Source organism: Novosphingobium kunmingense (assembly GCF_002813245.1).
Lineage (GTDB): Bacteria > Pseudomonadota > Alphaproteobacteria > Sphingomonadales > Sphingomonadaceae > Novosphingobium > Novosphingobium kunmingense.
The window spans coordinates 1,126,329-1,180,995 of the sequence record NZ_PHUF01000002.1 but is presented as its reverse complement, the minus strand read 5'-3'; the positions used below and the strand labels follow the sequence as shown (position 1 = coordinate 1,180,995).

The 54,667-nt window shown below is 68.3% G+C and carries 57 protein-coding genes (2 of these 57 only partly in view); 19 read left to right on the top strand and 38 right to left on the bottom strand.

Going from position 1 to position 54,667, the window contains the following annotated elements:
• Positions 1–740, bottom strand: the 5' portion of a protein-coding gene (locus B0I00_RS05805; protein ID WP_100866343.1) for a protein adenylyltransferase SelO family protein. Its footprint begins 673 nt before the window's first position; 740 of the gene's 1,413 nt are visible here — the first part of the coding sequence; its start codon is at positions 738–740; its stop codon lies off the left edge, out of view.
• Between the two features lie 64 nt (positions 741–804).
• Here B0I00_RS05805 and B0I00_RS05800 point away from each other — a divergent pair, with 64 nt between their 5' ends.
• The 5 genes from B0I00_RS05800 to B0I00_RS05780 all read left to right on the top strand — a co-directional run bounded on the left by B0I00_RS05800 (position 805) and on the right by B0I00_RS05780 (position 6,494).
• A complete protein-coding gene (locus B0I00_RS05800; protein ID WP_100866342.1) occupies positions 805–1,662 on the top strand; it encodes an alpha/beta fold hydrolase in 858 nt (285 codons plus the stop codon).
• On the top strand, positions 1,659–2,807 hold the full coding sequence (locus B0I00_RS05795) for a glycosyltransferase (RefSeq protein WP_100866341.1): 1,149 nt from the start codon (positions 1,659–1,661) through the stop codon (positions 2,805–2,807). Before B0I00_RS05800 ends, B0I00_RS05795 begins: the two co-directional genes overlap by 4 nt.
• 117 nt (positions 2,808–2,924) lie before the next feature.
• On the top strand, positions 2,925–3,689 hold the full coding sequence (locus B0I00_RS05790) for a tetratricopeptide repeat protein (RefSeq protein ID WP_100866340.1): 765 nt from the start codon (positions 2,925–2,927) through the stop codon (positions 3,687–3,689).
• Between the two features lie 45 nt (positions 3,690–3,734).
• Positions 3,735–5,078: an outer membrane protein assembly factor BamB family protein gene (locus B0I00_RS05785; RefSeq protein WP_198519143.1), complete on the top strand. Its 1,344-nt coding sequence runs from the start codon at positions 3,735–3,737 to the stop codon at positions 5,076–5,078.
• A 45-nt stretch (positions 5,079–5,123) separates the two neighbouring features.
• Positions 5,124–6,494 (top strand): methyltransferase family protein, encoded by a 1,371-nt coding sequence (locus B0I00_RS05780; RefSeq protein WP_100866338.1) that lies wholly within the window; start codon positions 5,124–5,126, stop codon positions 6,492–6,494.
• Here the strand turns inward: B0I00_RS05780 and B0I00_RS05775 are convergent.
• The 3 genes from B0I00_RS05775 to B0I00_RS05765 are packed head-to-tail and all read right to left on the bottom strand — an operon-like array spanning position 6,464 to position 8,934.
• Positions 6,464–6,766 carry a putative quinol monooxygenase gene (locus B0I00_RS05775; RefSeq protein ID WP_100866337.1) on the bottom strand — a complete coding sequence of 101 codons (303 nt, stop codon included), beginning with the start codon at positions 6,764–6,766 and terminating at the stop codon, positions 6,464–6,466. The genes B0I00_RS05780 and B0I00_RS05775 overlap by 31 nt on opposite strands.
• On the bottom strand, positions 6,766–8,136 hold the full coding sequence (locus B0I00_RS05770) for a glutamate--cysteine ligase (RefSeq protein WP_100866336.1): 1,371 nt from the start codon (positions 8,134–8,136) through the stop codon (positions 6,766–6,768). The genes B0I00_RS05775 and B0I00_RS05770 overlap by 1 nt, the downstream gene beginning before the upstream one ends.
• A gap of 54 nt (positions 8,137–8,190) precedes the next feature.
• Complete coding sequence (locus tag B0I00_RS05765) at positions 8,191–8,934, bottom strand: 16S rRNA (uracil(1498)-N(3))-methyltransferase (RefSeq protein ID WP_100866335.1); 744 nt, start codon at positions 8,932–8,934, stop codon at positions 8,191–8,193.
• A 46-nt stretch (positions 8,935–8,980) separates the two neighbouring features.
• On the opposite strand from B0I00_RS05765, the gene ubiA reads away from it, so the two are divergent.
• From ubiA to B0I00_RS05750, 3 genes are read left to right on the top strand one after another with little or no spacing between them, the layout of a single operon-like run.
• On the top strand, positions 8,981–9,883 hold the full coding sequence (ubiA, locus tag B0I00_RS05760; protein WP_100866334.1) for a 4-hydroxybenzoate octaprenyltransferase: 903 nt from the start codon (positions 8,981–8,983) through the stop codon (positions 9,881–9,883).
• Positions 9,876–10,394 (top strand): COG3650 family protein, encoded by a 519-nt coding sequence (locus B0I00_RS05755; RefSeq protein ID WP_157812476.1) that lies wholly within the window; start codon positions 9,876–9,878, stop codon positions 10,392–10,394. The genes ubiA and B0I00_RS05755 overlap by 8 nt, the downstream gene beginning before the upstream one ends.
• A gap of 5 nt (positions 10,395–10,399) precedes the next feature.
• The gene (locus tag B0I00_RS05750; RefSeq protein WP_100866332.1) at positions 10,400–11,029 is read left to right on the top strand and encodes an SOS response-associated peptidase; all 630 of its coding nucleotides are present in this window, start codon (positions 10,400–10,402) and stop codon (positions 11,027–11,029) included.
• On the opposite strand, the gene B0I00_RS05745 is transcribed toward B0I00_RS05750, so the two are convergent.
• Both B0I00_RS05745 and B0I00_RS05740 read right to left on the bottom strand, forming a co-directional pair.
• The gene (locus B0I00_RS05745; RefSeq protein WP_100866331.1) at positions 11,026–11,850 is read right to left on the bottom strand and encodes an arylamine N-acetyltransferase family protein; all 825 of its coding nucleotides are present in this window, start codon (positions 11,848–11,850) and stop codon (positions 11,026–11,028) included. The two genes, B0I00_RS05750 and B0I00_RS05745, sit on opposite strands and share 4 nt — an antisense overlap.
• Complete coding sequence (locus B0I00_RS05740; protein WP_100866330.1) at positions 11,843–12,217, bottom strand: VOC family protein; 375 nt, start codon at positions 12,215–12,217, stop codon at positions 11,843–11,845. The genes B0I00_RS05745 and B0I00_RS05740 overlap by 8 nt, the downstream gene beginning before the upstream one ends.
• A 109-nt stretch (positions 12,218–12,326) precedes the next feature.
• Here B0I00_RS05740 and soxR point away from each other — a divergent pair, with 109 nt between their 5' ends.
• Positions 12,327–12,767, top strand: a complete 441-nt coding sequence (gene soxR, locus B0I00_RS05735; RefSeq protein WP_100866329.1) for a redox-sensitive transcriptional activator SoxR — start codon at positions 12,327–12,329, stop codon at positions 12,765–12,767.
• A 1-nt stretch (position 12,768) separates the two neighbouring features.
• Here the strand turns inward: soxR and smc are convergent, their stop codons facing one another.
• The 5 genes from smc to B0I00_RS05710 form a co-directional block, all read right to left on the bottom strand.
• Positions 12,769–16,194, bottom strand: a complete 3,426-nt coding sequence (gene smc / locus B0I00_RS05730) for a chromosome segregation protein SMC (RefSeq protein ID WP_100866328.1) — start codon at positions 16,192–16,194, stop codon at positions 12,769–12,771.
• Positions 16,195–16,224: 30 nt separating this feature from the next.
• A complete protein-coding gene (locus B0I00_RS05725; RefSeq protein ID WP_100866327.1) occupies positions 16,225–16,974 on the bottom strand; it encodes a thioredoxin domain-containing protein in 750 nt (249 codons plus the stop codon).
• A gap of 96 nt (positions 16,975–17,070) precedes the next feature.
• Positions 17,071–17,835, bottom strand: coding sequence for a thioredoxin domain-containing protein (locus tag B0I00_RS05720; protein ID WP_100866326.1), 765 nt, complete (start codon positions 17,833–17,835; stop codon positions 17,071–17,073).
• A gap of 90 nt (positions 17,836–17,925) precedes the next feature.
• On the bottom strand, positions 17,926–18,582 hold the full coding sequence (locus B0I00_RS05715) for a DsbA family protein (RefSeq protein WP_100866325.1): 657 nt from the start codon (positions 18,580–18,582) through the stop codon (positions 17,926–17,928).
• Between the two features lie 39 nt (positions 18,583–18,621).
• Complete coding sequence (locus tag B0I00_RS05710; protein ID WP_100866324.1) at positions 18,622–19,149, bottom strand: DUF721 domain-containing protein; 528 nt, start codon at positions 19,147–19,149, stop codon at positions 18,622–18,624.
• A gap of 29 nt (positions 19,150–19,178) precedes the next feature.
• On the opposite strand from B0I00_RS05710, the gene B0I00_RS05705 reads away from it, so the two are divergent.
• From B0I00_RS05705 to B0I00_RS05690, 4 genes are read left to right on the top strand one after another with little or no spacing between them, the layout of a single operon-like run.
• Positions 19,179–20,237 carry an A/G-specific adenine glycosylase gene (locus B0I00_RS05705; RefSeq protein WP_100866323.1) on the top strand — a complete coding sequence of 353 codons (1,059 nt, stop codon included), beginning with the start codon at positions 19,179–19,181 and terminating at the stop codon, positions 20,235–20,237.
• The gene (locus B0I00_RS05700) at positions 20,230–21,543 is read left to right on the top strand and encodes a serine hydrolase domain-containing protein (protein WP_232730122.1); all 1,314 of its coding nucleotides are present in this window, start codon (positions 20,230–20,232) and stop codon (positions 21,541–21,543) included. The genes B0I00_RS05705 and B0I00_RS05700 overlap by 8 nt, the downstream gene beginning before the upstream one ends.
• Positions 21,540–22,436 carry an NAD(+) diphosphatase gene (gene nudC / locus B0I00_RS05695; protein ID WP_100866322.1) on the top strand — a complete coding sequence of 299 codons (897 nt, stop codon included), beginning with the start codon at positions 21,540–21,542 and terminating at the stop codon, positions 22,434–22,436. Before B0I00_RS05700 ends, nudC begins: the two co-directional genes overlap by 4 nt.
• Positions 22,433–23,128: a DsbA family oxidoreductase gene (locus tag B0I00_RS05690; RefSeq protein ID WP_100866321.1), complete on the top strand. Its 696-nt coding sequence runs from the start codon at positions 22,433–22,435 to the stop codon at positions 23,126–23,128. Before nudC ends, B0I00_RS05690 begins: the two co-directional genes overlap by 4 nt.
• On the opposite strand, the gene B0I00_RS05685 is transcribed toward B0I00_RS05690, so the two are convergent.
• The 3 genes from B0I00_RS05685 to mgtE all read right to left on the bottom strand — a co-directional run bounded on the left by B0I00_RS05685 (position 23,125) and on the right by mgtE (position 25,878).
• Positions 23,125–23,916 (bottom strand): sulfite exporter TauE/SafE family protein, encoded by a 792-nt coding sequence (locus B0I00_RS05685; protein ID WP_100866320.1) that lies wholly within the window; start codon positions 23,914–23,916, stop codon positions 23,125–23,127. The genes B0I00_RS05690 and B0I00_RS05685 overlap by 4 nt on opposite strands.
• 116 nt (positions 23,917–24,032) lie before the next feature.
• Positions 24,033–24,446: a DUF1489 family protein gene (locus B0I00_RS05680; protein ID WP_100866319.1), complete on the bottom strand. Its 414-nt coding sequence runs from the start codon at positions 24,444–24,446 to the stop codon at positions 24,033–24,035.
• 4 nt (positions 24,447–24,450) lie between these two features.
• Entirely contained in the window at positions 24,451–25,878 is a 1,428-nt protein-coding gene (gene mgtE / locus B0I00_RS05675; RefSeq protein WP_100866318.1) for a magnesium transporter, read from the bottom strand.
• A 113-nt stretch (positions 25,879–25,991) separates the two neighbouring features.
• On the opposite strand from mgtE, the gene B0I00_RS05670 reads away from it, so the two are divergent.
• On the top strand, positions 25,992–26,462 hold the full coding sequence (locus B0I00_RS05670; RefSeq protein ID WP_100866317.1) for a peptidylprolyl isomerase: 471 nt from the start codon (positions 25,992–25,994) through the stop codon (positions 26,460–26,462).
• An 87-nt stretch (positions 26,463–26,549) separates the two neighbouring features.
• On the opposite strand, the gene B0I00_RS05665 is transcribed toward B0I00_RS05670, so the two are convergent.
• From B0I00_RS05665 to B0I00_RS05635, 7 genes are all read right to left on the bottom strand, one after another.
• A complete protein-coding gene (locus B0I00_RS05665) occupies positions 26,550–26,804 on the bottom strand; it encodes a hypothetical protein (RefSeq protein ID WP_157812475.1) in 255 nt (84 codons plus the stop codon).
• A gap of 154 nt (positions 26,805–26,958) precedes the next feature.
• Positions 26,959–27,633: a peptidylprolyl isomerase gene (locus B0I00_RS05660; protein ID WP_100866315.1), complete on the bottom strand. Its 675-nt coding sequence runs from the start codon at positions 27,631–27,633 to the stop codon at positions 26,959–26,961.
• A gap of 30 nt (positions 27,634–27,663) precedes the next feature.
• Entirely contained in the window at positions 27,664–28,548 is an 885-nt protein-coding gene (locus B0I00_RS05655; RefSeq protein WP_100866314.1) for a LysR substrate-binding domain-containing protein, read from the bottom strand.
• A gap of 6 nt (positions 28,549–28,554) precedes the next feature.
• Complete coding sequence (locus tag B0I00_RS05650; RefSeq protein ID WP_100866313.1) at positions 28,555–29,460, bottom strand: hemolysin family protein; 906 nt, start codon at positions 29,458–29,460, stop codon at positions 28,555–28,557.
• Positions 29,461–29,480: 20 nt separating this feature from the next.
• A complete protein-coding gene (ybeY, locus tag B0I00_RS05645) occupies positions 29,481–29,993 on the bottom strand; it encodes an rRNA maturation RNase YbeY (RefSeq protein ID WP_100866312.1) in 513 nt (170 codons plus the stop codon).
• Complete coding sequence (locus B0I00_RS05640; protein WP_100866311.1) at positions 29,990–31,087, bottom strand: calcium:proton antiporter; 1,098 nt, start codon at positions 31,085–31,087, stop codon at positions 29,990–29,992. Before B0I00_RS05640 ends, ybeY begins: the two co-directional genes overlap by 4 nt.
• A 20-nt stretch (positions 31,088–31,107) precedes the next feature.
• Complete coding sequence (locus B0I00_RS05635) at positions 31,108–32,130, bottom strand: PhoH family protein (RefSeq protein ID WP_100866310.1); 1,023 nt, start codon at positions 32,128–32,130, stop codon at positions 31,108–31,110.
• Positions 32,131–32,395: 265 nt separating this feature from the next.
• Between B0I00_RS05635 and B0I00_RS05630 the strand changes: the two genes are divergently transcribed.
• Positions 32,396–32,869, top strand: a complete 474-nt coding sequence (locus tag B0I00_RS05630; protein WP_100866309.1) for an RcnB family protein — start codon at positions 32,396–32,398, stop codon at positions 32,867–32,869.
• Here B0I00_RS05630 and miaB read toward each other — a convergent pair.
• From miaB to B0I00_RS05590, 8 genes are all read right to left on the bottom strand, one after another.
• A complete protein-coding gene (gene miaB / locus B0I00_RS05625) occupies positions 32,863–34,221 on the bottom strand; it encodes a tRNA (N6-isopentenyl adenosine(37)-C2)-methylthiotransferase MiaB (RefSeq protein ID WP_100866308.1) in 1,359 nt (452 codons plus the stop codon). The two genes, B0I00_RS05630 and miaB, sit on opposite strands and share 7 nt — an antisense overlap.
• Before the next feature lie 41 nt (positions 34,222–34,262).
• The gene (locus tag B0I00_RS05620) at positions 34,263–35,024 is read right to left on the bottom strand and encodes a lysophospholipid acyltransferase family protein (protein WP_232730121.1); all 762 of its coding nucleotides are present in this window, start codon (positions 35,022–35,024) and stop codon (positions 34,263–34,265) included.
• 8 nt (positions 35,025–35,032) lie between these two features.
• Complete coding sequence (locus B0I00_RS05615) at positions 35,033–35,455, bottom strand: Fur family transcriptional regulator (RefSeq protein WP_100866306.1); 423 nt, start codon at positions 35,453–35,455, stop codon at positions 35,033–35,035.
• Positions 35,456–35,561: 106 nt separating this feature from the next.
• On the bottom strand, positions 35,562–36,002 hold the full coding sequence (locus B0I00_RS05610) for a MucR family transcriptional regulator (RefSeq protein WP_100866305.1): 441 nt from the start codon (positions 36,000–36,002) through the stop codon (positions 35,562–35,564).
• A gap of 170 nt (positions 36,003–36,172) precedes the next feature.
• On the bottom strand, positions 36,173–36,634 hold the full coding sequence (locus B0I00_RS05605; RefSeq protein ID WP_100866304.1) for a GNAT family N-acetyltransferase: 462 nt from the start codon (positions 36,632–36,634) through the stop codon (positions 36,173–36,175).
• A complete protein-coding gene (tsaB, locus tag B0I00_RS05600) occupies positions 36,631–37,251 on the bottom strand; it encodes a tRNA (adenosine(37)-N6)-threonylcarbamoyltransferase complex dimerization subunit type 1 TsaB (protein WP_100866303.1) in 621 nt (206 codons plus the stop codon). Before tsaB ends, B0I00_RS05605 begins: the two co-directional genes overlap by 4 nt.
• Positions 37,252–37,269: 18 nt before the next feature.
• The gene (locus B0I00_RS05595) at positions 37,270–37,863 is read right to left on the bottom strand and encodes a malonic semialdehyde reductase (RefSeq protein ID WP_100866302.1); all 594 of its coding nucleotides are present in this window, start codon (positions 37,861–37,863) and stop codon (positions 37,270–37,272) included.
• A 52-nt stretch (positions 37,864–37,915) separates the two neighbouring features.
• Positions 37,916–38,488 (bottom strand): NifU family protein, encoded by a 573-nt coding sequence (locus tag B0I00_RS05590; protein WP_100866301.1) that lies wholly within the window; start codon positions 38,486–38,488, stop codon positions 37,916–37,918.
• Positions 38,489–38,575: 87 nt separating this feature from the next.
• On the opposite strand from B0I00_RS05590, the gene B0I00_RS05585 reads away from it, so the two are divergent.
• From B0I00_RS05585 to B0I00_RS05570, 4 genes are all read left to right on the top strand, one after another.
• The gene (locus B0I00_RS05585) at positions 38,576–39,079 is read left to right on the top strand and encodes an FKBP-type peptidyl-prolyl cis-trans isomerase (RefSeq protein ID WP_100866300.1); all 504 of its coding nucleotides are present in this window, start codon (positions 38,576–38,578) and stop codon (positions 39,077–39,079) included.
• Positions 39,080–39,131: 52 nt separating this feature from the next.
• Positions 39,132–42,071: a M16 family metallopeptidase gene (locus tag B0I00_RS05580; RefSeq protein ID WP_100866299.1), complete on the top strand. Its 2,940-nt coding sequence runs from the start codon at positions 39,132–39,134 to the stop codon at positions 42,069–42,071.
• 131 nt (positions 42,072–42,202) lie between these two features.
• Positions 42,203–43,576, top strand: coding sequence for a class II 3-deoxy-7-phosphoheptulonate synthase (locus B0I00_RS05575; protein WP_100866298.1), 1,374 nt, complete (start codon positions 42,203–42,205; stop codon positions 43,574–43,576).
• Positions 43,573–44,256 carry a spermidine synthase gene (locus B0I00_RS05570; protein WP_100866297.1) on the top strand — a complete coding sequence of 228 codons (684 nt, stop codon included), beginning with the start codon at positions 43,573–43,575 and terminating at the stop codon, positions 44,254–44,256. The genes B0I00_RS05575 and B0I00_RS05570 overlap by 4 nt, the downstream gene beginning before the upstream one ends.
• Here the strand turns inward: B0I00_RS05570 and B0I00_RS05565 are convergent.
• The 9 genes from B0I00_RS05565 to B0I00_RS05525 all read right to left on the bottom strand — a co-directional run.
• A complete protein-coding gene (locus B0I00_RS05565; protein ID WP_100866296.1) occupies positions 44,253–45,230 on the bottom strand; it encodes a quinone oxidoreductase family protein in 978 nt (325 codons plus the stop codon). The two genes, B0I00_RS05570 and B0I00_RS05565, sit on opposite strands and share 4 nt — an antisense overlap.
• A gap of 86 nt (positions 45,231–45,316) precedes the next feature.
• Positions 45,317–46,606, bottom strand: coding sequence for a tetratricopeptide repeat protein (locus B0I00_RS05560; protein ID WP_100866295.1), 1,290 nt, complete (start codon positions 46,604–46,606; stop codon positions 45,317–45,319).
• Between the two features lie 36 nt (positions 46,607–46,642).
• Entirely contained in the window at positions 46,643–47,671 is a 1,029-nt protein-coding gene (locus tag B0I00_RS05555; protein ID WP_157812474.1) for a HupA family protein, read from the bottom strand.
• Positions 47,672–47,683: 12 nt separating this feature from the next.
• Positions 47,684–48,613 carry a TolB family protein gene (locus B0I00_RS05550; RefSeq protein WP_198519141.1) on the bottom strand — a complete coding sequence of 310 codons (930 nt, stop codon included), beginning with the start codon at positions 48,611–48,613 and terminating at the stop codon, positions 47,684–47,686.
• A gap of 174 nt (positions 48,614–48,787) precedes the next feature.
• A complete protein-coding gene (locus tag B0I00_RS05545; RefSeq protein ID WP_100866292.1) occupies positions 48,788–50,326 on the bottom strand; it encodes a winged helix-turn-helix domain-containing protein in 1,539 nt (512 codons plus the stop codon).
• Between the two features lie 30 nt (positions 50,327–50,356).
• Complete coding sequence (locus B0I00_RS05540; protein ID WP_232730141.1) at positions 50,357–52,396, bottom strand: TonB-dependent receptor; 2,040 nt, start codon at positions 52,394–52,396, stop codon at positions 50,357–50,359.
• Between the two features lie 47 nt (positions 52,397–52,443).
• Positions 52,444–53,031: a 3,4-dihydroxy-2-butanone-4-phosphate synthase gene (locus tag B0I00_RS05535; protein ID WP_100866290.1), complete on the bottom strand. Its 588-nt coding sequence runs from the start codon at positions 53,029–53,031 to the stop codon at positions 52,444–52,446.
• A complete protein-coding gene (locus B0I00_RS05530) occupies positions 53,028–53,618 on the bottom strand; it encodes an NADPH-dependent FMN reductase (RefSeq protein WP_100866289.1) in 591 nt (196 codons plus the stop codon). Before B0I00_RS05530 ends, B0I00_RS05535 begins: the two co-directional genes overlap by 4 nt.
• Positions 53,615–54,667 carry the 3' portion of a glycerol-3-phosphate dehydrogenase gene (locus B0I00_RS05525; RefSeq protein WP_100866288.1) on the bottom strand. It continues 435 nt past the right edge of the window, so the window shows 1,053 of its 1,488 coding nt (coding positions 436–1,488); its start codon lies beyond the right edge, outside the window — the gene reads right to left on this strand; it ends in the stop codon at positions 53,615–53,617. Before B0I00_RS05525 ends, B0I00_RS05530 begins: the two co-directional genes overlap by 4 nt.

Here is a 54,667-nt window from a genome sequence, read left to right as displayed (position 1 = left end):
GCCAGGTTGGCGAGCCGCTCGACCACCTGGTGGAGCAGGATCACTGCCGGCTGGTCGCGGCCGGGTGCGTCCGCGGGCGGAGCCTTGCCCGGAAACTGCGCCAGGCAATAAGCGACGAGCTCTGCCGCGTGGTCGCTTTCGCCAAGGTAGGCGAGGCGCTGGAAGGTGCCGATCCGGATGTGGCCGTGGCTCAGCCGCACCATCACCGCCGCGCGCGTGGGCGAGGGTTCGTCCTGCCGGAACAGCTCCTCGCCGGTTTCAACCACGGTGAACGTCTTGCTGGTGTTGACGCCCAGCGCCTCGAGCATTTCGGTCGCCAGCACTTCGCGGACCGCACCCTTGAGGGTCAGCCGCCCGTCGCCCTGCCGGCTCCACGGGGTCTGTCCCGAACCCTTGGTGCCAAGGTCGAGCAGCCGGCCAGCCCCGTCGCGCAGCTGCGCGAACAGGAAGCCGCGGCCGTCGCCAAGCTCGGGGTTGTACACGCGGAACTGGTGGCCGTGATAGCGCAGCGCGAGCGGCTGCGGCAGGTTGCCCGGCAGCGCCTCGAACCGGCCGAAATGGCGGATGAAAGCCCCCTCGTCCCGGTCAGCGAGGCCGACGGCCGCAGCCCACCGGTCGTTGCAAAAGCGCAGCGTCGCCGCCGGGAATTCCGCTGCCGCCACGGGGTCGGCGAGCCAAGGGGCCAGGGCCGCGATCGGGGTGTCGGGAGAATAGGGGGCGGCTTGCGGTTCGGCGCGCATCAGGCAATAGTGGGGACGAAAGCCGGGTCGCACAACCCGTTCGCCCAAGGACTTATCCCCACCGATGACCGATTTCGCCGATCGCTTCTGGACCAGCCGCGATGGCCTGAAGCTGCATTACCGCGACTATGCCGGGCGGGGCGACCGGCCGCCTGTGCTGTGCCTGCCGGGGCTGACCCGCAACGCCCGCGATTTCGAGGATGTCGCGGTGCGGCTGGCCGGCGAATGGCGTGTGATCTGCGTCGACTTGAGGGGGCGCGGCGAAAGTGCCTATGCCAAGGATTCGGCCAGCTACAACCCGCTGCAATACGCCGACGACCTGAGGCAACTGTTCGTGCAGGAAGGGATCGCGCGGGCAGTGTTCTTCGGCACCTCTCTTGGCGGGCTGATCACGATGATCACTGCCCTTACCGCGCCGCAGGCGGTTGCGGGCGTGTTGCTCAACGATGTCGGGCCCGAGCTCAATCCCATCGGGATCGACCGGATCCGCACCTATGTCGGGCAGGGGCGCAGCTATCCCACCTGGATGCACGCGGCCCGCGCGCTCGAGGAAAGCCAGGGCGAAGCCTATCCCGACTATGCAGTGACCGACTGGCTGGCCATGGCCAAGCGCTGCATGGCCGTGGGCAGCAACGGACGGATCCATTTCGACTACGACATGAAGATCGCCGAGCCGCTGGCCGAACCGGCGCCCGAGCCGTCGGTCGACATGTGGCCCGCCATCGCCGCCCTGGCAGGGGTGCCTAGCTTGCTGCTGCGCGGCGCCAAGTCCGACGTCCTGTCGGCCGCGACTCACGAGAAGATGGGGGCGATGCTGCCGCTCTCCGAAGCGGTCACGGTGCCCGGCGTGGGCCACGCCCCGATGCTCGACGAACCTGAAGCCGTCGCCGCGATCGATCGTCTTCTCGCCCGCGTCGCATGAGTGCCAGGGCCGGGCGGCTGAAGCTGCTGCACCTTCATTCGAGCTTTGCCGCCGGCGGCAAGGAGCTGCGCGCGGCCAAGCTGATGAACGCCTTCGGGCGCGGGATCGATCACACCGTCGTCTCGGCCGAACCCGGCGCCCATGGGGCGGCGGCGGCCGTCGATACGGGAATCTCGGTCAGCTACCCGGACGATTTTCCCGCCTTGCAGGGGCGCCCGTTCCCGCGCCGCCTGCAAAAGCTGGCCCGCGCGATGCTCGGCCACGATCTGGTCCTGACCTACAACTGGGGGGCGATGGACGCGGTCCTTGCCCACACGCTGTTTGCCGAGGCGCTGGATCTGCCACCCCTGGTCCACCACGAGGACGGCTTCAACGAGGACGAGGCGCAGCGCCTGAAGCCTGCCCGCAACTGGTTCCGGCGCATCGCGCTGCACCGCGCGCAGGGCCTGGTGGTGCCCTCGCAGCGGCTGGAAGCGATCGCGCTGCGTGACTGGCGGCAGCCGCGCCGCATGGTCCACCGCGTGCCCAACGGGGTGCCGGTCTTCGCCTATGGCGGCAAGGTCCGCCCCGACGCACTGCCGCGGCTGACCAAGCGGCCGGGCGAGCTGTGGCTCGGCACCCTGGCGGGTCTGCGTCCGGTCAAGAACCTGCCGCGCTTGGTCAGGGCCTTTGCCGGCCTGCCCGAACCGTGGCAGCTCGTCATCCTGGGCGATGGTCCCGAACGCGCCGCGATCCGCGCCGAGGCGGAGCGGCTGGGGGTGATGCACCGGGTCCACCTGCCCGGCTTTGTCCCCGATCCGGCCAAGGCGGTCGGTCTGTTCGACGTGTTCGCCCTTTCCTCCGATAGCGAACAGTTTCCCATTTCCGTTGTCGAGGCGATGGCAGCAGGCCTTGCCGTCGCTGCGCCCGATGTCGGCGATGTCGCGGCCATGCTGTCGGCCGAGAACGCGCCCTATATCGCCCCGCCCGGGGACGAGGCGGCGCTGGCGCACGCCATCGCCCGACTGGCCGCGGATCCCGCCGCGCGCGCCGCGGTCGGCACGGCCAACCGCGCCCGGGCCGAAGCCGAATACGACGAGGCTGCAATGGTCGCGGCCTATGCCCGGATCTACGCCGGTGCCTTGGGACGCACGCAGTTTCCCTGAGCGCGCTGCCGTTCACATGTGCTTCAGCGGGGGAAACGCACAGACAGGCGTTGAAAAGGCCCGCCCATCCGCTAAACACCCGCCAAAGCGTCAACCAGCCAGTGAAGGCCCGTAATCTTGGCCCTGCCTCCCGACAGTTCGAACACCAGCCCCGTAGCCCAGCGTCTTGCCGCCCAACAGGACGGCTTCCTGCGCGAAGTCGACGAGGCGCTGCGCGAAGACCAGATGGTCGGCGCGATGAAGCGCTATGGCATGCTGGTCGGTATCGGCCTTGCCGTCGTGCTGGTGGGCCTGGCGGGCTATCTCTACTGGGACCACAGCCAGAAGCAGGCCGCCTCGGAACGCAGCGAAAAGACCGTCCTGGCGCTGGAAAAAGCCGCCGCCAGCCCCGCTGCGGCGACCGGCGCGATTGCCGAATTGGACGCTTTGGCCAAGGACGGCAGCGACGCCAGCAAGGCCGTCGCCGCGTTGAGCGCCGCCGCGCTTCGCCAGCAGTCGGGCAAGACCGAGGATGCGGCCAGGGCCTTCGCCGCGATCGCCGCCGATGGCAGTGTTCCGCAGGCCTATCGCGACCTTGCCCTGCTGCGCGAAGTGGCCGCCCGCTATGACAGCTTGCCCCCGCAGCAGGTGATCGACCGGCTGAAGCCGCTTGCCGTGCCAGGCAACCCGTGGTTCGGCAGCGCCGGCGAGATGACCGGCCTTGCCATGCTCAAGGCGAACAGGCCCGACCAGGCCGGCCCGCTGTTCGCCGCCATCGCCAAGGACACCGGCGTGCCGCAGTCGCTGCGCGCTCGCGCGCGCCTGATCGCCGGCCAGCTCGGCTTCGAAGCGGGCGATGCTCCGGCACTGTCGCCGTCCGGCGCCGCGCCTGCCAACCCGTAACACCGGCCCGCCGGGCTGACCCGAATGCCAAGGATAGAACTGCCGATGCCCTCGATCTCGATCTTCCGAAAAGGTGCCGCTCCGCTCGCCCTTGTGCTGGCCCTCGGCTTGTCCGGCTGCGGCGTGTTCGGCGGCAAGGGCAAGCCCTCGACGCCCACCGTGGGGGACCGCGTGGCGATCCTCAGCCGCGTCGAATCCGGCGCCAAGGTCGATCCGGCTCTGGACGGCGTTGCCGTGGTCCTGCCGCCTGCCGCGGTCAACGCCGACTGGCCCCAGGCCGGCGGCAACGCCGGCAAGAGCTATGGCAACCTGGCCCTGTCGGCCACCCCGGCGCAAATCTGGACCGGGGCGATCGCCGGTTCAGGCAAGAAGCAGCGCCTTGCCGCATCCCCCGTGGTCGGCGGCGGCCAGCTCTTCGCCATGGGCACCGACGGCGTGGTCACGGCTTTCGACGCGGGCACCGGCGCGCGCCGCTGGAGCCAGAGCTTCTCGGTCAAGGGCGATGCGGCGAGCAGCGTCTATGGCGGCGGCGCGTCCTACAACGACGGCAAGGTCTATGTGACGACCGGTGTCGGCGAAGTGGCCGCGCTCGATGCAAGCGACGGCAAGCAGTTGTGGAAGGTCAAGCCAGCGGGTCCGCTACGCGGATCGCCGACGATCGCCTTCGGCTCGGTCTACGTTATGACGATGGACAACCAGATCGTCAGCCTCAATGCCGCCGACGGCACGCTGCAGTGGAACGAAACCGGCGCCAGCGGGCAGACCGGGGTGTTCGGCGTGGCGGCTCCGGCGGCCGGGCAGGGCACGGTGATCACCGGTTATTCGACCGGCGAACTGGTCGCCTATCGCTACGAGAACGGCCGGCAGCTGTGGGCCGATGCCCTCGCGCGCACCTCGCTGTCGACTTCGGTCGGGGTGCTGACCGACATCGACGCCGATCCGATCATCGACCGCGGCCGCGTCTTCGCGCTGGGCCAGGGCGGGCGCATGGCGGCCTATGAGCTCGTCTCGGGCCAGCGCATCTGGGAACTCAACCTCGCGGGCATTTCCACCCCGGCGGTCGCCGGCGACTGGATCTTCACCCTGACCGACGATGCCAAGCTGCTTTGCATCGCGCGCAGCAACGGCAAGGTGCGCTGGGTGCAGCAGCTGACCCGTTTCGGTAACGAGGAAAAGAAATCCGATCCGGTGTTCTGGACCGGACCGGTGCTGGCCGGCGACCGCCTGTGGTTCGCCAACAGCAACGGGGAGATCTATTCCGCCGGCGTGGCCGACGGGGCGCCGCAGCTGGTGACGCGCACCAAGGCGGCCGTGTCGCTCTCGCCGGTCGTGGCGAACAGCACGCTCTACGTGCTCGACGACGACGGCACGATCACCGCGCTCAGGTGATCAGCGTTACCCCCGCCTTAACCCTTCGCGGCTAAGGCGGGCGGGATGACCACGCGCCCCGCTCCCTCCGGTCCGCGCCCGAGCAGCGATGTTTCGGCGGCGATTGGCCTGACCGGCGTGGCGGGCCTCGCGGTGTGGGTCTGCGTCTGCCATTTCTGGCCAGAGATCGCCGACGCGCTGAACGCGCCCGGCCCGCGCGCACGGTTGGTCGGACCCTACGCTGCCCTGCTGGGCCTGGTCATCACCGCGCTGCCGATGGTGTTGTGGTCGGTGCTGATCGACAAGGTCCATCTCCGCCCGTCGACCGGGATCGACTGGTCGCTGCGCCGGCCGATCGCGGCAATATTCGACATCTCGGTGACGAAGCTGGCCGGGCTGTGGGCCACATGGGCCCTGATTGCGGCGCTCTATTGCCTGTGCCGCTGGTACTGGTCCTCACCCTACCTGATCGCGATGGAAGTGCTCTCGGCGCTGGCCCTTCCGCTGTTCGTGCTGTCGATTCCCTATGTCTTCTGGCTCGACCGCCGCCTGGTCGAATCGCGCGACGCCTGCTGGCACTTCGGCGCGGTGCTGATCGGGCGCGAGGCGGCAGACCGCAGTCAGGTCTGGATCCACCTGCGTGCCTGGGCGGTGAAGGGCTTTTTCACCGCCTTCATGATCTCGATCGTGCCTGGCGGGTTCACCAACCTCGTCGCGCCCGACTGGAGCGTCATGGCAGCCTCGCCTGCGGGCCTTGCCGCGATCCTGGTCACCTTGATGTTCGTGCTCGACGAACAGGTCGGCACGGTCGGCTACGTCTTGACGATGAAGCCGCTCGACGCGCAGATCCGGTCGGCCAACCCTTATGTTGCGGGGTGGCTCGCCGCGCTGCTGTGCTACCCTCCGTTCCAGATCATGGGGGCGGGGCGGCCGATCTTCTACACCGCCGGCACCGATGGCGACGATAACTGGGCCCGCGTTCTGGGCGGTTTCGAAGCGCTGCAGTGGGGCTGGGCGGGACTGCTGGTGGTGCTGACCGCCATCTACGCCTGGGCGACGGTGGCCTTCGGCATACGCTTTTCCAACCTGACCTATCGGGGCGTGCTGACCAACGGGCCCTACGCCTTCACCCGCCATCCGGCCTACCTGTCGAAGAACCTGTTTTGGTGGTGCGCGGTGCTGCCGATGTTCGTGACGACCGGATCGTTCACCGACATGGTGCGCAACACCTTCTTCCTTGGCGTGGTCAGCGCGATCTATTTCTGGCGGGCGCGGACCGAGGAGAAGCACCTGCTCGCCGAGGATCCCAAATATGTCGCCTACTGGCACTGGATGGAGGCGAACGGCCTGATCACCGCGCCGCTGGCGCGCTTGGGCCGGGCGCTTAACGCGAGGCGCCCGGGGGTTCAGAGCGCTTCGGCGGCGCCCAGTTCGTAAGCGGTGACCTGGCGACCCGTGAGGCCGAGGGCGGCCCGCTCTTCCTGCCAGCGGGCCATGTGCGGCGCGGCGAAGTGCGCGGCGAGGTGGGCGCGGCTTTCCCACAGTTCGCTCACGCGGATCAGGCCGGGGTCGAGCACGTCCTCGGCATAGCTGTAGGCGAGGCACCCCGCTTCGCCGAGCGTCGCCGTAACCACGCGCTCCATCGCGCCGCGCGCCTCGGTGAGCCGCTCGGGTGGAAGCCGGAACTGGCCGATCACCGCAACCGGCATCAGAAGCTCATCTCGTAGACGCGCGAAATGTCGCCGCCCCATTCGCCGTGGAACTTGTCGAGCAGGACCTGCGCCGGGACCTTGCCCGACCGGACGATCTCGTCGAGCGGATTGAGGAAGCCCGCTTCGGTTTCGCCCATCGAATTGAGGCGGCTGCGCGAATTGAGACCGGCGCGGCTGATCGCCAGCACTTCTGCGGCGATATCCTTGAGCGTGCCGCCGCCCGGCACCGGTGCGTCGAGACCCAGCTTGGGCACGGCAGCACGCAGCGCCTCGCGCCCTTCCATGTCCCAGCCCTTGACCAGGTCCCACGCCGCGTCGAGCGCCGTCTGGTCGTAGAGCAGGCCGACCCAGAACGCGGGCAGGGCGCAGATCTTGTTCCACGGGCCGCCGTCGGCGCCGCGCATTTCGAGAAACGACTTCAGCCGCACTTCAGGGAACGCGGTCGACAGATGGTCGGTCCAGTCGCTCATCCGTGGCCGCTCGCCCGGCAGGACCGAGAGCTTGCCGTCGAGGAAATCGCGGAACGACAGCCCCGCCGCATCGATGTACTTGCCGTCGCGGAAGACGAAATACATCGGCACGTCGAGCATGTATTCGACGTAGCGGTCATAGCCGAAGCCGTCCTCGAAGACGAAGCCGATCATGCCGGTGCGGTGCGGATCGGTGTCGGTCCAGATATGGCTGCGGTACGACAGGAAGCCGTTGGGCTTGCCCTCGGTGAAGGGCGAATTGGCGAACAGCGCGGTGGCCAGCGGCTGCAGAGCCAGGCTTGTGCGGAACTTCTGCACCATGTCCGCCTCGCTCGCATAGTCGAGGTTGACCTGGATGGTGCAGGTGCGCAGCATCATGTCGAGGCCGAGGTTGCCGACGCGCGGCATGTGCCGCAGCATGATCTCGTAGCGACCCTTGGGCATGATCGGCAGCTCGGCCCGGGTCTTGTCGGGCCACATGCCAAGGCCGAGGAAGCCCTTGCCGGTCCGCGCCCCGATCGCCTTGACCTGGTCGAGGTGGCGGCCGGTTTCGGCGCAGGTCTGGTGGATCGTCTCGAGCGGTGCGCCGGACAGTTCGAGCTGCCCCGCCGGTTCAAGGCTGACCGCGCCGTCGCTGCCGCTCAGCGCGATGATGTTGCCGCCTTCGATGACCGGTTCCCAGCCATAGGCTTCGAGCGCCACGAGGAGGTCGCGAATGCCGCCTTTCTCGTCATAGCTGGGGGCGTGATGATCGCCGGTGCAATAGACCAGCTTTTCGTGCTCGGTTCCGATCCGCCAGCGGTCGCGCGGCTTTTCCCCCTTGATCATCGGTGCGGCAAGCTGCTCGCGGTTTTCGATGATCGGATCGTTTCGATCTGAAACCTGTCTCGTGCTCATGGCGCCGCAGTTAGTGCTTTGATCGCACCGGCGCTAGCGAAATTGTGTGACAGTTCACCAATCGCCGGCCGTCCCCATCCACAGCGCGGTGGCGGCAATCGCGGCGGTTTCGCCGCGCAGGATACGCGGTCCGAGCGCGATGGCACGGGCCTGAGGCAGGGCGCGTATCGCGGCGCGCTCCGCCTCGTCGAAGCCGCCTTCGGGGCCGGTCAGGAGGGCGGCGGGGCCAGAAAAGGCGGCAAACTGGGCCGCGGCGGCTTCGCCCCCGGCCTCGTCGGCGAAGAACAGGGTGCGGGTGTCGGGCCAGGCCTTGAGCAAGGCGTCGAGCTTGACGGGCGTGTGCACCGCGGGCAGCGCGGTGCGGGCGCACTGTTCGGCCGCCTCGACCAGGATCGCGCGGGCCCGATCGAGGTTGAGCTTGTCCGCCACGCAGCGCCGGGTCAGCACCGGCTGGATCGCCGCGACGCCCAGTTCGCAGGCTTTTTCAAGCACCAGGTCGAACCGGTCCTTCTTGAGCAGTGCGGCGCAGAGTGTGAAATCGGGCACCGCTTCGCGAGGGCGCAAGCGCGTCTCGACCGTCAGCATTACGTCGCGCTTGCCGGCGCCGGCCACGCGGGCGGCCCATTCCCCGGTGATGTCGTCGCACAGCACCACCGCATCGCCTTCGCTCACCCGCATCACCCGGCCCAGGTAATGCGCCTGCGGGCCCTCGAGCGCCAGGGTCGCGCCTTGGGCCAGCGGCCCGTCTACGAACAGGCGCGGAGCGGACTTCGGCGGCCAGGCGGGGGTAGCGGGCATCTCTGCAGGCTCTAGCGCATTTGCCCCGATTGGCTAGAGCACGCACATGTCCGCTGAAATTGTCCCTGACAGCCAGCACCGCGGCATGGTGGCCGCCATGCCGCAGCCGTGGCGCGATTATGCGCAGCTGGCCCGGTTCGACCGACCGATCGGCTGGTGGCTGCTCTATTGGCCTTGTGCCTGGGGGCTTCTGCTTGCGGGCGGGCAGGGGCGCTGGGACCTGCTGGCATGGCTGCTGATTGGCTCGGTCGCGATGCGCGGCGCGGGCTGCGTCTACAACGACATCGTCGATGCCGATATCGATGGCAGGGTCGCGCGCACCGCGCTGCGTCCGGTAGCCAGCGGCCGGGTGAGTCCGCGCTCTGCCTGGGCCTGGCTGGTCGCGCTGTGCCTGGTCGGGCTTGTCGTACTGCTGCAGCTGCGCTGGCAGGCGCAGGTCGTGGCGCTGGGCAGCCTGGCGCTGGTCGCCGCCTATCCCTTCATGAAGCGGATAACCGCCTTCCCGCAGGCCTGGCTCGGGCTGGTCTTCACCTGGGGCGTTCCGGTCGGCTGGACGGCGCTGCGCGGCGACGGGCTGGCGGTGATGCTGGCACTTTACGTCGGCGCCTGGGCGTGGTGCGTCGGCTACGACACGATCTACGCCTGCCAGGACCGCGAGGACGACGCACTGGTCGGCGTCGGATCCTCCGCGCTGACGCTCGGCCGACACGTCAGGGGCGGAGTCGCTGCGTTCTATGCCGGGGCTATCGCGCTGTGGGGGCTTGCGTTCTGGCTGCTGCGGCCCGATTGGCTGGTCCTGCTTGCGCTCGCACCTGCAGCATTGCATCTTGGGTGGCAGGCCCTGACCTTGGAACCCGACGATGCCGACAACGCCCTTGCCCGATTCCGCTCCAACCGCACCGCCGGCTTGCTCGTCGCGCTCGCGTGCTGGGTGGTCGGCAATGCATAGGGGGGTGGCGGCGCTGGCCGCCGTGGCTGTCGCCGGCTGCACGCCTCCTGCAACGAATGACAAGGGCGCGCCGACGTCTGCTGCCCCGGATGCTTCGCCAGGCGCGGCGACGCCGACGCCCACTCCCACGGCAACGCCCAGGCCGGCGCCAACCCCGACACCCAGGCCGACGCCAACTCCTCTGGCCACGCCCACACCCACACCTTCACCTGAAGCGGAAAAGGGCCTCCAGGCGCTCGGGACCGAGCCGTTCTGGTCGGTCGAGATCAGCCCCAAATGGGTGCTCAAGTATGTCACGCCCGACATGCTCAACGGCGTGGTCGTGCCCTCTCTGGAACGGCGCGAGGGCGACATCATTCGCTATGTCGCGCGCTTCAACGGCAAGCCGTTCACGCTGACCTTCACCCCGGCCAAGTGCAGCGACGGGATGAGCGACGTGGTCTATCCCTATGACGTCGTCTTCGTTCACAGCGGACGGACCGACAAAGGTTGCGGCCGCCCGCGGAAATAGCGCCGATGTGCAATCTTTACCGCATGACCAAGGGCACGCAGGAAGTGGCCAAGTTGTTCGCGGTGGAGGCCGATGACCGGGCCAACTTTGCAAGCGAGGTCTATCCCGGTTATCCCGGGCTGGTCGTTGCCGAAGGCCGCGCCAGGGCCATGGCCTGGGGCTTTCCCCTGGTGCTCAAGGGCCGGCGGGGACAACCGCTCAAGCCCAAGCCGGTGACCAACGCCCGCGACGACAAGCTCGCCACCGCGTTCTGGCGCGACAGCTTCGCCCGCCGCCGCTGCTTGGTGCCGGTCAGCCAGTGGGCCGAACCGCGCGGGCCGACCGGACGGATGACGCGCAGCTGGTATGCCTTGCCCGACCGCGAGGTGATCGCGGTGGCAGGGCTGTGGCGCCACACGCCCGAATGGGGCGATTGCTATACTTTGGTCATGGCCGACGCATCGCCGTGGATGGCCGATGTGCATGACCGCATGCCGGTGATCCTCGATCCCGAAGAATGGCACTGCTGGACCCACGGCAGCCCGGACGAGGCCATGGCGCTGGTGCGGACCTGGCCGGAGCCGCTGCTGGCCGAACACACACGCGACCGCTGGGTCGACGGCAAGCCGATGGGCGACCAGGGCGCGCTGTTCTAGGTGAACAGCGCCGCGTGGCGTTCCTCGATCTTCGGCCACAGGTGCGCGGCCTCGGGCACGTCGAGGCCGAAATGATCGCGCAGGGTGGCAACCAGTGCGGCATCGGACGGTATTTCGTGCGTGGCGATCCCCGCCGCGGTCGTTTCGGTCAGCACCTTGCCCCGCAGCATCGCGTGGCCTTCGGGCCGCCGCTGCTGGACGGCCAGGTTCTGGACGAAGATCGACTGCTCGTCGCTCGCCTGCCAGGCGCACAGGTCCTGCAGGCGTTGCTCGTCCGCCGGCGCGTCGCGAAAATCGAACGACAGCGGCATCGGCCCGCCAATGATGGCGAGCCGCCAGTATCCGTCTTCGGTTCGCTGCAGTTCGCCGCTGAGCGGCGCTGCCGTCCATGGGCCTTCGGCGAGCGGCAGCGGCTCGATCTGGGTCGATCCGAAACCGACGTCGCAGAGCCACGGATCGCCATCGACCACCACTTTCAGCGCGAGGTGATTGCCGACGAACTGCTCGCCCGCCATTTCGCGCATGACGCCGCCAGCCAGGCGGGTGACCGCGAAACCCAGCGTTTCGAGCACGCGCCCGAACAGTCCGTTCTGCTCATAGCACCAGCCGCCGCGCCGCCGCTCGACCAGCTTGGCGAAGATCGCATCGGGATCCATCGACGGTTCGCCGCCGAACTGGACCTCGAGGTTCTCGAACGGGATCGCCAGAACGTGCGCACGGTGCAGCGCGCGCAGCGTCGACAGATCGGCGCCCAGCGGGCCGTCGTGCCCGATGCGTTGCAGGTAGGCGTCCAGCATGGCCGGAGAAAGCGCTTCAGACATAGCTCACCATCTCGAATTCGATCCCGTCCCAGTCGAAAAAGTAGAATCGGCGGCCCGGTTCATAGTCGGCGTGGTTGAACGGCACCAGCCCGGCCGCGACCACGACCTGTTCGGCCGCGTCGAGATCGTCGACCACCAGTCCGACGTGGTTTAGCGGCGCGCCCTTGCGGTGGCGTTCGACCGGCCCGTCGTCGCGGGTGTAGACCGCAATGTAATCATGGTCGTTGCCGACATGGATCGTCCAGCCGCCCAGCTGCGACGGGCCGCGCCAGCGTTCGTGCCAGCCGCATAGCTTCTGCAGCAGGGCCGACGACCGCTCCGGATCGCTGACGGTGATGTTGGCGTGTTCGAGAAAACCGCTCGGCATGGCGTTCGTCCTTTTTCTGATTCGTTTCGTCGCAACGGCGAATCGCTGCGCTTGCCCTTTGTGCAACCTCAAGCTAACTTGAGATCAAGGGAAATCGGGGGTTGGGGTCATGGACAAGAACGATTTGCTGCCCATTGGCGATCTGGCGCGGCGCACCGGCCTCGCGGTTTCGGCGATCCGCTTCTACGAGGACAAGGGCCTGATCGCCGCCTACCGGACGATGGGCAACCAGCGCCGTTTCCTGCGCAGCGACATCCGCCGTCTGTCGTTCATCCTGATCGCGCAGAAGCTGGGGCTGGGCCTTGCCGAGATCGAGGAGCAGCTATCCACCCTGCCGCGCGGCCGCACCCCGACGCAAAGCGACTGGCAGCGCATCAGCCGCCAGATGCGCGCCCAGATCGACCAGAAGATCGCGCTGCTCACCCTGACCCGCCGCAAGCTCGACGAATGCATCGGCTGCGGCTGCCTCAGCCTGCAGCGCTGCCAGCTCTACAACCGCGACGACCGCGCCGGAACCAAGGGCACCGGCCCGCGCTTCGTGCTGGATTAGATCATTCCGCCGCGAGCAGTTCCTCGGCCGCTTCGAGATCGACGCTGACCAGGCGGCTGACGCCGCGTTCGACCATGGTCACGCCGAACAGCCGGTGCATCCGGCTCATCGTCACGGCGTTGTGGGTGACGATCAGGTAGCGGGTATCGGTTTCCTGGGTCATCGCGTCGAGCAAGTCGCAGAAGCGTTCGATATTGGCGTCGTCGAGCGGCGCGTCGACTTCGTCGAGAACGCAGATCGGCGCAGGATTGGTCAGGAACAGCGCGAAGATCAGCGCGACGGCGGTCAGCGCCTGTTCGCCGCCCGAAAGCAGCGTGAGCGACTGCAGCCGCTTGCCCGGTGGCTGGGCGTAGATCTCGAGCCCGGCTTCGAGCGGATCGTCGCTGTCGACCAGCGCGAGATGCGCCTGGCCACCTTCGAACAGGCGGGTGAATAGGCGGCGGAAATGCTGGTCGACCGCCTCGAAGGCGGCGCGCAGGCGTTCGCGCCCTTCACGGTTGAGGTTGCCGATCGACCCGCGCAGGCGGTGCACCGCTTCGGTCAGTTCGGCCTGCTCGGCAATCGAGGCGCAGTGGCGTTCCTCGGCCGCGGCCAATTCGTCTGCCGCGACGAGGTTGACCGGGCCGAGCCGCTCGCGGTCGGCGACCAGCTTGTCGTGTTCGGCGCTTTCCTCGCCCGCCGGGCCCACCCCGGTGCTGTCGAAGGCGAAGCGTTCGGGCAGCAGCGGGGGCGGGCACTGAAAGCGCTCGCCCGAGATCCCGGCCATTTCCTGTCGGCGGGCCTCCTCGTTCTCGGCGCGGGCGGCGGCCCCGGCGCGGGCCTCGCGAGCAGAGGCGAGCGCTTCGTTGGCCTGGGCGAACTGGGCTTCGATCCGCCGCGCGGCTTCGCCCGCTTCGCCGACCCTGGTTTCGGCGGCGGCAAGCTCGGCGGCGATGCGGGCGCGGACCGTGTCGCCCTCTTCGATCTCGCGCATCAGGCCGGCGGGCTTGGCGGCGATCACCGCGCGCTCTTCCTCCAGCTCCTCGAACCGCCGCGCCATCTGCGCCAGCCGCGTCGCCGCATCGCCGGCGCGCGCGGCCCACGACTTGATGTCGGCGCGCTGGGTGGAGAGCCGCTCGCGCGCAACGGCCAGCGCCTGGTCGTGCGCGGCGAGCGCGGCGGTTGCCGCCTGCAGCCCCTGCCGCGCGCCGTCATGCCGCGCGCGCGCCGCGGCAAGGGCGGTGCGTCCGCTTTCCGGATCGGGCAGGCCGTTCAACCGGCCTTCCGCGGTCGTGCGTTCGGCTTCGGCAATCGCAAGCTGTTCGGCCAGATCGCTGGCGGCGGCGGCGAGCTCGGCGCGGCGGGCCTCGAGGCGGGCCTTGGCCGCCTCGGCCTGGTCGACGCTGCGCAGCGCCGCGCGTTCGGCCTCGCTCGCTTGGGCGACGGCCCGTTCGCGGGCGATCAGGTCGGCCTGGAGGGCGGACAATTCGGCCTGCACTGTCGTTGCGGTGCTGTCGGCTTCGGAAACAGCGGTGCGCAGACCCGGCAGTTCGCTTTCCAGCACGGCCAGCCGGTTTTCCGCTTCGAGCCGCGCCGCTTCGGCGGCCCCTTCGCCGCGCGCGACGAAACCGTCCCAACGGCGAATCCGGCCGCCCTTGGTGACCAGCCATTCCCCCGGGGCAAGGGTGCGCCCGTCATCCTGATCGGCAACGTGGACCAGCGCCAGACGCGCGGCCAGTTCGGGCGGGCACTGTGTGAGATGCGCAGCGAGGCTGTCCGCGACCGCCTCGGGCGGGGCAGCGCCGGTCCAGAAGCGCCCGTCTTCGTCTGCCGGAGCCGCCGCGATCGGGGCCTTTGCATCGCGGCCGAGCACGGCGGCGAGCGCGCGTTCGTATCCCGGGGCGGCGCGCACCTGGTCGAGCGCGGCCGGGCCGTGCTTGCCCGCGCCTTGCCGTGCCCGCGCCTGGCGATCGCGGTCGAGCGCCTGCCATTCGCGCTCGATCCCGGCGAGATCGGCCCTGGCGGCCGCGAGCGCAGAGCCGGCGGCGTCGCGCGCGGCCTGCAGTTCGGCCTTGCGCGCCTGACCATCGACGAGGGCCGCGTGCGCGCCAGCAAGGCCTTCGGCCGCCTCGGCGCGCGCCGCTTCGGCCTGGGCGAGCGCGGCGTCCGGATCGCCTTCGCGGGCAAGGGCGTCGCGCAGGTCCTGCTGGCGGCGGGCCTCGCCCTCGATCCGGGCGAGCCGCTGGCGGGCGGCGGTCAGTTCGGCTTCGGCAACGCGCCATTCGGCCTCGACCCCGGCCTGCTCGGCCGTGGCGTTGGCCAGCGCCAGTTCGGCGCCGCGCAGGTTGCGGTCGGCATCGTCGAGCGCTGCGGCGGCAAGCGGGCGGCGCTTTTCGTCAAGCTCCAGCGCTTGCTCGCCCTGCGCCAGCTCGCGCTCGATCCGGCCCTGCGCTTCGGCGGCATCGCGAGTCATGCGGTCGGCATCGCCGCGGTCCTCGTCGAGCCGCTGGCGCTGCCGGTCGAGGTCCTTGAGCCGCTGCTCGACCGCTTCGAGCTGGCTGGTTAGCTGGGCCATGCGGTGGCCGTGGGCGGTGGCGTCGTCGCGCCGGTCGGCCAACTCGTCACGCGCCTCGGCCAAGGCCTCTGCGCTGGCGGCCTGGGCGTCCTGCGCCGCCTTCATCGCGCCTTGCGCGGCAGCGACGCGGGTCTCGGCGGCCTGAGCCTCACCGCGCGCGGCCTCGGCGGCGGCGGCGGCGTCGCGCCAGCGGGCGAAGACGAGGCGCGCCTCTGCCACGCGGATCCGGTCGGACAGCGCCTTGTAGCGTTCGGCGGCGCGGGCCTGACGGCGCAGGGTGCCGATCTGCGCGTCCAGCTGGCCCATGATATCCTCGAGCCGGGCGAGGTTCGCCTCGGTCGCGCGCAGCTTCTGCTCGGCGTCCTTGCGGCGCACGTGCAGCCCGGCGATCCCTGCCGCCTCTTCCAGCATCATGCGCCGTTCGGCGGGTTTGGCGGCGATCACCGCGGCGATCTTGCCCTGGCTGACCAGAGCCGGAGAGTGCGCCCCGGTGGCCGCATCGGCGAAGACCAGCGCCACGTCCTTGGCGCGCACATCGCGGCCGTTGACGCGGTAGGCGCTGCCTGCGCCACGCTCGATCCGGCGCACGACTTCAAGTTCGCTGTCGTTGTCGCCGGCATCGGCGAGCAGCACCACTTCGGCAAAGGCGCGCGGCGGGCGCTGTGTGGTCCCGGCGAAGATCACGTCTTCCATGCCGCCGCTGCGCATCGACTTGGGGCTCGATTCGCCCATGACCCAGCGGATCGCCTCGAGCAGGTTGGATTTTCCGCAGCCGTTGGGGCCGACCACCCCGGTCAGGCCGGGTTCGATGCGCAGTTCCGCCGGCTCGACGAAGCTCTTGAACCCGGAGAGCTTGAGCCGCTTGATGCGCATCGTCTGCCCGGTCCCCCTGCCGCTCTGCCCCTAGCGGGCCCCGGCCTGCTCGAGCAGCGGCTTGACCGCGTCCCAGGTGTTCACCTCCAGCTTTTCGCCGTTGAGGAGGAAGGTGGGCGTGCCGGTGACGCCGAGCTGGTCGGCCTGCTTGCTGATCTGCGCGGCCAGCGCCTCGGCCTTGGCGGTGTCGGCCAGGCAGGCGTTGCCTTGCGCCGCGGGAATGCCGCGCGCCGCGGCGAACTGGGTCAGCCCAGTCAGAGCGCCGATCGCCGGGCCGCGCCTGGCCGGTTCCTGACCGAAGGCGGCGTCCTGCGCCGGCTTGCCGGCGGACTGGGCCTTGTCGTAGAAGGACTTCTGGTTGGCCAGGATCGCGTCGGTCAGGGCGAAGAAGCCTTCGGGCGGACCGCAGCGGGTCAGCATCACCCCGGTCAGGTCGATCGCGTCGCGGATATAGTTGCGGAATTCAAAGCTGACGCGTCCGCTGCTGACGAAGGGATCGCGCAGCTCGGCGGCGGATTTCTCGGCAAATTCGGCGCAGTGCGGGCAGGTCAGCGAGCCATATTCGACCAGCTTGATCGGCGCATCCGGGTTACCCATCCTATAGCCGCCTTCGGGCGTCACGCTGACCACATCGGCCCAGGCCTTGCCCGCCGGCGGGGCGACCTTGGCCAAGGAAGGCCCGGCGGCAGGCGCGCCATCGGCGCCGCCCTTGTCGCAGGCGGCAAGGGCAAGCGGAGCGATCAGGACGAGGCCAAGACGGCGGAGAAACACGGCGGTCATGACCACAGGCTACCCCACGCGCGGCGCGCTGGCCAAGCGCCATCCCCGCGCGCGGGCGTATCATCCACAGGATTCGGCGGGAACGGGCGCGCCCGGTCAGCGCGCGCCCATGTTTTCGAGGTACGGCTTGACCGCTTCCCAGGTGTTGATGTCGAGCTTGGAGCCGTTGACGTAGAAGGTCGGCGTGCCTTCGACCTTGTACTTGGCGGCATAGTCGGCCGAAGCCTTGACCGCGCGTTCGGCCTTGGCCGTGTCGGCCAGGCACAGCGCCGCCTGGTCGCGGGCGACGCCGCGCGCGGCGAAGAACTGGTCCATGCCGCTGACCTGGGCCATGGCGGCGAACTGCTTGTCGCGCGGCAGCTGGCCAATGGCGTTGAGCTTTTCGTCGCCAGCGGCCTGGATCGTCTCGAACATGGTCTTCTGCCAGGCCCAGAACTGGTCGGCCAGCGGCAGCACCGCCTCGGGCGCGCCGCAGGTGGTGAGCAGGTTGGCCGGCACATCGAGCGCGTTGTTCATGATGAAGCGCAGTTCGTAGCTGACCCGGCCTGAATCGACGAAGTTCGAGCGCATTTCCGCGGCCGACTTTTCCGAGAACTCGGCACAGTGCGAGCACGACAGCGCACCGTATTCGACCAGCTTGATCGGCGCGTCCGGATTGCCCATGCGATAGCCGCCTTCTTCGGTGACGGCGGTTACGTCGGACCAGACCTTGCCCGCAGGCGGGGCGACCTTGGCGATCGGCGCGCCGCTGGGCGCGGCCGTGGCACCGTTATCGGTCTTTTCGCCGCAGGCTGCGAGGCCGAGGGTCAGCGGAACGATGGCAGCGGCGATCAGCAGGCGGCGCGTCGAAGTGGTCGGCAAGGGATATTCTCCAGGGCGTGGGGCGCGCCGCGTCGGGCAGCGCCGGGCAAAAACTGGCCGTTCAATCGCCGATCACGCCCGCGCGGTCAATCACAGCGCTGCGTCGAGTTGCGGCCTGAGGGTGGTCCATTCGTGGGTGCCCGCCAGCAGCGCGCCGTTGATTGCGAAGCTGGGCGTGCCCGATACGCCGGCGTTCTGGGCATCCTGGGTCTGCTGGGCCAGCCGCTGGGCCATGGCGCCGTCGGCCAGGCAACGGTCCACCGCCGGGCGATCATAGCCGCGCGTCGCCATCATGTCGTACAGCTTGAGATCGGCGGCAATCGCGCGGTTGCGCGCGGCGAGGTCCCCCGTGGTCCAGCGGCTGCGCTGTGCTGCCGAAGCGGTCAGCAGCGGCTTCATCCAGGTGCCCTGCGCGCGCATGAACATGCCATGGTTGACGAAGAACCTGTCCTTGGGTCCGCAATTGGACAGCATGGCGACCGTCAGGTCGACCGGATCGCGCACCAGGTGCCGCACCTCGACCGAAACCTTGCCGCTGCGGACATAGGCGAGCTTCAGCGGGCCGCTCGCCTCGATTTCGAAATGGGCGCAGTGGGGGCAGGTATAGCTGACATATTCGGCCAGCTTGACCCCCGCGCCGGGATTGCCGAGCACGTGGCTTCCCGCCGGCGTGACGGCGACCGCAGCGTTCCAGTTGACCGCCGCCTTCGGCGCGGGCTTGGTCGCAGCGGCGGAAAGGGCAGCCATGCCGGCGAGGGCAACAAGCTTGAGCAAACGATGTGGCACCTATTTCCCCTCGTCAGACGGGCCCAGGTTGCGGGCCAGCGATTCCAGCACTGCGCGCAGCTCCGGATCGCCGATGTCGCGCAGGCTTTCGCCCAGCTCGAGCGGGATCGGCCGCAGCGACGGCGGCGCGGTGGGAGCTTCCCTGGCCTTGGGCGGATTAACCGGGCCTTGCCGCAGCTTGACCCGCGACACCGCCCGGTAGCCGAAGAAGCGGTTCACCCGCTCGATGATTTCCGGAATGACGTGGCTGATGATCGGGGCGTGGGCGGGCACGACCACCAGTTGCAGGATGCCGTCGCGCTTTTCGCCGGGAGCGAAACGGATCGATTCGGGCGAGCAGACCCGGGCGTGGCGTTCACCGACGATCTCGGGCCAGCGGGTCACCACGCTCGACTGGACGAATCCGAACTTGCGGAAGGCGGTGCGTCCCACCTCGGGCATCAGCTCGGCGATCGGGCGCACGCCGGAGCCGCGCCGCCGTTCGAACTGGCGGCCGGTATTCTTCGGCTTGGTGCGATCCCGTTCCATTGCGGGCCGGGCAATGCCATAGCGGCGCCATGGATGCCAGCGCCGAGACCGTCCGATCCGCACTTCTCGCCTGGTATGACGACCACGCGCGCAGGCTGCCGTGGCGCAGCCCGCCGGGATCGCCGCCGCCTGATCCTTACAGGGTGTGGCTGTCCGAAGTGATGCTGCAGCAGACGACCACCGCAGCGGTCGCACCTTACTACGCCAAATTCCTGGACCGCTGGCCGCGGATCGAGGATCTGGCGGCGGCCGAAGACGGCGATGTGATGGCGGCTTGGGCGGGGCTGGGCTACTACGCCCGGGCGCGCAACCTGCTGGCCTGCGCGCGCGCCGTGGCAGCGCGCGGCGGTGCCTTTCCCGCGACCGAGGCCGGACTGCGCGCGCTGCCGGGGCTGGGCACCTACACCGCCGCATCGGTCGCGGCGATCGCCTTTGGCGAGGCGGCGACTGTGGTCGACGCCAATGTCGAGCGCGTCGTCGCTCGGTTGTTCGCGATCGAGGAGCCGCTTCCCGCCGCTCGCAAGGCGATCCGCGCCGCGGCCGAGACACTGACGCCGGACGAGCGGCCCGGCGATTTCGCCCAGGCAATGATGGACCTTGGCGCAACGATCTGCACGGCGCGCAGCCCGCGCTGTCTGCTTTGCCCGCTTGCGGACTATTGCCGGGGCCGCACGCAGGAGCCGGAACGCTTTCCGGTCAAGCCCGCGCGGAAGGCGCGGCCCTTGCGCAGCGGACGCGCCTGGTGGGTCGAGGCGGGGGGCAAGGTGTTTCTCGTCACCCGGCCGGGCAAGGGCATGCTCGGCGGGATGCGCGCGCTGCCCGACGATGGCTGGTCGGCGCGCGGCGATGGCGACCACCTGCCCCCCCTCGACGGGCCCTGGCGTCACCTTGGCACGGTGCGCCACGGCTTTTCGCATTTCGATCTCGATTTGCAATTGATGCTGTATTCAGGTGACAATTGCTCTAGGCTTTCGCTGAACGGCGAATGGTGGCCGCTGGACCGGATCGACGACGCCGGCCTGCCCACCCTGTTCGCCAGGGCCGCGCGGTTCGCGTTGGCCGATCAGGGAGAAGACCAGGGTGCATGACGTGATCGATCAGGCCGTTTCCCGCCGCGCGTTGCTGCGCGGCGCTTCGCTGCTGGGCGCGGGTGCGGCCCTGGGCGGACTGCCGCTTGTGGCGAGGGCTGCCGAGGACGGGATCGCAGCACAGTGGCCAGCGGTGACCGCCATGCTCGACAGATATGTCTCGACCCGCAAGCTGGCCGGCATGGCCGCGGCGATCGGCTGGGGCACTGCGGCGCCGGGCTTCATCCTGCGCGGCAAGGAAGGTTTGGACGATCCCGACGCGATCGGCCCGGACAGCCTGTTCCGCATCTATTCGATGACCAAGCCGATCACCGGCATGGCGGCGATGATCCTCGTCGACGAAGGCAAGCTGACGCTCGATCAGCCGATTTCCGACCTTTTGCCCAAGTTCGCCAACATGCAGGTTCAAGTCACGCCGGACGGATCGATCACCGATCTGCGGCCGGCCAAGACGGCGATCACCGTGCGCCACCTGCTGACCCACACCGCGGGCCTTGGTTATTCGATCATCCAGAAGGGCCCGATCAAGACCGCCTACGAAAGCGCGGGCCTGGTCCCCGGCCAGGTCACCCGCCTGCCGCTGCCCGAGCTCGATCGCGGACGCCCGGTGCGCAGCCTGGCGCTGTTCGCCGACCGGCTGGCCGAGATGCCGCTCGTCTACGAACCGGGCACCAAGTGGTCCTATTCGGTCGGACTCGACCTTATGGGCCGCGTGATCGAGGTCGCCTCGGGCGCAAGCTTTGATGCCTTTCTCAAGGAGCGGATCTTCGATCCGGCCGGAATGACCTCCACCTGGTTCCAGGTCCCGGCGAGCGAGGACCACCGCCTGACCGGCAACTATTCGCCGATGATGGGCATGCTGCTGCCGATCGATCCGCCGCGCAGCTCGGTCTATCTCGACAAGCCGGCCTTTCCCTTCGGCGGGGCCGGACTGGTCAGCAGCCCGCGCGATTACGACCGCTTCCTCGACATGCTGACCGGTTATGGCGCGATCGGCGGAACGCGCGTGATGAGCGAAAAGGCGGTGCGGCTCGGCACCTCGAACCTGCTTCCGGAAACCGTCAACACGGCGGGTACCATGGTCGGCGGCGCAGGCTTCGGCGCGGGCGGCCGCGTCGGACTTGGCGCACTCGAAGGCACCTACGGCTGGGGCGGGGCGGCCGGAACGGTGGCCTTCGTCAACATGAAGGCTGGCCTGCGTGCCGCGCTCTACACCCAGTACATGCCGTCCGACGCCTATCCGGTCCATGCCGAGTTTCCGCAGGCGGTGCAGGCCGACCTCGCCAAGCGGCGCCCCGCGGCATGACCACCGGCGCGCTTGCCCGGCCCGGCATGGCCTTCCTCGGATCGCCGCTCGACCGGGCCGACGACATCCGCAACGACGCCGACCGGCTGGCCGGCCTGATGGACTGGCGCGCGCGGCTGCTGAGGCTCGACGGCCTCGCGCCGGTCTGCACGCCTGACGGCACGCTCGAATGGGGCACCCTGGCCGATGCCGCGCCCGACGCCGATCTCGTCTTTCTCGGCCTGCTCGATGGCAAGGCCTGCTTTGCCGCGGTCCCGGCCGAGGGGGCGGAAGGCCCGGCCTATGCCCAGCCGGCGATCTGGCGCGCGATGAGCGAACTGGAACCGGGCGAACTGGCGACCTACGGCGCTGCGCGCAGTCTGGTCGACTGGCACGCCCGGCATCGTTTTTGCGCCCGCTGCGGCCAGCCGACCGGCATCGCCAAGGGCGGCTGGCAGCGCGATTGCGGCGGCTGCGGGGCGCAGCACTTCCCGCGCACCGATCCGGTCACGATCATGGCCGTCGAATGCCGCGGCAAGCTGCTGCTGGGCCGCCAGCCGCGCTTTCCTCCGCGGATGTTCTCGGCGCTCGCCGGGTTCGTCGAACCGGGCGAAAGCATCGAGGAAGCCGTTGCGCGCGAAATCTTCGAGGAGGCCGGGGTCCGCGTGCGCGACGTGCGCTATATCGCCAGCCAGCCTTGGCCGTTTCCGTCGCAACTGATGATCGGCTGCTTTGCCGAGGCCGACGACGAGGCGCTGACCGTCGATTACAACGAACTGGAAGAGGCGCGCTGGTTCACCCGCGAGGAATTGGAAGCCGCGCGCCAAGCCGGTCCCGATGGCGACGGGCCGCTGGTCTTCCCGCGACCCTTCGCCATCGCCCATCACCTCGTGACCTGGTGGCTCGACAAATGACCCAGCCCGCCCGCCTGACCATCGACATCTATTCCGACGTGATGTGCCCGTGGTGCATCATCGGCTACAGCCAGTTGCAGAGGGCGCTGGGCGGGATGGCCGACGAGGTCGAGGCCGAGGTGCGTTGGCTGCCTTTCGAACTCAATCCCGACATGCCTGCCGAGGGCGAGGGGCAGGCCGAGCACATCGCCCGCAAGTATGGCCGCACGCCGCAGCAGGCCGCCGAAGGGCGCGGACAGATGAAGGCGATCGCCGAGCGCGCGGGCTATTCGCTCGATTACGCAGGCGCTGGCGATCCGCCGCAGGCACTGATGTGGAACACCTATGCCGCGCACAAGTTGCTCAAATGGGCGCTGATCGAAGCCGGGGCCGAGGCGCAGACCCGGCTCAAGCTGGCGCTGTTCGACGCGCATTTCCAGCAGCGCCGCAACGTCTCTGATCCGGCGGTCCTTGTCGATATTGCGCAGGGCGTCGGTCTTGACCCCGATGGCGCGCGGGCCGCGCTCGAGGACGAGGCGCTGGGCCGGATCGTCCGCGCCGAAGAGGCCCAGGCCTGGGATCACAATATCAGCGGGGTTCCAGCGATGATCGTCGCGGGCAAATACCTGATCCCCGGCGCGCAGGAGCCCGAGGTCTATGCCAATGCGCTGCGCCGGATCATCGCCAAGGAAGCGGCGAGGGCCGAAGCCTAGCTGGTCAGAAGCTTCCAGCCCGACACGATCAGCACCAGCGCCAGCGCCGGGCGCAGCAGCGTGTCGGGCGCTTTGCTGGCGAGCAGGCTGCCGGCGATCACGCCGGGGACCGAACCCAGCAGCAGGTTGACCAGCAGTACGCTGTCTACCCCGCCTATCACCCAGTGGCCCAGCCCCGCGACCAGCGCCAGCGGCACCGCATGGGCGATGTCCGACCCGATCAGGCGCAGCACCGGCAGGCGGCGGTAGAGCATCAGCAGCACGGTCATCCCGATCGCGCCGGCCCCGATCGAGGACAACGTCACCAGCACGCCGAGTACTGCGCCGAGGACCACCGTGGGGATCAGCGCGTGATCGGACAGGACGGGCGGGTGGTGCGTCGCGCCATAGGCCAGCAGGCGGCGCTGGAACAGGATGCCGATCGCGGTCAGGATCAGCATGACGCCCAGCACCACCATGATCACGTGGTTGGCGTCCTTGCCGACCGTGAAGAAGGTGTTGATCGCGATCAGCGTCAGGATCGCGGCGGGAAGGCTGCCGGTGGCGAGGCGGCGGACAATTTTCCAGTCGACCGTTTCCTTGACCCCGTGCACCGCGCTGCCGATCGTCTTGGTGATCGCGGCATAGAGCAGGTCCGTGCCAACCGCCGTCGCCGGGCTGACCCCGAACACCAGCACGAGGAGCGGCGTCATCAGCGAACCGCCGCCGACCCCGGTCAGTCCGACCAGGAACCCGACCAGGAGGCCGGCAATGGCGTGCGGCAGGTCAAGGGCGAAAAAACCCGTCATCGGCCTTCAGACGATCCCCCCTTTGCGCACCATGGACGGCGCCGTGCCATCCTGCGCGCGGGCGGGAAAGAGAGCAATCCCGTCGCGCGGCAAAGCAAAACTTGGGCGATGGCCGCTCAGACGAGGCCGAGCCGGGCCAGGTCGCTGGCCAGCTTGCCCGGCATCGCATCGCCCGCGCTTTCGCCGTCGCCAAGGTCGCGCGGGGCATTGTCACCCTCGAGATAGCGCCAGCCCTGGTGCGCGCGCTTGGGGCTGGGCATCAGGTCGATCAGGCGCGGTTCGATGACGATGTGGGTCTTGCCTCCTTCGGCCTCCTCGAAGCGCAGGATCGGGCTGCGCAGCACCAGCTGGTGCTTGAAGATCCAGAACAGCGAGCCGTTCTCCTCGCCGTCGGGGGTGACGATTTCGGCATGGCGCTTGGGCAGATACCGCGTGGTGAGCCGCGCTTCGGGGCCGCGCTCGGCGAACCACGACCGCATCTCCTCGATGCTTTGCGCGCCATAGGCGACCTTGGTCAGGTGCAGCGGCACGCGATCAGACCAGTCCGCTGGCCACCGCCAGCCCGAGGAAGGCGAAAAAGCCCATCGAATCGGTGATCATGGTAACGAAAACCGAGCTGGCGACCGCGGGATCCTGGTCGAACCGGTCGAACAGCACCGGGACCACAACGCCGGCCAGCCCCGCGGTCATGATATTGACCATGACGGCGGTGGCGATAACCGCGCCGAGCAGCGGGTTGGCAAAGAACAGCGCCGTGGCGATCCCGATCAGCGCCGCCACGGTCACCCCGTTGAGCATCGCGACGCGCAGTTCGCGCCACAGGATACGCCCGGTGTTGGCCCGCGTCAGCTGGTTGGTCGCCAGCGCCCGCACCGCGACCGCCATTGTCTGGGTGCCCGCGTTGCCCCCGATCGAAGCGACCATCGGCGACAGGGCGGCAAGCGCGACGAGCTTTTCGATCGCGCCGCCGAAGTGGCTGATGATCGTCGCGCCGACCAGCGCGGTCAGCAGGTTGGCGATCAGCCAGCGCACGCGGCTGGCATAGGATTCGCGGATCGGCTCGTTGATGTCGCCGTCGCCTGCGCCCGACAGCAGCAGCACGTCCTCGCCGGCTTCTTCCTGGATGATGTGGACCACGTCATCGACGGTGATCTGCCCGACCAGCCGCCCGTCGGGATCGACCACGGCGGCGGAAATGAGGGCGTACTTCTGGAACCGCAGCGCAACCTCTTCCTGATCGAGGTCGACCGGGATCAGGTTCTGGTCGCGCTTCATCACGTCGGTCAGGGCGATGCCGCGCGGGCAGCGCAGGATCCAGCTCAGCGCGCAGGTGCCGATCGGGTGGTAGCGCGCATCGACGATGAACACTTCCCAGAACTCGTTGGCCAGATCCCGGTCTTCGCGCAGATAGTCGATCAGATCGCCGACGGTCATGTGTCCGGGCACCGCGACGAAATCGCGGCTCATCAGGCGGCCGGCGGATTCCTCGGGATAGGACAGCGCGGTCTCGATCGCGGCGCGGTCTTCGGGCTCGAGGTGGGCGAGGACGGCCTGTTGATCCTCGTGATCGAGGTCCTCGAGCATCGCGACCGCGTCGTCGGTGTCCAACTGTTCGGCAATGTCGGCGACTTCGCCAGCCGGGAGCGATTCGACCAGCAGCTCGCGCACGTGGTCGTTCAGTTCGGCAAAGACCTCGCTGCCCATGAGGTCGGTGATCGCCGCGGCGAGCATCGGGCGCTCGTCCGCGCCCAGCAGCTCGAAGAGGTCGGCGACGTCGGCCGGGTGAAGCCGCTCGACCAGATCGTAGACCTGATCGGTCTCGCCCGCGTCGAGAAGGTCGCTGACCCTGCGCACGAAATCGCGGGTAAGGGTGTTTTCCTCGTCGAGACTTTCCACGGCCGGCACGGCATCGGCCGAGGTGGCGGCGTCATCCATCGTCTCGGTGCGGTCTTCGGCGCTCATCGCGTTGGGGTCTAGGCTGCTGCGGCGCAAAAGCAACCGGGCAGCGGGACATGGGCGTGACTTTGCCCGATGCGGCCCTATATCGGCTGCCAATTCAACAGGAGACATTTCCCATGGCCGACGAATACCTGACCCTGACCCTCGATACCGGCAACGGCGAAGGCGGCGACGTGAAGATCAAGCTGCGCCCGGACCTGGCCCCCGGCCACGTGGCGCGGATCAAGGAGCTGGCCGGCGAAGGGTTCTATGACGGTATCGCCTTCCACCGCGTGATCCCGGGCTTCATGGCTCAGGGCGGCTGCCCCAACGGCACCGGCATGGGCGGTTCCAGCAAGCCGGACCTGCAGGCCGAGTTCAACAACGAGCCGCACGTGCGCGGCGCCTGCTCGATGGCGCGGACCAACCAGCCGCATTCGGCCAACAGCCAGTTCTTCATCGTGTTCGACGATGCGACGTTCCTCGACCGGCAGTACACGGTCTGGGGCAATGTAATTGAAGGCATGGATCACGTCGATGCGCTGCCCAAGGGCGAGCCGCCGCGTGCGCCGGGCAAGATCGTGAAGGCGACCGTCAGCGAAGGCTGACGCGCCGGTCCGGACTGATCCGGAGTTCGATAGCAAGGAACCCGTCGGTGCCACCTGCGCCGGCGGGTTCTTTGCGTCTGATGCAGGTTATCTTCCCTTGCACTCATCCCACGGACCGAACGGCAGAGGGCCACCGCCGCTCGCGCGGACGATCATCCCGTAAGTCTGGACGATGTCGGGGGTTGGACGGGCATCGTCGTTCAGGCCGGAAAACGAGCAGATCGATGCCGCCCGATGGTTCTTGATCGGGGTGTATTCGCCCGTGCCGGTAATCTCGCCAGCGCTCGACGGTATCGCGCTAACCAGCAAGGCAAGTCCGGCAATCTTCACAGAGATATGCATCGCGGTAGTCCTTTCCCTGTTTCGAGAACGCGACCCGGATCCACATGCACCGCGGCGGCCTGCCGATGTGCTGGCGACTCGGGCGCTGTACCGATGCGGTCGGCAATCCTACCATCGATGCGGGGGGGCGCCTAACCGGCGCGGCCTGTATCCCTCAAGGGACAACGGGTGAGGCGATGCGCCGAACGGTCAGGACCTTGACCGGCGGTTCCAGCATCTGGCCCTTGAGCGGGCCTTCGCCCTTGGTCGGCGATACCGGCGAATCCCAGATCGCCTTCACAACGTCCATGCCCGACACGACATGGCCGAACGCGGCAAATCCTGCCTGGCTTTCGGCATTGGTCGATTTGGGATCGGCGTCGAGGCTGGGCAGATCGGCCAGAAGAATGGAAAAATCGGCCATGGCCGTGCCCGGGGCATAGCGCGCCATCGAGACGGCACCGGCCTTGTGCAGGATGCCGGTCTGGCTGGTCGGTTCGTGCGCAATTGGCTTGAACACCTTGAGCGGGTTCGACTGCAGGCCGGTCTGGATCAGTCCGTTCGGCTGGGTGCCCCAGTTCAGACGCATCGCGCGGTAGAAGGCCATCCCGTCGAATTTCCTGGCATCGACATAGCGCACGAAGTTCTCGACCGTGATCGGCGCCCGCTTGTGGTCGAGGTCAAGCTTGATCGTGCCCTTTTCGGTGACCATGGCGACGCGCACCGTGTCGGGCAGGGGAACCTGTTTGGGCGCGGGCTTGGCGGCGGCCTTTTTCGGGGCAGCGAGGGCAGGAGCAGCGGTCAGCGACAGGGCGGCAAGCGCGGCGGCGAGGGCGAATCGACGGTTCATGCCCGGACCGTAACCCGCCCAGGCTGAACGCTACAGTCCCGCGTTGACCAGCCAGTCGTGAAAAATGCGCACCGCGCGGACCTCGAGCGCATGCGGCCGGCAGACGAACCAGTACGAATAGGGGCTCTGCACCTCGATATCGTAGAGCTTGGCAAGTCGGGTGTCGTGACTGCGGTAGAAGTGGTCGTCGTGCATGATCGCGATGCCAAGACCATTGGCCGAGGCTTCGAGGATGAGCTGGCCGGAATCGAAGTGGTCGATCGCGGCAGGCTCGAGGTTCGGCAGGCCGACCGCCTGCTTCCACGCGGTGAAACTGTCGGGCAGTTCGTTGTGGATGAGGAAGGTCTGGCGCGACAGCGTTGCCTCGTCCGGGCGGGGACCGATTTCGGCGGCCAGTGCCTTGGAGGTGAAGGCATAGACCCGGTTGTGGTCCAGACGCACCGCATGGAACTGCGGGTCGGGCTGCTTGGACAGCACGATAGCTGCGTCCAGCGTGTCGCCGACGCGGGCCAGGAGGTGCGGGCTGGTGTCGATGTCGATGTGCAGCCGCGGATGCATCTTGCGCAGCTCGGGCAGGCGCGGGAACAGGCGCTGGGTGCCGAACAGCGGCAGGACGCCCAGGTGCAGGCGCAGCACCTTGCTGTCTTCCACCTGGCCTTCGACCGCGGCGGCGAGCTCGTCGAACTTGGGGCTGACGGCGTCGTAGAAGGACTGCCCCTCGTCGGTCAGCTTCATCGCCTGGTGCTGGCGGGTGAATAGCCGCTTGCCGATGAACTCCTCCAGCGCGGCGACCCGGCGCGACAGCGCCGACGGGCTCAGGCCAAGTTCGTCCGCCGCGGCGCGCGCCGAGCCCAGGCGCACGATACGCACGAACGCCTCGATGGCGCGGAGCGGGGGAAGGCGGCGAATTGCCAAGCGGATCTACTCTTCGGGATCTTCCACGGCGGGGAGGGGAGGGTGGAGACGCAGACGGGTAACGTGTTTTTCGTTGCCCGCAACCACTTCCAGTTTCCAGCCGCTGTCATGGCCGAGGATCGCGCCTTTCTGGGGGACCTGGCCCGCCAGAAGAAAGGCAAGTCCGCCAATGGTATCGACGTCCTCCTCGACATCGCCAAGTCGCGGATCGACCCGGTCGCCGATGTCGTCGAGTTCGGCGCGGGCATCGACTTCCCACATTCCGTTGCCCAGGTCCTTGAACAGGTCGCGAGGTGCATCGTCGTGCTCGTCCTCGATTTCGCCGACGATTTCCTCGACCAGGTCTTCGAATGTTATGATGCCGTCGGTGCCGGAATATTCGTCGATCACAACGGCAAGGTGGACGCGGCTGGCACGCATGTCGTTGAGCACGTCGAGCGCACCGCGCGCACTGGGCACGAACAGCGGCTGGCGCATCAGGCTGGTCCAGTCGCGCGGTGGCTTGCTCGCGGCGAGCAGCGGGAACACGTCCTTGATCAGCATCATGCCGACCACCTCGTCCAGCGTCTCGCCGTAGACGGGAAGCCGCGAGTGGCCATGCTCGGCAAAGGCCGCGACCACCTCGTCCCAGGTGGCGCTGGCGGGAATGGCGATGATCTCCCCGCGCGGAATTGCCACGTCGTCGGCGTCGAGCTCGCTGAAATGGAGCAGGTTGCGCACCATTTCGCGTTCGAGCGGGGTCAGGTCTCCGTCGCCGCCCTTGCCGGACTGGTGGCCGTCTTCGTGCTCGTCGATCGCCTCTTCGAGTTGGGCGCGAAGCGAAGTGTCGCCTTCGGTACCGTCGAAAAACCGCCTGATGGCGCGCCACAGCGTGCGCTTACTGTCCGGCTCCGATGAAAAACTGTCGGCCATTGGCCTGGTAAAAGTCCCTGTTACGCGTCGTGGTCGCCATATGGGTCGGCCATGCCCAGGAGCGCAAGCGCCTTTATCTCAATTTGTTCCATTGCGCGGGCATCGGCGGGCGACAGTTCGTGGTCGTGCCCGGCGAGGTGGAGCAGGCCGTGGACAATCAGATGGGCGGCGTGGTCTGCGAGGCTGAGGCCCTTTTCCTTCGCCTCGCGCGCGCAGGTTTCAAGCGCCAGGGCAATGTCGCCGAGCAGTTCGGGCGGCCCTTCGGCGGGGAGCGCGAGAAGGTCGGCACGCTCGAACATGGGAAAGGACAGCACGTTGGTCGGCTTGTCCTTGCCGCGCCATTCGCGGTTGAGGGCGTGGACTTCGGCATCGTCGGCGAACAGGACACTGGCCGAAAGTCGCGGGTTGGCGAGTTCGGGGGCGAACTGCGCCAGGGCCGTGGCGGCGCGCGTCGCCAGTTCCTCCCAGTCCGGCGGCGAGGGCCAGTCGGGCGACAGGTCGATGTCGAGTTGGAGTGCCGGTCCGTCGGTCATGGCATCAGGGTCACGACGAGGAAGGTCGCCAGCAGCACCAGGTGCAGCACGCCCTGCACGATCGTCGTGCGCCCGGTGCCGAGCGAGAGCGAGGAGACGAACAGCGTCAGCAGCAGCATGACCGTGCCCACCGGCGAAAGGCCCAGCGCCAGGTCGAGGCCGAGCATGATCGCCACGACCGCGACGGCGGGCAGGGTCAGCGCGATCGTGGCGAGCGCCGATCCCAGCGCCAGGTTGAGGCTGGTCTGAAGCTGGTTGCGCCGCGCCGCGCGCCAGGCGGCCAGCCCTTCGGGCAGCAGCACGAGCCCGGCGATGATCACGCCGACCAGGGCGCGGGGGGCGCCCGCCGCATCGACCCAGCCGGTGATCAGCGGCGACAGCGCCTTGGCCAGGAGGACCACGCCGACCAGCGCGATAAGCAGCAGGCCGCCGCTCAGCGACAGGGCCCTGGTATCGAGCGCCTTGGCATCATCGGGGTCGGGCGTTTCAGGGACCAGCACGGCGCCGTCGGGCAGGAAATATTCGCGGTGGCGCACGGTCTGGGCCAGGACGAAGGTGGCGTAGATGATCAGCGACACGACCGCGACGAAGGTCAGCTGGATATCGTTGTAGAACGGGCCCGGCGTGCTGACCGTGTAGTTGGGCAGGACCAGCGTCAGGATCGCAAGGGTCGCCAGCATGGCCAGCCCCGCGCTGACCCCGGTCTGGGTGAACTGCTGCTCGTGGTGGCGGGTGCCGCCTGCCAGAAGGCAGATACCGACAATGCCGTTGAGCACGATCATCAGCGCGGCAAAGACCGTGTCGCGGGCCAGCGCCGCCTCGCCCCCGCTGTTCGACAGCATCAGCGATATGATCAGCGAGGCTTCGATCACGGTGACCGCCACGGCCAGCACCAGCGTGCCGAACGGTTCGCCCAGGTGATGGGCGATGACCTCGGCATGGTGGACCGCAGCCAGCACTGCGGCCATCAGCACGACCGCGACAAGGGCCGCGAGCACGACGTTGGCGGGCGTGCCGACGGCTATGGCGACAAGCCCGAGCAGCGGGGCCGCGATGGTCCAGCGAGGCAGGGTTTCGGGGAGAGCGGAGGCCATGGGTTCGTCCGGCGCGGGCGTCAATCCTCGCGCGGGCCCTCATAGGCTTCGACGATCCGCCCGACGATCGGGTGGCGCACCACGTCGGCCACGCTGAAGCGCGTGATGGCAATGCCGTCGACCCCTTCCAGCCGGCCGACCGCGTCGTTGAGCCCGCTCATGCCCGGACCGCCAGGGATGTCGACCTGCTTTGGATCGCCGCAGACCACCATGCGGCTGTTCATGCCGAAGCGGGTCAGGAACATCTTCATCTGTTCGCGCGTGGTGTTCTGCGCCTCATCGAGGATGACGAAGGCATCGGCCAGGGTGCGGCCGCGCATGAAGGCGATCGGCGCGATCTCGATCTCGCCCGAGGCGATGCGGCGTTCTACCTGCTCGGGCGGCATGCAATCGTAGAGCGCGTCGTAGAGCGGCCGCAGATAGGGATCGACCTTTTCCTTCATGTCGCCGGGAAGGAAGCCGAGGCGCTCGCCCGCCTCGACCGCCGGGCGGGACAGGATGAGCCGCTGGACCGAGCCGGTGATGAGCTGCGACACGGCCTGGGCGACCGCGACATAGGTCTTGCCGGTCCCGGCCGGCCCCAGCGCGAAGATCACGTCCTTGCTGGCCAGCGCGCGCATGTATTCGATCTGGGTGGCGCTGCGCGGAACGATCGTCTTCTTGCGCGTGCGGATCATGATCGGCGGAGCGCCGTCATCGCCCGAAACGATGCCTTCGAGCGTCGGTTCGGCCGACATCAGGATGATCGATTCGACCGCACCGGGATCGAGTTCGTCGCCGCGCATCAGTCGCTGGTGCATGGTGCGCAGCACGTCGCGGGCGCGGGCCACGTTGTCTTCCGGCCCCTCGATCACCACGCGGTTGCCGCGGGCGGATATGAACACGCCAAGACGGTTCTCGATCAGCACAAGATTGGCGTCGAACTGCCCGAACAGCGCACCCAGCATGGTGGCTTCTTCGAATTCGAGTTCCGCGCGAGCCTTGGTCGGGGGGGCGGAACGGGTCGGCGCCTCGTGCCAGGCGCGGGCAGGTTTGCGAGCCATAAGGCTGTGCGAGCACTCCTTTGCATTGCGGACCGCAAGGGCACGGCCCTGATTCGAAAGATAGGGCCCATCGGCTGCCTTGCAAGCAAGCCGGACATTCGCAGCGGTGGAAAAACGGGCAGCCGGACGCACCGCAGGACATCTTGCGACACACTGTGACCAAAATGTCCGATTTCTGAACCGTGCGGTTCTGCTCGGTTCAGCCAGCTCGGCGCAAATCTGTCCCCGTCGCCACGCTCTGGCAATTGCAGATGGAGTATCGCTCATGAGGAAGATCATTCTTGCCGCCGTCGCCGCCACGGCGCTTGTCCCCACGCTTGCTTCGGCCCAGACCGCCGAACTGCGCAACGGCCGCCAGGAAATCCGCCAGGGCCAGCGCGAGGTGCGCCAGGATGTGCGCCGCAGCGACTGGCAGGAAGCGCGCGAAGACCGCCAGGAACTGCGCGAGGACAAGCGCGAATATCGCGAAGACTGGCGCGAATATCGCCAGAAGAACCAGTCCGCGTTCCGCAAGGGCACCTGGGCGGCGCCGCGCGGCTATCGCTACGCTCCGGTGCGGGTCGGGGTGAACCTCAACCCGGCGTTCTACGGCAACCGCTACTGGATCAACGATCCCTACACCTACCGCCTGCCGCGCGCCGCTGCGGGCACCCGCTACGTCCGCTACGGCAACGACGTGCTGCTGATCAACGCGCGGTCCGGCCGCGTGCTGCGGGTCTACGACCGCTTCTTCTACTGAGCGACGCGAACGCCCCGGTCGGTCAGGTCCGGCCGGGGCGACGCGCCCGCCAGCCGTCCGGCCAGCGAATTGCCGCCGGCTTCGACCAGATCAACCTCGACCAGATCGCCAATCGCGGCATCGCCGCTGAAATGCACCGATTGCAGCCATGGCGATTTGCCCAGCCACTGGCCGTCATACTTGCCGCGCCGTTCGACCAGCACCTGGCAGCGCTTGCCGACCGAGGCCCGGTTGAAAGCGAGCTGGCTGGCGTTGAGCGCGGCCTGCAGGCGCTGCAGCCGCTCGTCCATGACCCCGACCGCAACCTGGTCCGCCATCGTCGCGGCGGGAGTGCCGGGGCGGGGCGAATACTTGAAGCTGAAGCACTGGGCATAGCCGACCAGCTCGACCAGGCGCAGCGTATCTTTGAACTCGGCGTCGGTCTCGCCCGGGAAGCCGACGATGAAATCGCCCGACAGCGCGATATCGGGCCGCGCGGCGCGCACCTTGTCGAGTACGCGCAGGTAGCTGTCGGCGCTGTGGCTGCGGTTCATCGCTTTCAGCACCCGGTCGTTCCCGGCCTGGACCGGCAGGTGCAAGAAGGGCATCAGCTTGTCGATGTCGCGGTGCGCGGCAATCAGCCCTTCGGTCATGTCGTTGGGATGGCTGGTGGTATAGCGGATCCGCGCCAGAGCATCGATCGAGGCCAGTTCCTCGACCAGTTTCTCAAGTCCGTGACCGGCCTCGTCGCGCCAGGCGTTGACGTTCTGGCCAAGCAGCGTGATCTCGCGCGCACCGGCATCTACCAGCTTCTTCGCTTCTTCGATCAGATCGTTGAACGGACGCGATATTTCGGCACCTCGCGTATAAGGGACGACGCAATAGGTGCAGAACTTGTCGCAGCCTTCCTGCACCGTGAGGAAGGCGCTGGGGCCGACCTTGCGTCGCGCCGGCAGGGCATCGAACTTGGTTTCGGCCGGCATGTCGGTGTCGACCGAGCGGCGCCCTTCCACCGCCTCGGCGATCATGCCGGGCAGCCGGTGATAGGCCTGCGGTCCGACGACCATCGACACGGCGGGCGCGCGGGCCATGATTTCCTCGCCCTCGGCCTGGGCAACGCAGCCAGCCACCGCGATCAGCGGGGCGGTGCCATCCTCGCGGCGCAGGCGGCCGATATCGGAATAGACCTTCTCCGCTGCCTTTTCGCGGATGTGGCAGGTGTTGAGCACGACAAGATCGGCCTCTTCGCCCTCGGACGCGGGCTGGATGCCCTGCTGGCCAAGCAGTTCGGCCATGCGTTCGCCGTCATAGACGTTCATCTGGCAGCCGAAGCTCTTGACGCGGTAGGTCCGGGGGGGCGGGGTAGGCTTCATGGGACGCGCCCGATAGGGCAAAACGGCCCGGATTTGAAGCGCTATCGGGAAAGCGCCGCGGCCAGCGCCTCGCGCCCGCTGGCGGCGATGGTCTTTCGGCTGGCGAGCTGGTCGCCGCTGAGCGGGTGCTGGAACGCCACGGTGAGGCGAACCGGACGGCGGCGCGCCAGCACGCGCAGGAAATTGTCGAGCCCGTGCTCCTCGCCGACCCAGGCGATCCGAGCGGCTTCGGGGCCGTAGTCGAGCAGGACCGGCTGCACGGCAATGCCTTCGGGCAGGGGCTCGAAGGCCGACAGCAGCGAGCTCTTGAACGGCAGCAGGCCGGTGCCGTCGCTGGTCGTGCCTTCGGGAAAGATCGTCAGCGCGTGCATCTCGGCCAGGGCCTCGCGCACCTGCTGGACCTGCCGGGCCACGCTGGCGCGATCGTGCCTCGCGATGAACACCGTGTCGTTCATCCGGCACAGCCATTCGAGTACGGGCATCGAGGCGAGGCCATCATGCCCGACGAAGGCGCTGCCAGTCACTCTGCTGAGCGCCGGGATGTCGATCCAGCTGACGTGGTTGGCGAGAAGGAAGGTGGGGCCGACCGGGCGCGGGCCGGTGACCGTGATCCGCACGCCGGCAATGCGCGACACCGTGCCGAGGAACAGGCGCGGCCAGGGGTTGGCGATCCGCAGCAGCTTCCAGGCGTAGTAAAGCGGGATGCAGGCGGCGAGCAGGCCGGCCATGGCCGCAAGCCGCAGCGCCACCCGAGCCCAGGCCCCCAGCGAGAGCTGGCGCGGCATGGCGAGCGCGGCGACCAAGGCGGGGCCTAGCCCTCGCGGCCGAGCCGCACCCCGAACAGTTCCATGCGGTGGTCGACCAACCGGTAGCCCAGCTTTTCGGCGATCTGGCGCTGCAGCGCTTCCAGTTCGGGATCGACGAATTCGATCACCTTGCCGCTTTCGACGTCGATCAGGTGGTCGTGGTGCGCCTCGGGCGCGGCTTCGTATCGGGCGCGGCCGTCACCGAAGTCGTGCCGGTCGAGAATGCCGGCTTCCTCGAACAGGCGCACCGTGCGGTACACCGTGGCGATCGAGATCTTGGGATCGATGGCCGAGGCCCGCTCGTGGAGGGCTTCGACGTCGGGGTGGTCGGTCGATTCCGACAGCACCTTGGCGATCACGCGGCGCTGCTCGGTGATCCTGAGGCCGCGCTGGGCGCAGAGGGCTTCGATGTCGATGGCCTGGTGCAATTCAAACTCCGCGAGGGGGCAGGGCCCTCAAAAGAAACGTCCCGCAAAGCATAGAGCCGCGGGACGATTCTTCAATGGCGGGACGGGGCAATCCGTCCCGCGGCGATCACGCTGCCTTGGGCTTGCGCCCGCGCTTCTGCCCGGGCTTGCGACCCAGGCCGATCTTGACCGCGAGATCGCGGCGCTTTTCGGCATAGTTGGGGGCAACCATCGGATAGTCGGCGGGCAGGTTCCACCGCGCCCGATACTGTTCCGGCGTGAGGTTGTAGTGCGTCATCAGATGACGCTTGAGCATCTTGAGCTTCTTGCCGTCTTCAAGGCAGACGATGTAGTCGGGCTTTACCGACGAACGTACCGAGACGGCCGGTTCGGGCGCCTTTTCTTCCACCGGGGCACTTCCGCCGAGGCCGGCCAGTGCGCCGTAGACGCTGTTGATGAGCGAGGCGACTTCGTCTGCGGAGACGCTGTTGTTGCTGACATGGGCGGCGACAATGTCCGATGTCAGAGTGATTAGCATTTCGCGCGTATCGGTCTGGCTTTCTTCCATGATCCGACCCCTTCCTTTTGTTTCTACCGGTTTTTTGGTTCATAATTACCCAAAAGGTCGCAGATCTTTTGGGTCGATTAGTTGTGTAGCACTTTGCAACCGCAAGCCAAGCGGAAACGGTGGTGGGGCAATGGGCTTGAAGACTAGCCGGCTTGGCGCCGGTGCAAACGTCAACCCAAGGCGAACGTTATCGCGTCCGTGCGCGTGCCATCGGAGAAGCGATAATAGTCAATTCGCTCGCCGATCGGGACAAAGCCAAAGTCACGATAGAGTATTTCCGCCGGGTTGCCGCGGCGCATTTCAAGAAGAAGCCGTTTGGCCCCGCGTTCGCGGCTCTGGCTGGCGAATTGCTCGAGCAGCGCGCGCCCGACACCGCGGCGACGAAAACGAGGATCGACCGCGAGAAGCAGCAGCTCCTCCTCCTCATAGCCGTGGCGCGAAAGGAAGAATCCGGCCGCTTCGGCGTCTTCGCGCAAGGCATCGCCGAAGGTGTCGAGCAGGCCGTAGTGGCAGTTGCCGATCAGCAGCGCGTCCTCCACCTGGCGGCGACTCCAGGCCTCGCCGAAGGCGGGGTCGAAGGCGGCTTCCATCACCGCCATGATCCGGTCGAGGTCGTCGTTGGGCCCGATCATGCTGCTGGCGCAGGAAGGCGCGCATCGGGCGCGCGCCCGTAGAGCGGCGCCGTATCCGGCCTTAGCGCGAAGGCCGGCAGGGCGGCGAAGGCGCGGGCATCCGGCCAGATCGGCAGAGCCGTTCCGGTCCCGCGCAGCGCGACCAGCGCCTCGGCCTGGCTGCCGGCCACCACGTCGCTATCGGCCAGGGCCGCGGCTTCGGTGGGCGGCAGGGAGGCGAGAGGGGCCAGCGAGAGGCCATCGGCGGCGAAGCGTTCGACGAACCATTCGCCGTGGCCGCCTGTCGTCGCGACGGTCACCGGTCGGGGGCCGACCTCCGCGCGGGCCATGGCGGCGATCAGCGCGAGGGTGGGATAGCCGGTCAGTTCGGCGTTCCAGGCAAATGCCAGCGCCCGCGCGGCGGCCAGGCCCACCCGCACGCCGGTGAAGCTGCCCGGACCCAGCGCCACGGCGATCCGCTGCGCGCGGCCGCCGTGGGGCAGGGCGCCGATCATCGGCACCAGCGCTTCGGCATGGCCGCGTCCCAGCCGCCGGCATTCGCCGCCGACAAGGGCGGTGCCGTCCAGCACGGCGACCGAACAGGCTTCGGTCGCGCAGTCGATAACCAGAGTGCGCACGGTGGCGGTGATAGCGGGTCAGGCGATGCGGTTGAAGACCTCGAAATCGGGGCGCGGGCTGCGCTCGAAGATCGTCGAGGGATCGCCATAGCCGAGCGTCGAGATGAAGTTCGACTTGACCGCGGGCGTATCGGCAAAGAACGCCTTGTCGACCGCCTCGTTGTTGAACCCCGACATCGGGCCGGTATCGAGGCCGAGCGCGCGCGCGGCGAGGATGAAATAGGCGCCCTGGAGCGAGGAGTTGCGCATCGCGCTTACTTCGCGCAGCGGCAGGTTGCCATCGAACCAGGCCTTGGCATCGGTGTGCGGGAACAGCCAGGGCAGGTTCTCGTGGTAGTCGATGTCCATGCCAATGATCACCGTAACCGGTGCCTGACGGACCTTTTCGGCGTTGGCGGGAAGGCAGAACTGGGCAAGCTTCTCCTTCGCCTCCGCACTGGTGCACCACACCATCCGGGCCGGAAGCATGTTGGCGCTGGTCGGCCCCATCTTCATCAGATCCCAGATCGCGAAGAGCTGCTCGTTGCCGACGGGCGTGTCGAGGTATCCGTTGTAGGTCCGTGCGGTGCGGAACAACTGGTCGAGCGCGGCGTCATCGAGCGGCTGGGACATGGGCGATCCTTGTTGTGGGTATCGGGAGTGGTCTGGAGAACGTGGCCTTGCCTCAAGCGGCGCGGACCTCGATCACTTCGGGCACATAGTGCTTGAGCAGGCTTTCGATGCCGTTCTTGAGCGTCGCGGTGGACGAGGGGCAGCCCGAGCAGGCGCCCTGCATGGTGAGATAGACCACGCCTTCGCGGAACCCGCGGTAGATGATGTCGCCGCCGTCGTTGGCCACGGCCGGCCGCACGCGCGTTTCGATGAGTTCCCGGATCTGCGCGACGATATCGGCCAGTTCGGGGTCGTCGCCGAAATCCTCGTCTTCGTCCGGCACGGCAAAGCTTGCGCTGGCGGCATGGAACAGCGGCGCGCCAGTGACGAAGTGATCCAGCAGCAGGCCGATCACCTGCGGCTTGAGCGCCGACCATTCGACCCCTGGGGCCGCCGTCACCGAAATGAAGTCGCGGCCGTAGAACACGCCCGTCACGTCTCCCAGATCGAACAGCGTGGCGGCCAGCGGCGAGGCGGCGGCGTCCTCGTCGCTGCGAAACTCGCGCGTGCCCGCAGGCATCACCTCCTGCCCGGGCAGAAACTTGAGCGTGGCGGGGTTGGGCGTGGTTTCGGTTTCAATGAACATGATGTCTAGCCATGTAGGGGGCGGGCGGGGCGGGTCAAGGGTCAAGCCCGCTGGTCAGCGCCCCCGGTCCGCCCTATAGGCCCCCCCATGACCAACCGGATCGCTTCCTCCGCCCGCCTCGCCCTGTCCGCCCTGACGCTTTGCGCGCTCGCCGTTCCGGCTCAGACCACCGCCAAGCCCGTGCGCCGTCCGGCGACCGCGCCGGTGCCGCAGATCATTCCCCTGCCGCTCAAGCAGATCATTCCGGTACCGCAGCGCCTCTGCAACGCGACCACGCCCTCGGGCCTCGGTTACCGGGTGCTGCGGGCGGCGACCGGGCCCAAGCCGGTGGGCGATGCGACGGTGACGGTCCATTACATCGGCTACCTTGCCCTCGGCGGCGAAGTGTTCGACCAGGGCATGGACGCCTCGTTCCCGATGAAGGGCGTGATCCCGGGCTTTTCCGAAGGCCTGACGCTGATGAACCAGGGCGCGATCGTACGCCTCTGCATCCCGGCCAGGCTCGGCTACGGCGACAAGGGCACCGGGCCGATCCCGGCGGGCGCGGACCTGGTCTTCCAGGTCGAGCTGGTGGCGGCCAAGGCAGGCTGAACGCCCACGCTATTCACTGGCCCTTCAGGCTGGGGCTTCCTATAGCAAGGCCATGCGTCCCGCCTTCCGCACTGCGTGCTCCGCCATTTCCCTTGTCATCGCCGCGCTGCTGGTCGCCCCACCGGTTGCGGCCAAAACCGCCCAGGCCCCGGCCAAGGCTGCGGCACCAGCGGCGAAGGACGATGCCTGGCTCTATCGCGGCAGCGACGTTCCGCGCGACCGGGAATGGACCTTTGGCGAACTGCCCAACGGGCTGCGCTATGCGGTGCGGCGCAACGGCGTGCCGCCGGGGCAGGTTTCGATCCGCGTGCGCATCGACGCCGGCGCGCTCTATGAAAACGACAACGAGAAGGGCTATGCGCACCTCCTCGAACACATGGTCTTCCGCCAGTCAAAGTACCTTGGTGACGGCGAGGCGATCCCCGCCTTCCAGCGGCTTGGCGCAACCTTCGGCAGCGATACCAACGCGACGACCGGGCCGGTCTCGACCACCTTCAAGCTCGACCTGCCGGGCGCGACGCCGCAGTCGCTGACCGAAAGCTTCCGCCTGCTCTCGGGCATGATGATCGCGCCCACGCTGAGCGAGGCCAACGTGCGCACCGACGTGCCGATCGTGCTCGCCGAAAAACGCGACAACGCCGGGCCTGGCGAACGCATCGCCGAAACGACCCAGCAAACCCTGTTTGCCGGGCAGCGGCTGGCCGAGCGGCCGGTCATCGGCACCACCGAGACGCTGACCGCGGCGCACCAGGCTTCGGTCCGCGCGTTCCACGCGCGCTGGTATCGTCCGGAAAACGCGGTGATCATCGTCGCCGGCGATGCGGATCCGGCGCAGATGGCGGGGCTGATCAAGACCTGGTTCGGGTCGTGGAAGGGCACGGGCAAGGCCACCCCGGCCCCGTCGTTCGGCGATCCGGTCGCGCCGTCGGGCGGAGCAGGCGGGATCGGCGAGACCAGGGTCATCGTCGAAGCCGATGTGCCGCGCAACCTGACCTATGCGGTGCTGCGGCCCTGGCGCAAGGTCGATGACACCATCGCCTATAACCAGGGGATCATGATCGATTCGCTGGCGCAGGCGATCATCAACCGCCGGCTCGAGGCGCGCGCGCGGGGCGGCGGATCCTACCTCACCGCACAGGTCCAGCAGGACAAGATCAGCCGGAGCGCCAACGCCACCTTCGTGACGGTCACGCCGCTGGCCGAGGACTGGAAGACCGCGCTCGCCGACGTGCGCGGCGTCCTGGCCGATGCCATGGCCAGCGCGCCGTCCCAGGAAGAGATCGACCGCGAGGTCGCGGAAATGAACGTCGCCTTCGAAAGCAGCATGGAACAGAGCCGGCTCCAGCCCGGATCGCGCCTTGCCGACGATATCGTCGCGGCGCTCGACATCCGCGAAACGGTCGCCTCGCCCGAGACCGTGCTGTCGATCTTCAACTCGTCCAAGCCGCTGTTCACCCCGGCCGCCGTGCTTCAGCACACCCGCGACCTGTTCAAGGGCGTCGTCACGCGCGGGGTCTATGTGACCCCCCGGTCGGGCGAGGCCGACAGCGCCGCGTTCCGCAGCGCGCTGGCCGCACCGGTCAAGGCCGACGGCAAGGCGCGGCTCGACACCAAGCCGATTTCCTTTGCCGGGCTTCCGGCGATCGGGGCGCCGGGCAAGGTGGTGGTCGCGGCGCCGACCGTGGTTCCGGAAATCGAGCAGGTCGAACTGTCGAACGGGATCAAGGCGCTGCTGTTCCCGACCGGGAACGAGCCGGGCCGCCTGTCGGTCAAGGTCCGCTTCGGCGCCGGCTACCGCGCCTTCCAGCCGGGCGATGCGGCCTATATCCAGCTGGGCGAGATGGCGCTGGTCGGATCAGGCGTCGGCACGCTGGGGCAGGAGGAGCTCGACCGGATCTCGACCGGGCGCAAGATGGGCTTCGATTTCGACATCGACGACACCAACTTCAAGTTCCAGGCCGATACCCGCAACGCCGACCTTGCCGACCAGCTTTATCTGTTCGCTGCCAAGTTCGCGATGCCCAAGTGGGACGCCAATCCCGTGCTGCGCGCCAAGGCGGCGTCCAAGCTGCAGTACGAAAGCATGGCGACTTCGCCGCAAGGGGTGGTCCAGCGCGATCTCGCCTTCCTGCAGCACGGCCGCGATCCGCGCTTCCGCACGCCGACTCCGCAGGAAATGGACGCGGCGACGCCGGCGGGCTTCCGCCAGGTGTGGGAGCCGATCTTGCGAGACGGCCCGATCGAGGTGCAGCTTTTCGGCGATTTCGATCGTGACGCGGCGATTGCCGCGCTCGAACGGACCTTTGGCGCCTTGCCGCGCCGGCCGGACCTGCCGCGTGCCGTGGCGACCGCGACCTTCCCCGAAACCCGGCCTTCGGACCAGCCGATCGTGCTCGAACACCGGGGCGATGCCAGCCAGGCGGCGGCTGTGGTGCAGTGGCCGACCGCCGGCGGCATGGTGCAACTCCAGGAAGGCCGCCAGCTCGAGATCCTTTCGCAGCTGTTCTCCAACCGCCTGCTCGACCGGCTGCGCGAGAAGCTGGGCGAAGCCTATTCGCCGCAGGTCTACAACTCGTGGCCGCGCGATCGCGACACCGGGGGGGCGATCATCGCGCTGGCCCAGCTCCAGCCCAAGGCCGTGCCGATCTTCTTCGCCACCGCCGACGAGATCGCGCACGAACTGGTCGCCGCGCCGCCCAGCGCCGACGAACTGGCCCGCGTGACCGAGCCGCTCAAGCAGCAACTGGCGCGCGCCGCGACGGCGAGCGCCTTCTTCATGGGCCAGCTCGAGGGGGCGACGGACGATCCGCGCCGGTTCTCCGCGCTTGGGACGCTGCTGCCCGACATGACCCGGACGACGCCGGCGGCGATGCAGGCGCTGGCAGCGAAGTACCTGACGCGCGGCAATTCGTGGCGGGTGGCGGTGATCCCGGCGGGGCAATCGCTGGCCACCCAGGTGCCCGCGGGAGTCGCCGCGGGAGTGCGCCGCTGACCGTCGCGCGGTCGTTGCAACGGTAACAAAATTGCGCGATCATCGCGATCGACTTTTCATGTTTTGCAATCGCCGTGCGCGCGGGCTATGGCGCGCGGCCAACTTGATGCCCGAATCCTGGAGCAAATGACGTGAACGGTACCTGGAATCCCCAAAGCTGGACGGCAAGCGAGGCGCGGCACCTGCCGTCGTACCCCGATGCCGCGGCCCTCGCCAAGGTGACGGACACGCTGACGACCTTTCCCCCGCTGGTCTTCGCCGGCGAGGCGCGCGCGCTGAAGGCGGACCTTGCCGACGTGGCGGCGGGGAAGGGCTTCCTGTTGCAGGGCGGCGACTGCGCCGAAAGCTTTGCCGAATTTCACCCCAACAACATCCGCGACACCTTCCGCGTGCTGCTGCAGATGGCTGTGGTCCTGACCTTCGCCAGCAAGCAGCCGGTGGTGAAGGTTGGCCGGATGGCCGGCCAGTTCGCCAAGCCGCGTTCCTCGCCGGTCGAGGTGATCGACGGGGTCGAACTGCCGAGCTACCTCGGCGACAACATCAACGGGATCGAGTTCACCAGCGAAGCGCGGATTCCCGATCCGCAGCGGCTGCTGCAGGCCTATTCGCAGTCGGCCGCCACGCTCAACCTGCTGCGCGCCTTCTCGACCGGCGGCTATGCCAACCTGCGCCAGGTCCACCAGTGGACGCTCGATTTCATGGGCCGCAGCCCCTGGGCTGCGCGGTTCGAGGAAGTCTCCAACCGTATTGGCGAGGCGCTCGATTTCATGGCCGCCTGCGGGATCGATCCGCAGACCGTGCCGCAGCTGCAGGGCACCAGCTTCTACACCAGCCACGAAGCGCTGCACCTGCCCTACGAGCAGGCGATGACGCGGCAGGATTCGCTGACCGGCGACTGGTACGACACCAGCGCGCACATGCTGTGGATCGGCGACCGCACCCGGTTCGAGGGCTCGGCTCACGTCGAATTCCTGCGCGGCGTCGGCAATCCGCTCGGCTTCAAGTGCGGGCCTTCGTTGGCGCCGGACGAACTGCTGCGCCAGCTCGACGTGCTCAATCCCGGCCGCGAGGCCGGGCGCATCACCCTGATCGCGCGCTTCGGCGATGACAAGATCGAGTCCGGCCTGCCCGCGCTGGTCCGTGCGGTGAAGCGCGAAGGCCACCCCGTCGTCTGGTCGAGCGACCCGATGCACGGCAATGTCATCAAGGCCAACAGCGGCTACAAGACCCGCCCGTTCGACCGCATCCTCAACGAAGTGCGCAGCTTCTTCGCGGTGCACCGCGCCGAGGGCACGCACGCCGGCGGCGTACACATCGAGATGACCGGACAGGACGTGACAGAATGCGTCGGCGGGGCCGTGGCGATCAGCCACGACGCGTTGGCCGATCGCTATCACACGCACTGCGATCCACGCCTCAACGCCGCGCAGTCGATCGAGCTGGCGTTCCTTCTGGCCGACATGCTCAACGCCGAAGCGGTCGATCGCGCCCAGCGCGCGGCGTGATCACCCGCCAATTGCTCGGAACGGCGCAGGTCCCCGGGGGCGAGGAGCTGAAGCTCTACGCCCACGATCGGGACTTCATGATCGTGCTGGGCCACAACGAATTGATGAGCACGCGCCAACGCGCTTCGGAAGAGGCGCTGGCCAACCTGACGCTCGATCGGCTGCAGGGCCGGCGCGCGCCGCACCTGCTGATCGGCGGCTATGGCATGGGCTTCACCCTGCGCGCTGCGCTGAAGCGGCTCGGGCCTGAAGGCCGTGCGACCGTGGCCGAACTGGTCCCCGAGATCATTCAGTGGGCTCGCGGGCCGATGGCCGGAGTCGCCGAAGGCTGCCTTGACGATCCGCGCGTGCGGCTGGTCATGGACGACGTCGCCGATGCGATGCTACTCGCACCCGATCCGTTCGACGCAATCCTGCTCGACGTCGACAACGGCCCTGACGGACTTGTCCGCGCCGACAACAACCGGATCTATGCCAAGAGCGGCCTGCATAACGCCCGCCGCGCGCTGGCGCCGGGCGGGGTGCTGGCGATCTGGTCGGCCTTTCCCGACAAGGCCTTCACCCGCCGCCTCGAAAGCGTCGGCTTCGTGGTCGAGGAAGTCGAGGTGCGGGCCCGCGTCGACAAGGATGGCAAGGGCAAGGGCCCGCGCCACACGATCTGGTTCGCCCGCGAAGGTTAGGGCAGCAGCAGCGTCGATCCGGTGGTGCGGCGCGCTTCGAGATCGCGGTGGGCCTCGGCGGCGCTGAGCAGCGGATAGCTCTGGCCGACGGACACCTTGAGTCTGCCGCTTGCCACCATGTCCCACAGCCGTGCGGCGCCGGCGCGCGCTTCTTCCGGGTCGGCGTAGTAGTCGTAGACGCCGGGCCGAGTGACGTAGAGCGACCCGCGCGTAGCCAGATCGCGCAGCGCGACGCCGGTCACAGGGCCGCTGGCGTTGCCGAAGCTGACCAGCATGCCGCGCCGGCCGATCGAATCGAGCGAACTTTGCCATGTTGCCGCACCGACGCCGTCATAGGCAACGCGCACGCCCGCGCCGCCGGTTGCCTCGCGGACCTGCGCGACAAGATCGGCATCGCCCGACAGCAGCACCGTCTCGGCCCCGGCTTCGCTGGCGAGGGCGATCTTGTCCGCGCTGCCGACCGTGCCGATCACCCGCACCCCGCGTGCCGTCAGCCATTGCACCAGCAACAGACCGACGCCGCCGGCGGCCGCCGGGACCAGCGCCCAGCCGCCCGGGGCGACCGGGGCGACGCGCTCGGCCAGGGCCTCGACGGTTGCCCCCTTGAGGAACACGGCGGCCGCCGTCGCGCTGTCGATTCCGGCGGGCAGGGCATGGAGATCGCCGGCCCGGGCGATCCGCGCCGTGGCATAGGCGCCCGGTTTGCCGCCGAAGCTCGCCGCGCGGTCGCCGGGCCTCAAGTGGGTGACGCCTTCACCCACGGCCTCGACTACGCCGGCCGCCTCGAAGCCCAGCCCACCGGGCAGCTGCGAGGGGTAGAGTCCGGTGCGCAGGTAGGTGTCGATGAAGTTGAGGCCGACGGCCTCATGCCGGATCAGCACCTCGTTCGGACCGGGGGCGGGCAGGTCGACCTCGTGCCACTGGATCACCTCGGGTCCGCCGGTCGCCGCGAAAAAGGCCTGGGTTGCGCGCATGGTCTGTCTCCTGTCGGCGCCAGAATAGGCCCCGCACCTGAACTGCCAAGGCCAGCAAAAGTGCGCGCACCATCAGGAAAGATTTGTCAGAAGGCGCGGGTCACGCCCAATTCGCCGCGCAGGCGCCGGTAGTCGTAGACCTCGACCGTGCTGGCGTTGCGCTCGGCGATGACGCGCACGAACGGCGCGAACTGGCCCACCCGCAGGGTGCGCACCGTGGCCGATAGACTGCCGCGCCAGGTCCGGTCCGAGCGCCGACTGGCATAAAGCGACAGGCGCTCGTCCGCCTCGGTCCGGCCATGGGACAGGGTCGCGACTGCGGTCAGCGGCCCGAACTCGCGGTAGGCGAACAGGCTCAGCTGCCCGCCGGTCGACGCATAGCCCGGGTCGCGCAGCGACTGGCGATCGACAGTCAGCGCCGCTCCCGCGCCGGCTCGGGCCGACAGCGCGCGTTCGTAACCTATAGTCGCTGCATAGTGCCGGCCGCTCTGCAAGGCGTTGCGCCGGTTCGCGATCCAGGCCGTCGTGGCCGACAACCGGATCTGCGCCGTGCGGCCGATCGGGTGGAGCAGGTTGGCACCAAGCGTGGTCGCTTGCGAGTAGGGATCCCCGCCGTACCAGCGCCACTGGCTGCCCAGTTCAAGCGCGATGCGGTCGGCGCCGCTGGCCAGTTCGGGCCCGCCCGACACGGCCAGGCCGAGGTCGTTGAACGACCCATCGCGATAGAGATCGGCGGTCCCGGACAGGCGACCGAGCAGGTTGATCCGGTCGACCACCGCAAGGCGCGCATAGGCTTGCCCGCGCAGGGCAAGGCCGATCCCCGAACGTTCGCGGGCATCCTCGTCGAGGGCGAAATCGCCCAATACCGTGCCCAGCGTTTCGGACCGGGTGGCGCGGTTGATGTTGGTGTCGGGGGCGAACGCCATCTCGAAGCTGGCGCCCAATGGCTTGCGCGCGCGCAGCGCCTGCGAATAGCGATCGACTACCCGCGCCACATCGGGAGGCAGGCCGCCGGCCTGCACCTCGCGCAAGGCGCGCCGCGCACCGGCATCGTCGCCCATCGCCTCGAGCACGCGGGCCAGTTCCAGCCGCACCGGTTGCGCCTGGGGCTGTTCGTCCAGGACGGCGCGCAGCAGCAGGGCGGCCCCGGTCAGGTCGCCGCGTCGCATGACCAGCCGCGCCAGGCGATAGCGCGCCTCGCTGCGCACCTGGACGTCGCCGTCCTGCACCAGCGCGCGCAGCGCGCGTTCGGCGGTGGCAAGGTCGCCGCTGCGCTCTGCGCGTCCAGCGAGGGTCATGAGATCGGCGGCGCCCATCTGCACGACCTGCTGCGCCGGGACGACCGGCACGGCCTGGGTCAGCGCGAGCAGGATCATGGACCGCGGGCGTGCGGGAGCGGCCAGCGCTTCACTTCAGTTCTTCCTGCCGATCCAGATCCCGCCCATGGTCCCGGACCTTGTTTCGCCGGGGGCCGGGCTGAACGTGTAGGGCGCGTTCCATCGGCCGATCACTTCTGCCGCCTGGGGCCCGGTCAATTGACCCGCGAAGCTGCCCTCGGCCCCGCTCCGCCCCTCGATCGCGAATGCGCCGGAATAGGCCGGATTGCCTTTGGCGAAGACAGTGTCGCGGAACGTGTAGTCGCCGAGGATGGCGATGTCTTCCCAGCCATACCAAAGTTCTGGTCTCATCACGCCTGTCAGCGTTCCTGCGCCGAAATCGAAGGTCAGCGTGACTTTGCCTCCGACGAAGTAATCGAGATCGCTGAGGGCGTGGATGTCGGCGGAATAGCTTGCGACACCGCTGAGGGGCATTTGGGTCGGGCTGGTCGGTATTCCGTAGGCAAAGAGGCCGAGCGCCCGTTGCGACACGGTGCCGGTATCGGTCTGCTCGTGATATGACCCCCAGGAGGAATAGGTATAGAGCGAGCCACTCTGACCTGGAACCGTCAGGGTTACCCTTGGCCCCAATTCGGTGCCCGCGGAGTCGACCAGGACGCCGTAACTGCCGGTCGCAATCTGCCCGACCGACCCGCTGTAGCTCAGGAACCTGAAGACTCCCTGGCTCTCTCCGGGCACGGTCATCAGGTACGTGTTGTCCGCTGCGCGATAGGCAAAATCGACGGCTTGGCCGACAGGGGGCGAAGCCACCTCAAGCACGTTGCCCGTATTCACGTCGGTTTTTAGGGTCAATCCCGTCGCCACGGCGACGAAGGGCTGATCGCTGACGAGCCCGATTGCGCTTGGCGCAAGCACGCCTGAAACGCTGGGAGGCGCAGTACCAGACGCGGGCGGCGGCGGCGGCGGCGGTGGTGGTGGCGGCGGTGGCGGTGGCGGCACGCTCGGCGTCGAAGCGATTCCGCCACCGCCTCCGTCCCCGCATCCCGCAAGCAGCAACAGCGCGGCCGGGGCTACGATCGAGTACAAGATGCCGCGCTGTGTCATGGCCTGCACTCCTCAGAACTTCACCACCTTGGGCCCTGTCGTGCGTTCGCGGGCGGTTCGCCAGATATCGGGTGCAAGCGATTCGCTGCCGGGACGGCCCGACGAGAAAAAGAGCTCGCTCCCGTCCCAGCTCAGCGATGGGCGGGCGTCGAACGCGGCCGAGTTGAGCGCGGTGAGAGCGGTAGCCGCGCCGAAATCCTCGTCCGTGCCGGCACGCGTGGCGACATAAAGGTCGACTCCGCCGAGTCCGCCGGGACGCGTCGAATCGAAATAGATCGTCAGGCCGTCGCGGCTGATGTTGGGCCGGTTGTCCGAAGCCGGGCTGGCCACGCCGCCGTTCATCTGCACGGCCTGGGCACCGTTGACGCTCTGGTACAGCTTGCCGCCGGTGCCGTTGCCGTTCCGGCGCGAGAAGACCATTACCTTGTTTCCGGCCGCGTCCTCGAAGAAGTCGGCCGCTTCGTCCATGAGCGGCGAATTGATGGCCGCCCCGAGATTGGCAGGCTCGTCCCAATCGCCGCCCTGCCTTTCGCGCGTGACCAGAAGGTCACCGGGGTCGGCGCTGCTGGCGCGGCTGAAATAGAGCCGGTTGTTGACCGTGATCGTCGGGCAGAATTCGTCCGCAGCGGTGTTCACCGTATCGGCAAGCCGCTCGGAATTGCCGAAGCCGGTCTCGACGTTGTCGCGGGTGGCGCGGTAGATGTCCTGGTTCCCGCTGCGGTTCGAATTGAAGTAGATCGTGCGTCCGTCGCGAGACAGGCTGACGCATCCGTCGACCGACGCGGTGTTGAGGCTTGGCGACGAACCGGGCAGGGCCTCGGCCGATCTTGGTGTGCTCCAGTCGGAATAGGGCGGCAAGGCCAGCGCGGCGCTGCCCCCAAGAAGTGTCGCGGCCAGGAAAGCGCTGGGGGCGCGGCTGCTTGTGGAGAAGGTCGTGAACATGGTCGGTCCTCGCAATGGAATGCACAGCATTGATTGCGAACCCTGCCGGCGCATCTCTTGCGGAACCCATGCGGACGCCGTGTGGCCGTTGGGGGGATTGTGGGCCTTCAAGGCCGCCTGCGGCAACGAAGGCTTGCCGATGGATTGCCGATGGCGCGGCGATATTGTGCTGAACTATCCGAATTTTGCCGGATCGATCGCACCACGCACGAAAGGATCGGGCCAGATGTTGCGGGCGCGCCAATAGGCCAGATGACCGGTGCGCTGGCACATGGCGGGAAACCGCGCGTCGGCCCGCAGCGCGCTGGTCGCCGGGATGAACAGGAACTGGCTGCGGCCCCAACCCGGTTCGCTGTAGAAATCGCGGAAGCTGGAGGGCGCAGGACGCTGCACGAGCTTGCCGCGCATCTCGAACAGGCCCGAAGCCACGTCGAAGGCCGAATCGAGCCGGCCGAGGTAGGACATGGCCATGATCGCATTGGCGGCGAGGCCGGGGGAGAGCGGCGCCGTCTGCGTGCAGACTGCTTCGGCCCGGGCGAGGTCAGCCGGTTCGCGCGTGGCGCTGGCCCGGGCAATCGCGCGCCATGACCTGAGACTGGGTTCGGCAAGGTTCGTGGGCCGGTTGGTCTTGTCGTCGAGTTGCGCGAGAGCGGCATCGCCGCGCCCTGAAAAGGCGGTGATCACCATGCGCGCATTCCAGGTCGCGCTATTGTGCGGCCACAGCCCGCGCGCATGGTCGATGACGCGCATCGCTTCAACGGGGTTGCCGAAGATCCAGTGCTTCAGCGCGCGGCGCGCCTGGTGCGACGGTTCGAACGGTTCGACCGCAATGGCCCGTTCGTTGAGGTGCAGCGATTCCCGGCAGCGCCCAAGGCCCTGATAGAAGATCGTCAGGATGGCCAGCGCCTCGGCGTTGCCGGGCGCATCGGACAGGATATCCAGCAGGACGTCTTCCAGCCGGTTCCAGCCGTCGAGGTCGCGGCGCTGCAAGGCCAGCACGGTCCGCGCGTTGGGCTCGCGCGGGTCGAGCGTCAGGGCCCGCTGAGCGGCCTCGCGCTCTGCCGTAAGGTTGGTCTGGGTAACTGCCAGCCAGCCCCAGGCATCGGCGCGGCCCGGATCGCGCGCGATCGCCTGGCGAAACAGGTCGCGCGCCTTTTCACGGTCTTTCGGAAATCCGTTGGCGCGCAGCAGCTTGCCTTGCTCGACCAGGTCGTCGACCGCGTCGCGCCGGCTTTCCAGCCAGAATGCGCTACCGAGCCCGGCGAGCGCCAGCGCCCCGCCGCCGGCGCCAATTGCCAGGCGCCGGGACAAGGCGTGCCGCTTTCCGCCGGGGGCTTGCTCCGCTTCGACGGCGTTCCAGTCGATGCCCGTCAGCCGGAAGCCGACCCGGGGAACCGTCTCGACTTCGAACCCGACCGCGGCTGCCGCCGCGACGCGGCGCAGTTCGGCCACGGCGCGGTTGATCGCATCGTCGCCCACGATCCGTCCGTCCCAGCATTGTTGCAGGAGGTCGTCGCGCGACAGCACGCTGCCCCGCGCGTCGGCCAGTGCGACCAGCACCTGCATGACGCGGGGTTCGGCCTTGATAGACCCGCCCGGCCCTTCGACTATCCGCAGCGACGGGCGCACGGTGACGGTGCCCAGGGCAAAGTCGGCCCGCCGGGCGAGAGGCGGCTTCGCGGACTCGGGGGCTTGCGTCGTATCGTCGTTCACGCGGCTGTGTTTACTGGATTTTCGCTGCGGCTAAAAGCGTAGCTCCAATCCGGCGCCCAGTTCCAGCGGATCGGCCACCGTGGCCAGATTGCTTGGGCTGCCGTAGCGATAGGTCAGTTGGAATGCGTTGGCGGCGTTGCGCGCAAAGCCGGACAGCGTGATCGGGCCGAGGGTATAGGCCGCGCGCAGGTCCAGCGTGGCGGCAGCATCGACGCGGCGTGACACCATGCCGAAGTCGTCGCTGAAATAGCCGCTGTGGGTGCGGACCTGTGCGCTGAGACGCAGGGGATCGAACGGCCGCCAGTCGACTGCGAGGCTGGCGGTGAGGCGCGGGCTGCGCTGAAACTCCTGGCCCAGCATCGGATCGGCGGGGTCGATCGTCTGCGTGATGCGGGTGCGCAGCAGGCCGATTGCTGCTCCTGCGGTCAGCCGGCGATCGGGCTTCCAGTCGGCCTGCAGTTCGGCGCCCAGGCTTTGCGCGCGCGGTGCGTTGGCGATCTCGGTGGCCAGATCGGTGCCGCCTCCGGGCCGCACCACGGCGAAGGTCTGGGTGCGCTGCGCGTTGCGCATGGCATAGCGGAACGCATTGAGCCCCAGGGAAAGCCGGCCATCGGCGGTGCGCAGCCGCGCAAACAGCTCGACATCCCACAGCGTCTCGGCCTCGAAGGTGTCGACCGTGAAGGTCGCCGTGTTGATGGTCATCCCGCCGGGATTGGCGGCGCGCTGGACGAGGGCGCCCAGCCGCCACTGCGGGCTGGGGGCGTAACTTGCCTCGAACCGCGGGAGCCACGCCGAGAAGGCACGGTCGTAGGCCACGTCCAGATCGCGAAATCCGCCGCGAAAGCCGCCGCCGCGGCGCTGGTCGTCACGCTGGTAGCGCAGGCCGGCGCGCAGGGTGACGCGGGCCGCGGGTTTCAGCTCGGCATCGGCGAACAGGCCAAGGCTGTTCTGGACGTCGTCGAACGTGCCGATGCCGAACCCCGGATTGCGCGACACGTCAATGGTCTGGTCCAGTTTGGTGCGGATATAGCTCGCCCCGCCGACCAGGCGCAGGGCGGGCGACGCTGCAAGGGTCACGATCGGCTCGACCGAGAGGTCGCGGCTGCGCAGCCGGGCTTCGCCGGCGCCGGGCGGCGAAAATCGCTGCGCCCGGGCGAGGCCGAAGGTTGCCATGAGGCGGGCCTCGACCGGGCCGCCGGGCGCGTAGCTCGCCCGCGCAGTCCAGGAATCGGTGTCGATGACGAAATAGCCGTAGCCGACCGACGGGTTGGTGCGCGCCTCATAGGGCGGGCTGATGGCTTCGGCCTGGGGCATGCGCGATTGACCCTTCGCCCAGCCGAGGTCGAGGCGCAGCCCTGCTACCGCCTCTGGCTGGACGCGCAACTTGACCCGCAGCAGATCGGATTCGTCCTGGTTGAGGTCGACGGCGTGCCGCGTGCTGCGCAGCGTCGCCGCGGTGCGGCTGCGGCGCTGATCGCCCGCGACCCGAACTGCCACCTGGTTGGCGACCAGCGGCATGGTCAGTGCGGCCGAACCCTGCCAGGTCGCGAAATCGCCGACGATAAGCCTGGCGCGCGCGGCGACGGTCCAGTCGGGGTCGGTCGTCTCGACAAAGATCGCCCCGCCGATCGAATTGCGCCCCTGGGTGGTGGTCTGCGGGCTGCGGAACAATTCGATCCGGTTGACGTCCCACAGCGAGGTGAGGCCGAAGGCCAGTTCATAATAGGTCACCGGCCGCCCATCGACCTGGATTGTCGCGCGCGGGCGCGAACCGCCCAGAAAGGCCGGCAGATCGCGCACCGCGCCGGTCGAGTCCTGCCCGCGGATCACCGGCCCTTCGCCGCCCGAGCCGAGCTGGACATTGGGCACGCCCATCAGCACCTGTTCGATTCGGTCCGCCCCGGCCAGCGCCTCGATCTCCTGGGCCGATCGCACTGCCACGCTGGATGCCGTTTCAAGCGTGCTGCGGGTCACACGTTCGCCGGTTACCACGATCTGCTCCGCATCTGCCGGGCCGGGGGCAGCGGCACGCGGACTTTCGCCTGCGGCAAGCAGCAGCGCTTCGAACATCACGGGGGGCATGATTGCTTCGCCCGGGGAGCGAAGGCAAGCCCCGCCTAGAGCAGTTCCGAAAGGTCGACCACCGGGATGCCCTGCGCGGCAAGTAGCTGGGCGATATCGTCTATCCGCGCCATCTCGCCATCGTCGCGCATGATCGAGCAGATCACCGCGGCATCGCCGGCTGCGGCGCGGCGGCACAGCTCCACCGCCGCCTCGGCCGCGCCGGGGCGTTCGGTCACGCCGCCTGGTGCGGTAATGAGCGGAAAGACGTGACCCGGCGAGACGAGATCGGCCGCACCCGATTCCTCGGCGACGGCGACGGCAATGGTGCGGGCACGGTCGGCCGCGGAGATGCCGGTCGAAACGCCGGTTTTCGCTTCGATCGAGCGCCCGTGGGGCCGGCCCGACTGGTTGTGGCGTCCGGTGTTGATCAGCGCGATGCCGAGCCGTTCGGCGCGCTCCTGGGTAATGGCCAGGCAGATGAGCCCGCGCCCGTGTCCGGCCATGAAGTTCACTGCCTCGGGCGTCACGTGTCGCGCGGCGAGGCAGTAATCGATGTCGCCGCCGCGCAGCCGGTCGCCGGTGATGACGATCATCCGCCCTTCGGCCAGCGCCGCCAGGCCCGCGTCGAGCGCCGCGCTCATGCCGGACGCTCGCCCAGCGCCAGCGCCGCCGCACCGCGATAGGTCTGCTGCCCGACCAGTTCGAGCTGCATTCGCGCGCGGTCTTCGAGGCACTCGCCATCGGGCGAGAACAGCCCGTGATAGGTCCGCACCGTCGCGCCCATCGGCGTCGGCCAGCCACGCAGCGCGTGGACGATCGAGCGCAGCGTCAAGAGCGTGCTCATCGTCGCCTGGTCGCCATAGGCCGTGGCGATCAGTCCCACTGCGCGCCCGTCGAGATAGGGCCGCTCGTCCTTGGCAAGGTCTTCGAGGTAGTCGAGCGCGTTCTTGACCAGCCCCGATATCGACCCGTGATAGCCTGGTGCGGAGATCAGGATGCCGTCGGCGCGGCGCACCGCCTCGACCAGTTCGGCACCGTCCTCGATCCCGTAACCCTGGCCGCGGTAGTGTGGCAGCGCGCCGAGATAGTCACCGCCGAAGATGGTTACCTCGGCGCCGCAAGCTGCGGCGGCCGCTCCGGCGAGGCGCATCGCCTGTTCGGTCGAGCTGCCCGGATTGACCGTGCCGCCAATGCCGACGATGCGCACCGGGCGCGTGAGCGATGTCATGAACGGCACTCCTGCTGGATGAACTGGTCGAGGGTCTCGGCTTCGGCCGGCGACAGGCGCAGGCCAAGCTTGGTGCGCCGCCACAATACGTCCTCTGCGCTGCGGGCCCATTCGCGCGCGACGAGGTGGCGCACCTCGCGCTCGGTCAGGCCGTGGCCGAAGTCGCGGCCGCAATCGGCAAGGCTCGCGGCGCCTTCGAAGATCGCAAAGGCCGTGGTGCCAAAGGTGCGGACCAGGCGGTGCGCGGCCGGGGCGAGGAAGGGGAAGCGCGCAGCGAAATCGGCTTCGATCCGCGCGGCCGCGTCGACCGCGAAATCGCCGCCGGGAAGGGCGCTGCCGGCTGTCCAGCCGTGCCCACGCAGCACCGGCAGGCGCTCGGCCAGAGTTTCTACCGCTTCCTCGGCAAGGTGACGATAGGTGGTGATCTTGCCGCCGAACACCGACAGCAGCGGGGCGCCTGCGCTGTCGTCCGACAGGTCGAGGTCGTAGCCGCGGGTTGCCGCCTCGGGCCGGCCCGAGCCGTCGTCGATCAGCGGGCGTACGCCCGAATAGGTCCAGACCACGTCCGCAGGGGTCACGGCCTGGCGGAAAAAGCGGCTCGCCCCTTCGCAGAGATAGGCGATCTCTGCCTCGCTGGCCGCGATCGGGCCGCCGTGATGATCGACGTCGGTCGTGCCGATCAGGGTGAAATCCCCTTCGTAGGGGATCGCAAAGAAGATGCGCCCGTCGGGCAGCTGGAAGAAATAGGCGAAGGGGTGGTCGAACAGCCGCGGCACCACGATGTGCGATCCGCGCACCAGCCGCATGGCGCGCTGGTGGGGCAGACCGCTCTGGTCGAGCAGGTCGATCACCCCCGGACCGGCGGCGTTGATCACGGCGCGGGCGGCAAAGCGCTCGCCGCCTGCCTCGATCTGCCAGGCGTCCCCGTCGCGGCGCAGGTGGGTGACGCGGCAGCGCGTCCGCACTTCGGCCCCCCGGTCGGCGGCGTCGCGCGCGTTGAGCACGACCAGCCGCGCATCATCGACCCAGCAGTCCGAATAGACGAAGGC

What these genes read in the sequence shown, in the direction of transcription:
- B0I00_RS05800 (WP_100866342.1), top strand. Translation starts at nt 805, where the DNA reads ATGACCGATTTCGCCGATCGCTTCTGGACCAGCCGCGATGGCCTGAAG.
- B0I00_RS05795 (WP_100866341.1), top strand. Translation starts at nt 1,659, where the DNA reads ATGAGTGCCAGGGCCGGGCGGCTGAAGCTGCTGCACCTTCATTCGAGC.
- B0I00_RS05785 (WP_198519143.1), top strand. Translation starts at nt 3,735, where the DNA reads ATGCCCTCGATCTCGATCTTCCGAAAAGGTGCCGCTCCGCTCGCCCTT.
- B0I00_RS05780 (WP_100866338.1), top strand. Translation starts at nt 5,124, where the DNA reads ATGACCACGCGCCCCGCTCCCTCCGGTCCGCGCCCGAGCAGCGATGTT.
- B0I00_RS05775 (WP_100866337.1), bottom strand. Translation starts at nt 6,766, where the DNA reads ATGCCGGTTGCGGTGATCGGCCAGTTCCGGCTTCCACCCGAGCGGCTC.
- B0I00_RS05770 (WP_100866336.1), bottom strand. Translation starts at nt 8,136, where the DNA reads ATGAGCACGAGACAGGTTTCAGATCGAAACGATCCGATCATCGAAAAC.
- B0I00_RS05765 (WP_100866335.1), bottom strand. Translation starts at nt 8,934, where the DNA reads ATGCCCGCTACCCCCGCCTGGCCGCCGAAGTCCGCTCCGCGCCTGTTC.
- ubiA (WP_100866334.1), top strand. Translation starts at nt 8,981, where the DNA reads ATGTCCGCTGAAATTGTCCCTGACAGCCAGCACCGCGGCATGGTGGCC.
- B0I00_RS05755 (WP_157812476.1), top strand. Translation starts at nt 9,876, where the DNA reads ATGCATAGGGGGGTGGCGGCGCTGGCCGCCGTGGCTGTCGCCGGCTGC.
- B0I00_RS05750 (WP_100866332.1), top strand. Translation starts at nt 10,400, where the DNA reads ATGTGCAATCTTTACCGCATGACCAAGGGCACGCAGGAAGTGGCCAAG.
- B0I00_RS05745 (WP_100866331.1), bottom strand. Translation starts at nt 11,850, where the DNA reads ATGTCTGAAGCGCTTTCTCCGGCCATGCTGGACGCCTACCTGCAACGC.
- B0I00_RS05740 (WP_100866330.1), bottom strand. Translation starts at nt 12,217, where the DNA reads ATGCCGAGCGGTTTTCTCGAACACGCCAACATCACCGTCAGCGATCCG.
- soxR (WP_100866329.1), top strand. Translation starts at nt 12,327, where the DNA reads ATGGACAAGAACGATTTGCTGCCCATTGGCGATCTGGCGCGGCGCACC.
- smc (WP_100866328.1), bottom strand. Translation starts at nt 16,194, where the DNA reads ATGCGCATCAAGCGGCTCAAGCTCTCCGGGTTCAAGAGCTTCGTCGAG.
- B0I00_RS05725 (WP_100866327.1), bottom strand. Translation starts at nt 16,974, where the DNA reads ATGACCGCCGTGTTTCTCCGCCGTCTTGGCCTCGTCCTGATCGCTCCG.
- B0I00_RS05715 (WP_100866325.1), bottom strand. Translation starts at nt 18,582, where the DNA reads ATGGCTGCCCTTTCCGCCGCTGCGACCAAGCCCGCGCCGAAGGCGGCG.
- B0I00_RS05710 (WP_100866324.1), bottom strand. Translation starts at nt 19,149, where the DNA reads ATGGAACGGGATCGCACCAAGCCGAAGAATACCGGCCGCCAGTTCGAA.
- B0I00_RS05705 (WP_100866323.1), top strand. Translation starts at nt 19,179, where the DNA reads ATGGATGCCAGCGCCGAGACCGTCCGATCCGCACTTCTCGCCTGGTAT.
- nudC (WP_100866322.1), top strand. Translation starts at nt 21,540, where the DNA reads ATGACCACCGGCGCGCTTGCCCGGCCCGGCATGGCCTTCCTCGGATCG.
- B0I00_RS05690 (WP_100866321.1), top strand. Translation starts at nt 22,433, where the DNA reads ATGACCCAGCCCGCCCGCCTGACCATCGACATCTATTCCGACGTGATG.
- B0I00_RS05685 (WP_100866320.1), bottom strand. Translation starts at nt 23,916, where the DNA reads ATGACGGGTTTTTTCGCCCTTGACCTGCCGCACGCCATTGCCGGCCTC.
- mgtE (WP_100866318.1), bottom strand. Translation starts at nt 25,878, where the DNA reads ATGAGCGCCGAAGACCGCACCGAGACGATGGATGACGCCGCCACCTCG.
- B0I00_RS05670 (WP_100866317.1), top strand. Translation starts at nt 25,992, where the DNA reads ATGGCCGACGAATACCTGACCCTGACCCTCGATACCGGCAACGGCGAA.
- B0I00_RS05665 (WP_157812475.1), bottom strand. Translation starts at nt 26,804, where the DNA reads ATGCATATCTCTGTGAAGATTGCCGGACTTGCCTTGCTGGTTAGCGCG.
- B0I00_RS05660 (WP_100866315.1), bottom strand. Translation starts at nt 27,633, where the DNA reads ATGAACCGTCGATTCGCCCTCGCCGCCGCGCTTGCCGCCCTGTCGCTG.
- B0I00_RS05650 (WP_100866313.1), bottom strand. Translation starts at nt 29,460, where the DNA reads ATGGCCGACAGTTTTTCATCGGAGCCGGACAGTAAGCGCACGCTGTGG.
- ybeY (WP_100866312.1), bottom strand. Translation starts at nt 29,993, where the DNA reads ATGACCGACGGACCGGCACTCCAACTCGACATCGACCTGTCGCCCGAC.
- B0I00_RS05640 (WP_100866311.1), bottom strand. Translation starts at nt 31,087, where the DNA reads ATGGCCTCCGCTCTCCCCGAAACCCTGCCTCGCTGGACCATCGCGGCC.
- B0I00_RS05635 (WP_100866310.1), bottom strand. Translation starts at nt 32,130, where the DNA reads ATGGCTCGCAAACCTGCCCGCGCCTGGCACGAGGCGCCGACCCGTTCC.
- B0I00_RS05630 (WP_100866309.1), top strand. Translation starts at nt 32,396, where the DNA reads ATGAGGAAGATCATTCTTGCCGCCGTCGCCGCCACGGCGCTTGTCCCC.
- miaB (WP_100866308.1), bottom strand. Translation starts at nt 34,221, where the DNA reads ATGAAGCCTACCCCGCCCCCCCGGACCTACCGCGTCAAGAGCTTCGGC.
- B0I00_RS05610 (WP_100866305.1), bottom strand. Translation starts at nt 36,002, where the DNA reads ATGGAAGAAAGCCAGACCGATACGCGCGAAATGCTAATCACTCTGACA.
- B0I00_RS05605 (WP_100866304.1), bottom strand. Translation starts at nt 36,634, where the DNA reads ATGATCGGGCCCAACGACGACCTCGACCGGATCATGGCGGTGATGGAA.
- B0I00_RS05595 (WP_100866302.1), bottom strand. Translation starts at nt 37,863, where the DNA reads ATGTCCCAGCCGCTCGATGACGCCGCGCTCGACCAGTTGTTCCGCACC.
- B0I00_RS05590 (WP_100866301.1), bottom strand. Translation starts at nt 38,488, where the DNA reads ATGTTCATTGAAACCGAAACCACGCCCAACCCCGCCACGCTCAAGTTT.
- B0I00_RS05585 (WP_100866300.1), top strand. Translation starts at nt 38,576, where the DNA reads ATGACCAACCGGATCGCTTCCTCCGCCCGCCTCGCCCTGTCCGCCCTG.
- B0I00_RS05580 (WP_100866299.1), top strand. Translation starts at nt 39,132, where the DNA reads ATGCGTCCCGCCTTCCGCACTGCGTGCTCCGCCATTTCCCTTGTCATC.
- B0I00_RS05565 (WP_100866296.1), bottom strand. Translation starts at nt 45,230, where the DNA reads ATGCGCGCAACCCAGGCCTTTTTCGCGGCGACCGGCGGACCCGAGGTG.
- B0I00_RS05560 (WP_100866295.1), bottom strand. Translation starts at nt 46,606, where the DNA reads ATGATCCTGCTCGCGCTGACCCAGGCCGTGCCGGTCGTCCCGGCGCAG.
- B0I00_RS05555 (WP_157812474.1), bottom strand. Translation starts at nt 47,671, where the DNA reads ATGACACAGCGCGGCATCTTGTACTCGATCGTAGCCCCGGCCGCGCTG.
- B0I00_RS05550 (WP_198519141.1), bottom strand. Translation starts at nt 48,613, where the DNA reads ATGTTCACGACCTTCTCCACAAGCAGCCGCGCCCCCAGCGCTTTCCTG.
- B0I00_RS05540 (WP_232730141.1), bottom strand. Translation starts at nt 52,396, where the DNA reads ATGTTCGAAGCGCTGCTGCTTGCCGCAGGCGAAAGTCCGCGTGCCGCT.
- B0I00_RS05535 (WP_100866290.1), bottom strand. Translation starts at nt 53,031, where the DNA reads ATGAGCGCGGCGCTCGACGCGGGCCTGGCGGCGCTGGCCGAAGGGCGG.
- B0I00_RS05530 (WP_100866289.1), bottom strand. Translation starts at nt 53,618, where the DNA reads ATGACATCGCTCACGCGCCCGGTGCGCATCGTCGGCATTGGCGGCACG.